General features: G+C 57.2%; 50 protein-coding genes. 14 read left to right on the plus strand and 36 right to left on the minus strand.

Annotated features, from left to right (window positions below; translation table 11 throughout):
- The 4 genes from QRN38_RS28345 to QRN38_RS18915 form a co-directional block, all read right to left on the minus strand.
- Positions 1 to 70 (minus strand): hypothetical protein (locus QRN38_RS28345; protein ID WP_479681213.1); only part of this gene is annotated, 70 nt, incomplete at its 3' end.
- A 3-nt stretch (positions 71 to 73) separates the two neighbouring features.
- Positions 74 to 538 (minus strand): DcrB-related protein, encoded by a 465-nt coding sequence (locus QRN38_RS18905; RefSeq protein ID WP_024667366.1) that lies wholly within the window; start codon positions 536 to 538, stop codon positions 74 to 76.
- Positions 539 to 569: 31 nt separating this feature from the next.
- Positions 570 to 1,151 carry a DcrB/PsbP domain-containing protein gene (locus QRN38_RS18910; RefSeq protein ID WP_007246548.1) on the minus strand — a complete coding sequence of 194 codons (582 nt, stop codon included), beginning with the start codon at positions 1,149 to 1,151 and terminating at the stop codon, positions 570 to 572.
- A gap of 1 nt (position 1,152) precedes the next feature.
- Positions 1,153 to 3,012 carry a type VI secretion system Vgr family protein gene (locus QRN38_RS18915; protein WP_122222925.1) on the minus strand — a complete coding sequence of 620 codons (1,860 nt, stop codon included), beginning with the start codon at positions 3,010 to 3,012 and terminating at the stop codon, positions 1,153 to 1,155.
- Between the two features lie 655 nt (positions 3,013 to 3,667).
- Between QRN38_RS18915 and QRN38_RS18920 the strand changes: the two genes are divergently transcribed.
- The 8 genes from QRN38_RS18920 to QRN38_RS18955 all read left to right on the plus strand — a co-directional run bounded on the left by QRN38_RS18920 (position 3,668) and on the right by QRN38_RS18955 (position 8,791).
- Positions 3,668 to 5,026, plus strand: a complete 1,359-nt coding sequence (locus tag QRN38_RS18920; RefSeq protein WP_007246550.1) for a DUF6861 domain-containing protein — start codon at positions 3,668 to 3,670, stop codon at positions 5,024 to 5,026.
- Complete coding sequence (locus QRN38_RS18925; RefSeq protein ID WP_005771854.1) at positions 5,023 to 5,301, plus strand: DUF6966 domain-containing protein; 279 nt, start codon at positions 5,023 to 5,025, stop codon at positions 5,299 to 5,301. Before QRN38_RS18920 ends, QRN38_RS18925 begins: the two co-directional genes overlap by 4 nt.
- A 169-nt stretch (positions 5,302 to 5,470) precedes the next feature.
- A complete protein-coding gene (locus tag QRN38_RS18930; protein WP_024671256.1) occupies positions 5,471 to 5,779 on the plus strand; it encodes a hypothetical protein in 309 nt (102 codons plus the stop codon).
- A gap of 72 nt (positions 5,780 to 5,851) precedes the next feature.
- A complete protein-coding gene (locus QRN38_RS18935) occupies positions 5,852 to 6,163 on the plus strand; it encodes an immunity protein Tsi6 family protein (RefSeq protein ID WP_057418698.1) in 312 nt (103 codons plus the stop codon).
- 189 nt (positions 6,164 to 6,352) lie between these two features.
- Positions 6,353 to 6,616, plus strand: a complete 264-nt coding sequence (locus tag QRN38_RS18940) for a hypothetical protein (protein WP_057418697.1) — start codon at positions 6,353 to 6,355, stop codon at positions 6,614 to 6,616.
- Between the two features lie 84 nt (positions 6,617 to 6,700).
- Positions 6,701 to 7,810, plus strand: coding sequence for an ADP-ribosylarginine hydrolase Tri1 (gene tri1, locus QRN38_RS18945; protein ID WP_057418696.1), 1,110 nt, complete (start codon positions 6,701 to 6,703; stop codon positions 7,808 to 7,810).
- 75 nt (positions 7,811 to 7,885) lie between these two features.
- The gene (locus tag QRN38_RS18950) at positions 7,886 to 8,440 is read left to right on the plus strand and encodes an HD domain-containing protein (RefSeq protein WP_057418695.1); all 555 of its coding nucleotides are present in this window, start codon (positions 7,886 to 7,888) and stop codon (positions 8,438 to 8,440) included.
- Positions 8,441 to 8,443: 3 nt separating this feature from the next.
- Positions 8,444 to 8,791 (plus strand): DUF7957 family protein, encoded by a 348-nt coding sequence (locus tag QRN38_RS18955; RefSeq protein WP_007246556.1) that lies wholly within the window; start codon positions 8,444 to 8,446, stop codon positions 8,789 to 8,791.
- A 37-nt stretch (positions 8,792 to 8,828) separates the two neighbouring features.
- On the opposite strand, the gene QRN38_RS18960 is transcribed toward QRN38_RS18955, so the two are convergent.
- From QRN38_RS18960 to QRN38_RS19070, 23 genes are all read right to left on the minus strand, one after another.
- Positions 8,829 to 9,557, minus strand: coding sequence for a hypothetical protein (locus QRN38_RS18960; protein ID WP_057418694.1), 729 nt, complete (start codon positions 9,555 to 9,557; stop codon positions 8,829 to 8,831).
- A 156-nt stretch (positions 9,558 to 9,713) separates the two neighbouring features.
- A complete protein-coding gene (locus QRN38_RS18965) occupies positions 9,714 to 12,590 on the minus strand; it encodes a type VI secretion system Vgr family protein (protein ID WP_057418693.1) in 2,877 nt (958 codons plus the stop codon).
- Positions 12,591 to 12,624: 34 nt separating this feature from the next.
- Entirely contained in the window at positions 12,625 to 13,707 is a 1,083-nt protein-coding gene (locus tag QRN38_RS18970) for a hypothetical protein (protein WP_057418692.1), read from the minus strand.
- A 61-nt stretch (positions 13,708 to 13,768) separates the two neighbouring features.
- Positions 13,769 to 14,800 carry an SEL1-like repeat protein gene (locus QRN38_RS18975; protein ID WP_057418691.1) on the minus strand — a complete coding sequence of 344 codons (1,032 nt, stop codon included), beginning with the start codon at positions 14,798 to 14,800 and terminating at the stop codon, positions 13,769 to 13,771.
- A 97-nt stretch (positions 14,801 to 14,897) separates the two neighbouring features.
- Entirely contained in the window at positions 14,898 to 15,920 is a 1,023-nt protein-coding gene (locus QRN38_RS18980) for an SEL1-like repeat protein (RefSeq protein WP_057418690.1), read from the minus strand.
- A gap of 1 nt (position 15,921) precedes the next feature.
- Complete coding sequence (locus tag QRN38_RS18985; RefSeq protein ID WP_057418689.1) at positions 15,922 to 17,877, minus strand: phospholipase D-like domain-containing protein; 1,956 nt, start codon at positions 17,875 to 17,877, stop codon at positions 15,922 to 15,924.
- A gap of 51 nt (positions 17,878 to 17,928) precedes the next feature.
- Positions 17,929 to 18,183: a PAAR domain-containing protein gene (locus QRN38_RS18990; protein WP_003343651.1), complete on the minus strand. Its 255-nt coding sequence runs from the start codon at positions 18,181 to 18,183 to the stop codon at positions 17,929 to 17,931.
- 79 nt (positions 18,184 to 18,262) lie between these two features.
- Positions 18,263 to 18,595, minus strand: coding sequence for a hypothetical protein (locus tag QRN38_RS18995; protein ID WP_005737265.1), 333 nt, complete (start codon positions 18,593 to 18,595; stop codon positions 18,263 to 18,265).
- 198 nt (positions 18,596 to 18,793) lie between these two features.
- The gene (gene tssA, locus QRN38_RS19000; RefSeq protein WP_005737264.1) at positions 18,794 to 19,894 is read right to left on the minus strand and encodes a type VI secretion system protein TssA; all 1,101 of its coding nucleotides are present in this window, start codon (positions 19,892 to 19,894) and stop codon (positions 18,794 to 18,796) included.
- A gap of 94 nt (positions 19,895 to 19,988) precedes the next feature.
- Entirely contained in the window at positions 19,989 to 20,507 is a 519-nt protein-coding gene (locus QRN38_RS19005) for an Hcp family type VI secretion system effector (protein ID WP_002551414.1), read from the minus strand.
- Positions 20,508 to 20,661: 154 nt separating this feature from the next.
- Positions 20,662 to 23,154: a type VI secretion system membrane subunit TssM gene (gene tssM, locus QRN38_RS19010; RefSeq protein WP_057418398.1), complete on the minus strand. Its 2,493-nt coding sequence runs from the start codon at positions 23,152 to 23,154 to the stop codon at positions 20,662 to 20,664.
- Entirely contained in the window at positions 23,151 to 24,074 is a 924-nt protein-coding gene (gene tagF, locus QRN38_RS19015) for a type VI secretion system-associated protein TagF (RefSeq protein WP_005737262.1), read from the minus strand. The genes tssM and tagF overlap by 4 nt, the downstream gene beginning before the upstream one ends.
- Before the next feature lie 31 nt (positions 24,075 to 24,105).
- Positions 24,106 to 28,026 (minus strand): type VI secretion protein IcmF/TssM N-terminal domain-containing protein, encoded by a 3,921-nt coding sequence (locus QRN38_RS19020; protein ID WP_057418397.1) that lies wholly within the window; start codon positions 28,024 to 28,026, stop codon positions 24,106 to 24,108.
- Positions 28,027 to 28,056: 30 nt separating this feature from the next.
- Positions 28,057 to 28,770 (minus strand): type IVB secretion system protein IcmH/DotU, encoded by a 714-nt coding sequence (icmH, locus tag QRN38_RS19025; RefSeq protein WP_005737260.1) that lies wholly within the window; start codon positions 28,768 to 28,770, stop codon positions 28,057 to 28,059.
- A complete protein-coding gene (gene tssK, locus QRN38_RS19030) occupies positions 28,767 to 30,110 on the minus strand; it encodes a type VI secretion system baseplate subunit TssK (RefSeq protein WP_005769850.1) in 1,344 nt (447 codons plus the stop codon). The genes icmH and tssK overlap by 4 nt, the downstream gene beginning before the upstream one ends.
- The gene (gene tssJ / locus QRN38_RS19035) at positions 30,107 to 30,862 is read right to left on the minus strand and encodes a type VI secretion system lipoprotein TssJ (protein WP_007246563.1); all 756 of its coding nucleotides are present in this window, start codon (positions 30,860 to 30,862) and stop codon (positions 30,107 to 30,109) included. Before tssJ ends, tssK begins: the two co-directional genes overlap by 4 nt.
- Positions 30,863 to 30,886: 24 nt before the next feature.
- Positions 30,887 to 33,490 carry a type VI secretion system ATPase TssH gene (gene tssH / locus QRN38_RS19040; protein ID WP_024667353.1) on the minus strand — a complete coding sequence of 868 codons (2,604 nt, stop codon included), beginning with the start codon at positions 33,488 to 33,490 and terminating at the stop codon, positions 30,887 to 30,889.
- Positions 33,487 to 34,557, minus strand: a complete 1,071-nt coding sequence (gene tssG / locus QRN38_RS19045; protein WP_005737255.1) for a type VI secretion system baseplate subunit TssG — start codon at positions 34,555 to 34,557, stop codon at positions 33,487 to 33,489. The genes tssH and tssG overlap by 4 nt, the downstream gene beginning before the upstream one ends.
- Entirely contained in the window at positions 34,521 to 36,353 is a 1,833-nt protein-coding gene (gene tssF / locus QRN38_RS19050; protein ID WP_005769855.1) for a type VI secretion system baseplate subunit TssF, read from the minus strand. The genes tssG and tssF overlap by 37 nt, the downstream gene beginning before the upstream one ends.
- Positions 36,353 to 36,835 carry a type VI secretion system baseplate subunit TssE gene (tssE, locus tag QRN38_RS19055; RefSeq protein ID WP_005737253.1) on the minus strand — a complete coding sequence of 161 codons (483 nt, stop codon included), beginning with the start codon at positions 36,833 to 36,835 and terminating at the stop codon, positions 36,353 to 36,355. The genes tssF and tssE overlap by 1 nt, the downstream gene beginning before the upstream one ends.
- 27 nt (positions 36,836 to 36,862) lie before the next feature.
- A complete protein-coding gene (tssC, locus tag QRN38_RS19060) occupies positions 36,863 to 38,365 on the minus strand; it encodes a type VI secretion system contractile sheath large subunit (RefSeq protein ID WP_005737251.1) in 1,503 nt (500 codons plus the stop codon).
- 14 nt (positions 38,366 to 38,379) lie between these two features.
- Positions 38,380 to 38,913 carry a type VI secretion system contractile sheath small subunit gene (gene tssB, locus QRN38_RS19065; RefSeq protein ID WP_005737250.1) on the minus strand — a complete coding sequence of 178 codons (534 nt, stop codon included), beginning with the start codon at positions 38,911 to 38,913 and terminating at the stop codon, positions 38,380 to 38,382.
- A 69-nt stretch (positions 38,914 to 38,982) separates the two neighbouring features.
- A complete protein-coding gene (locus QRN38_RS19070) occupies positions 38,983 to 39,732 on the minus strand; it encodes a hypothetical protein (protein WP_005737248.1) in 750 nt (249 codons plus the stop codon).
- Positions 39,733 to 40,439: 707 nt separating this feature from the next.
- On the opposite strand from QRN38_RS19070, the gene QRN38_RS19075 reads away from it, so the two are divergent.
- Positions 40,440 to 42,605: a M48 family metallopeptidase gene (locus QRN38_RS19075; RefSeq protein WP_057418396.1), complete on the plus strand. Its 2,166-nt coding sequence runs from the start codon at positions 40,440 to 40,442 to the stop codon at positions 42,603 to 42,605.
- A gap of 259 nt (positions 42,606 to 42,864) precedes the next feature.
- Positions 42,865 to 43,023: a hypothetical protein gene (locus QRN38_RS19080; RefSeq protein WP_155520117.1), complete on the plus strand. Its 159-nt coding sequence runs from the start codon at positions 42,865 to 42,867 to the stop codon at positions 43,021 to 43,023.
- Between the two features lie 201 nt (positions 43,024 to 43,224).
- Here the strand turns inward: QRN38_RS19080 and QRN38_RS19085 are convergent, their stop codons facing one another.
- The gene (locus QRN38_RS19085; protein WP_005769860.1) at positions 43,225 to 44,037 is read right to left on the minus strand and encodes a hypothetical protein; all 813 of its coding nucleotides are present in this window, start codon (positions 44,035 to 44,037) and stop codon (positions 43,225 to 43,227) included.
- A gap of 180 nt (positions 44,038 to 44,217) precedes the next feature.
- On the opposite strand from QRN38_RS19085, the gene QRN38_RS19090 reads away from it, so the two are divergent.
- On the plus strand, positions 44,218 to 46,146 hold the full coding sequence (locus QRN38_RS19090) for a RecQ family ATP-dependent DNA helicase (RefSeq protein WP_057418395.1): 1,929 nt from the start codon (positions 44,218 to 44,220) through the stop codon (positions 46,144 to 46,146).
- Between the two features lie 58 nt (positions 46,147 to 46,204).
- Here the strand turns inward: QRN38_RS19090 and QRN38_RS19095 are convergent, their stop codons facing one another.
- From QRN38_RS19095 to QRN38_RS19110, 4 genes are all read right to left on the minus strand, one after another.
- Positions 46,205 to 46,669: a glycine zipper domain-containing protein gene (locus QRN38_RS19095; RefSeq protein ID WP_005621742.1), complete on the minus strand. Its 465-nt coding sequence runs from the start codon at positions 46,667 to 46,669 to the stop codon at positions 46,205 to 46,207.
- Positions 46,670 to 46,878: 209 nt separating this feature from the next.
- Entirely contained in the window at positions 46,879 to 49,215 is a 2,337-nt protein-coding gene (locus QRN38_RS19100; RefSeq protein WP_011105470.1) for an FdhF/YdeP family oxidoreductase, read from the minus strand.
- Positions 49,212 to 50,048, minus strand: a complete 837-nt coding sequence (fdhD, locus tag QRN38_RS19105) for a formate dehydrogenase accessory sulfurtransferase FdhD (protein ID WP_057418394.1) — start codon at positions 50,046 to 50,048, stop codon at positions 49,212 to 49,214. Before fdhD ends, QRN38_RS19100 begins: the two co-directional genes overlap by 4 nt.
- Before the next feature lie 102 nt (positions 50,049 to 50,150).
- The gene (locus QRN38_RS19110; RefSeq protein ID WP_005769869.1) at positions 50,151 to 51,032 is read right to left on the minus strand and encodes a LysR family transcriptional regulator; all 882 of its coding nucleotides are present in this window, start codon (positions 51,030 to 51,032) and stop codon (positions 50,151 to 50,153) included.
- 151 nt (positions 51,033 to 51,183) lie between these two features.
- Between QRN38_RS19110 and lysM the strand changes: the two genes are divergently transcribed.
- The gene (gene lysM / locus QRN38_RS19115; RefSeq protein WP_057418393.1) at positions 51,184 to 51,624 is read left to right on the plus strand and encodes a peptidoglycan-binding protein LysM; all 441 of its coding nucleotides are present in this window, start codon (positions 51,184 to 51,186) and stop codon (positions 51,622 to 51,624) included.
- Positions 51,625 to 51,665: 41 nt separating this feature from the next.
- On the opposite strand, the gene yrfG is transcribed toward lysM, so the two are convergent.
- A complete protein-coding gene (yrfG, locus tag QRN38_RS19120; RefSeq protein ID WP_005769873.1) occupies positions 51,666 to 52,328 on the minus strand; it encodes a GMP/IMP nucleotidase in 663 nt (220 codons plus the stop codon).
- A gap of 98 nt (positions 52,329 to 52,426) precedes the next feature.
- On the opposite strand from yrfG, the gene nudE reads away from it, so the two are divergent.
- A complete protein-coding gene (gene nudE, locus QRN38_RS19125) occupies positions 52,427 to 52,993 on the plus strand; it encodes an ADP compounds hydrolase NudE (protein WP_005769875.1) in 567 nt (188 codons plus the stop codon).
- Positions 52,990 to 53,832 carry a 3'(2'),5'-bisphosphate nucleotidase CysQ gene (gene cysQ / locus QRN38_RS19130; RefSeq protein WP_057418392.1) on the plus strand — a complete coding sequence of 281 codons (843 nt, stop codon included), beginning with the start codon at positions 52,990 to 52,992 and terminating at the stop codon, positions 53,830 to 53,832. The genes nudE and cysQ overlap by 4 nt, the downstream gene beginning before the upstream one ends.
- A 76-nt stretch (positions 53,833 to 53,908) precedes the next feature.
- On the opposite strand, the gene QRN38_RS19135 is transcribed toward cysQ, so the two are convergent.
- The 3 genes from QRN38_RS19135 to QRN38_RS19145 are packed head-to-tail and all read right to left on the minus strand — an operon-like array spanning position 53,909 to position 57,562.
- Complete coding sequence (locus QRN38_RS19135; protein ID WP_024667348.1) at positions 53,909 to 54,385, minus strand: YiiD C-terminal domain-containing protein; 477 nt, start codon at positions 54,383 to 54,385, stop codon at positions 53,909 to 53,911.
- The gene (locus tag QRN38_RS19140) at positions 54,372 to 55,757 is read right to left on the minus strand and encodes a sigma-54-dependent transcriptional regulator (protein WP_024667347.1); all 1,386 of its coding nucleotides are present in this window, start codon (positions 55,755 to 55,757) and stop codon (positions 54,372 to 54,374) included. The genes QRN38_RS19135 and QRN38_RS19140 overlap by 14 nt, the downstream gene beginning before the upstream one ends.
- Entirely contained in the window at positions 55,754 to 57,562 is a 1,809-nt protein-coding gene (locus QRN38_RS19145) for a sensor histidine kinase (protein ID WP_007246575.1), read from the minus strand. Before QRN38_RS19145 ends, QRN38_RS19140 begins: the two co-directional genes overlap by 4 nt.
- Positions 57,563 to 57,671: the final 109 nt, after the last annotated feature.

Consider the following 57,671-nt stretch of genomic DNA (forward strand, 5'->3'; position numbering starts at 1 on the left):
CGCCCGCCAGAAGCCCACCCAATGCGCCAGTGTGCTCAATTCCATCGTGCAACCGTGCGGCTTCGAACATGGTTTATTCCTGTTCGGTGCGGGTAGGCTCAGCGTCATTCAGACGTGGCTGAAAACTGGCCAGCAATTGCAACCAGTCTTCGTCTTGCGAGGCGCTGAAGTCAGTCTGGCTGGTTGCCGAAAACACCAGAATACGTCCAGGCATGATTTCAAACGCCGCCTGGCGCTGGTAAATCGGTCTGCCCTCGTGCATGTAGTAGGCGTCGACCTGTATGCCCGACAGAGGCTGCCCTGTAGACAATACGGCAGGCTTCTTGTCTGTCAGGGTATAGCCCCGAAGCTGATTCGCGATGAGCTTTACCTGTCGGCTTATGTAAGTGCTCAGATCTTCTGTGGAAGGCATGTCATCACGTGAAATCGTGATATTCAGCGGCGCTGGAACGCTGTCGCCAAAAGCGAACATATTCACCGTCCGATCCTTGAATCCGTCCGGCAATGCGATTGATCCTTCGTGAAGCTGATAGTCCATTGCGAATATCCTGAAATGCGAAAAAGAAAAATCAGTGAGCGACAATTGCGTCAAGCACCGCATCGAAATCGATCAACCAATCTGCCAGCTCGGCCGTGTCGGGATCGATCATCGTAGAGATACAAAGCCATTGCTTGTCTCCGTTCTCGGCGGCAGTGATTGCGTTGATGGCACGGCCATGACGAAGGTCACGCCCGGCGCTCAGTACGTAGTCAAGCGCTACAGCCGCATTGCCCGCCAGCAGGCAATCTCGCTGGCGCAAAATATCGATATCAGGGTGAGTTTTACGCAGATCTGCCACATAGAGTTCTGCGTAGCGATCCAATGTTAGATCATCCCGGACAGGCCGACGCGTTATGGAGAGCGTGACAGGATGCCCGTCTTTTTCGAGCGTAATACTGGCTTCCTGAAAATTTACCCGTTGCGGCATGACCAGTTTTAGCCCGGCAATCGTTATCTCATTGCAGGTCAATTCAAGCGGCAAAACCGGCACGGGTTCAGGCTCGGGAATGATCGGCGGAGCATTTGCTACCCGCAGCGCCTCCTCTCGCGCCAAAGCCTCGTCAGCCAGGCGCTTCGCCGAAATACGGTCGTAAAGACTGGGCCTGTTCATGTCAGGACTTCTCGATGTTTATATCGACACGCTCGCCTTCGACAAAGGTTTTTGTACCGAGAATTTTTATCTCTTCACCTTTGATCTCAACACTTTTTGGCTTAAGGGTAATGCTGCTGGAGCCTACCGTCAGCGTGATTTCCGTCATGGCCGAAATATTGACCAATTGCTTGTCGACGGTAATCGTCAGCGAGCCTTGCTCAACTTTAATTAGCGTATCGCTCTGGATAATTTCCGTATTGGTACCGCCAACCGTCACCTTGCGGTTATTCCCCACATCGTGCTTTTCATCCAGCTCGATCTCGGTGTCCATGTTGCGTTCGGCATGCACGATCACTTGTTCGGCACCGGCCTTGTCTTCGAAGCGGAAGAAGTTGGCTGTACCGCCATCCCCCTTGGCCGAACGTGTCAGGAAGCCACTCTGGGTCTTGTTGGCCGGCAGTGACCACGGCGGTGTGTTCTGGCTGTTGTACAGGCTGCCCATGACGAGCGGGCGGTCAGGGTTGCCATCAAGAAACACAACCACCACTTCGTCGCCGACGCGCGGGATCTGAATACTGCCGAAGCCGCCGCTGGCGCCGGACTGAGCGACACGGACCCAGCAGGAGCTCTTGTCGTTGTGCTCGCCTTTGCGGTCCCAGTGGAACTGGATCTTTATGCGACCCAGTTCGTCGGTAAAGATCTCTTCTCCAGGCGGCCCCACAACAATAGCGGTATGCGGCCCGGAAATGACGGAGCGATTAGTGGTGAGTTGTGGGCGGAAAACTATCTTTTTACGGACACAGGAGAAGGTGTTGAAGTAGCTGGCTTGCTGACCGTTTAGGTAATTGTTGTGGCCTTCACTATCAACAAGAACGAGCAGGAACTGGCGGTCGTCTGCCGAGCCCTGATCGTGATCGTAATGCTGCAGCAGTTCAAAGGTGTAGCCAGGCTTCATGGCGCGACAGTTACTGGCTCCTCGAAAGCTCTTGCCTCTCAACTCAAGCGCTTCAACGCGCAAGCGCACCAACGCTTCACCTTCGTCGTAAGTGCCATGACTGTACTGGCCGGGAAAGTCGTACACCTCGAAGTTCTCGACATCACCCTGCTGGTTCAGGCTGTTCATGGCAACCGGCAGCCTGTTGTTAGGCTGACGGTAATCGAACGTCTGAACCGCTATTTTTCCTGATTGCAGCTTGCGATCGCCGTTCCAGTCGGTGATGGAGTCTGCGGTTTCGGTGACTGAAGCGGAATGGAAGCGTATCTGGGGCTGCTCCGGTAACGGCACCAACGTGGTGGAGTCGTCGCAGATGATCATGGTGTGGCCTTCGGCGGTGTGCTCGAAGTAGTAGAACATCCCTTCTTCTTCCAGCAGGCGCTGGACAAAGTTGAAGTCGGATTCACGGTACTGGGTGATGTAGGTGTAGCGCTTGAGTGGCTTGCTCAGACGAAACTCATGACGCGAGAACGCACTACACAGTGCGAAGACCTGAGTCACGACTTCTTCGACCGTATTGCCTTGGAAAATACGGGTGTCGAAGCGGTTCTTCAGCATTGAGAACCAAGGGTTAAGCGTTGCCGTGTATTTGGCCATCCCGCCGTCGCTTCCGCCGCTCGCAAAACGAGTGAGGTAGCCAGCCACATAGCGAGGTGAGCCATCGGCCAGTTCGATTTCGATGACCACGTGCTGGCCCATCATAGACTTCAGCTCGACGCCGGAATCCTGGCACACCAACAGCAGATCAAACTGGTACGCCCGCGACAGACCTTCAGTCCCTCTGAACGACTCCAGAAGCAATTCCTGCTCAGGGTTGGCGAGGTTCTTGAATTTGAAAAGGCGCCGGTTCTGCGGCGAAAGCATCGCGGCAAGGTCCATCAACATGTCTATCTCCTTGAAGGCAGGGAGGTCAGTACCGCCGGGTTAGCGGCTAACGGTTACAAACTGACAAATCACGACACAGGTCTGTTAAGCAAGCATCGACTATTCAGGAGGTGCCTTGGCATCAGCAAACGACACCTGCCAGTCATAAAATTCTGAAAATGTCGTAGGACCAGAGCTACAGACGCGTTCGACATGTCAAAATTACTGCGAATGTGCGACCACAAAATAATGCGAAAGTGCCACTAAACTGATAAAAACTCGCTTACATTTCTCTCAAAACCGTTACAGTTCACAAGAGGATGAAAGGAGACACCGAGGCGTTGCGCCGTGTCAACCACAACGAGGGCCTCTGACGATTGCCCCTGTTTTGGGACCTGTCTGATTTAGCCGAGTCAGCTTAATTGCTGAGCGGTTAGAGAACGTATTAGTTGGAAGATATTCAGGCGTGACAACGAGTTAAGTGCCGACTCAAATGCGTAGCGGCATGTTGCCATCATTGCGATCTGTTTCGTAGGCGAGAAAAATGAGTCCGTCTTGAAATTTAACTCAAGAATTCAGGTCTCAAGGGCCATGTAAATGGCTTGGATCACGTCAGTTTGTGGCCACGCGATACACTGGTGCTAGCCTCCTTCAACCCAGGGACAGTGATGTGTAAATGGACCTATTAGCCAATATTCCTAGCTGGGATGACATCGAGCGGAACCTCGATGACAAATTCAACACGCTGAATCAAGCCTACAGCGATGGGCTGCAGAGCACTCATGACAGCTGGAATGGCTTCACCCGACGCGTCAGTACCACCGCGACTCAAGCCTACGGGTTTATGGGAGGTAACCGGATTGACTCGGTGAAGGCGGCGATGAGGCTTTCCTATCCCATCATCGAGTCAAATCTCAAGCGCAAGTGGGCGTCCATCGAGATCGAACAGATTCTCCCGGTGCTGCTGCAACTGGTGAAAGAAGTGGCGATGATTCTCGGCGGCAGCGTTGCTGTAGGGACAATCGCTGGTGGCGTTGGCGGGGCGATTTTCTTTGGCGTGGGCGCCGTGCCGGGAGCGGCAGCGGGAGCGGGTATTGGTTTACAGGTGGGTAACCTGATCTTGTTGGCGCTGGGCCTTTCGTCAATCGCTGAATATTTCTACCAAGGCCTGCCTGCTTGCCTCTCTACCTTTCAGGAAGGTTTCGCGACTGCCTGGCATGCGGACGAAGGTCTGAAGCCTGAGGGCCTCGACCCTACCGGTGGTTCGGCCTACGTGATGCAGGAACGCATTGATCGCGCAGCTCAGCAAATTGCCAAAGGCCAGGAGCAACTCGTGCTGCTGCTCTTTACGGCCATCGTGACCTATATGACACGCGGGCAGGTCAAGGCAGGCCTCATGGGCAGCATGGATAGCATCGCAGCGCGCAGTGCCAAGCTTCAGTCGGAGATTTCAAACAAGCAGTTTGCGAATTGGCTGGCGCGTAATGAGCAGAAGTTGTTGGCTCAGCCTGAGTTGCGGGTTAATGAGCCAGCGCCTTTTAAAAACGCCCAAGATCCTCAGCCTGATGCTCAAGGCAAGAAACCTGAATCACCTCCAAAGGTTGAAAAAATTGAGCGCCACGAACTTGGAGATATAATAGGTACTTATTCCGCGCTAGATCCGGGGCCATTACCTCCGGATATTGCAGCAACATTTACAGGCGGTAGGTACACAGTAGTTAAATTGGAGCGCGACACAGTGCTCAATAGGGTGGGTACTGCTGAACAAGAGCTTGGACAGTTTTTTAGTCGATACACTCCTGACGGGGTTATACAATCCCGTATTGACCGAGCAATATTGCCGGAGTGGCCGACGGGTGGAAAATCTCCTATTGATACAGTTTTCAATGTGAAAATTCCAGCGGGTACTGAGGTATACATAGGTGAAATTGGCTCCCAGGGTGGTTTTTATGTGGGTGGCGCAGAGCAGATAGTTGTTATCAAACCGTGGACAATTAAAGGTATAGAAGTAATGAGTTCAGGTCCTTTGAAATGAAAAAGCTAAAAGAAATTAATATTCTTATTAAGAAAGTGTCGGCTTTGCTTAGGCGTTACAAAAGATCAGAGTGGGCTGATAAGCTTGATGAATGCGCTGAAGCACTTTTTGACGATGCTGATTATGCGTTATCTAAAATAATGTCGTTATATGGCGGGTCTGGTTCAATAAGTGACATAATTTTGTATGATAATGGAAAGGTTTTGTTTGAAGAGAATAATACGTTTCATGAGCTGCTTTCTGAAATATACGGCCTGTGCTCTGGTGCAAATTAGCTAATGCCATGCTGTAATCGCAACGTCTGGAGTATATTAACTTGCAGTAGTGAATACTCAGCGACCATGCTAACCAGGTTAATTTTCTTTGTGTTGGTTTTACCTTCAGTGTTTGATAAGCCCAAGTGCCAAGCTTGGCTCGTTGGGATAATTGAAAGCTGGGTGAGTAATGAACGTCGATGCTTTAAAAACAGCAGCAGAAAAGCTTCGGAAGCTAATTGAGTTTTACAGGGGTATTGATGCTGCGGCATCAATATTGCTGTCTGAACTTGGCGGTCTGCTTGATCTCGCTGAACGCGGTCAAATTACAAAGCTTGTTGAACCACGAGATATTCCAGGTTACAAGCTTTTCACTGAGACACGTTTACAGTCATATAAGGATTTGGAGGCTGCGTACACGGATTTCTATATAGAGCTCATAGAGGGGCGAGAAACTGAAGCTTACAAGATGTTGGCGGCTAAGATGGCTAAGGACTGAAAGTATTATCGGAAAGATATTTTTCGTGTGCTAGGTTTTCGATCCGTTCAGATTGATTAGTATAGGTTGTTTATGAAGTTCGAAACTTCCATAGAGTTTATAGGTCATGCTATCGCCCTAATCAAAGAGCGTACAGCCCGCCATCCTGCGTTTCCAGTCTATGCGACAGTTCTAAATCAACTTCTCTATATAAAATCCGTTTTTGAGGGTGTTGAAAAGGACAAGTCCAGACTTCATAAGCTTTCCATCGGTGCCCTTGCAGCCAAGGAATTCGAAGAGACAGATGACGAGCTGGCGCGAGCCTTGATGGATGTTTACTACATCGCGAATCAGTCAGCAAATGGGCTGAAAATTCAGCTTCCTGAAGGTCTGTGGCGTCCTTGAACAATCGGGTCAGGATGCCTGTCATAAGCACTGATAACGTTGCGCGAGTCGCTCGCAAGGCTGCTACTGATGCAGGCTACGGAGCGCTTAGGATGGGGTCGACTGGCGGAGAGACTCCATTGCTTTGCCCTCTGAAAAAGGATTGGTCCATGTCAATACGGCACCTTGAAGACGATTTCAAGAGGTGGTATGAGATTTAACGACAGTTTCGTAAGTCGCGAGCTTAAGTTCTCTTTAGGTATCGAGAAACCCTCTGGCCGTTTGTACGTATCATTCCCGGTGAGCAACAGCATGGTCGATTACGAGGAGTATTACGAAATCGACCAAGCCAGCTTTGATCTTTTCCATAGAGACCTCGACGCAGCGGAGGCATTTGTCACGGAATGCCGTAGAAGAGAGCGGGATGATCTTTTGATTGTGCAGCCAGGAACAAACCGTGGGACTGCTATTTAGTCGCTATCATGCGGTATAGAATCGCCGAAAGGCAGCGACTTTTATCACGACTCTGCACCTTGAGAAATTACTCTGGAAGGACCCATGATTGACTTGAGAAGCTCCAGCGAAACCCTCGATCAATATGTTGAGCGCTACGATCATCTGCTGCCGCCGCCATCTGCGCAGTTGCTCCAACGTATGGATTATATGCTGCAGGCTAACGCACCAAGGTTGCCCGTAGAGAAGCCCGGCTGGATAGCCTCAAGGACGTGCACCTTGACCGAAGAACAGGCGCTTGACCGCGCCAAAGGGTGCTTGCTCGGCCTGGCCATTGGCGACGCAGTGGGTACAACACTGGAGTTTTTGCCTCGTGATCGTAGTCACGTCCATGACATGGTGGGTGGCGGTCCTTTCAGGCTTAATCCCGGTGAGTGGACCGATGACACCAGCATGGCACTCTGCCTGGCAGACACTTATCTTGCGAAAGGCAACTTCGACCTTATCGATTACGCAGAGAGAATGGGCCGTTGGTACATAAATGGCGAAAACAGCCACAACGGCAGGTGTTTTGATATCGGTAATGCCACTCGGGCTGCGATCGAAGGAAGGCTGAAAAATGGCGGTCACTGGTATGGCAATGATGATCCATCCACCGCCGGCAATGGCTCGATAATTCGCTTGGCACCCACTGCAATATTTCGCCGACATTCGCTTTCAGCTACGTGGCGTGAGAGTGATGCTCAAAGTCAATGCACCCACCGCGCGCTTGAGGCGATCAGTTGTTGCAGGCTGTTGGGTGCCCAATTGCATCTGGCCCTTAATGGCGCGGACAAAGAAGAAACCCTTTCACCGATGATTCGCCCCTTACGGCCGAGAGTTTTGATCATCAACGCCGGCGAATACAAAGAAAAAACCCGAGACCAGATCCGCTCCTCAGGCTATGTCATCGACACACTCGAAGCAGCCCTGTGGGCCGTTTGGAATACCGACAACTTCAAAGATGCCATTCTTCTCGCGGCCAACCTCGGTGATGACGCCGACAGCGTAGCCGCCACCGCCGGACAGATTGCCGGCGCGCTTTACGGGGTGTCGGGCATGCCGGAGGAATGGGTCAGGAACGTCGCTTGGTCCGGGCACATTCTTGGTCTGGCTCAGCAGTTGTTCGAACGTGCGCCGCCGCACGACTATCTGGACGAGTCTGTTCGTGATTGAAAGTGATACGGGCGCGCATTCTCTATGGGCAGCCCACAACACCTGACCTATATAGCGCCTCAAGGACCCCGCCTAATGTCGATATCAGCTCCGCAACCGCTCTACAACAAAGCCTGGCTATTCGCATCCCATGCCCATATCGGCCAGAAAATGACAGGCTCCGACCTGCCTTACACGACCCACGTAGCGATGGTTGCCAACGAGTTGATCTTTGCCCATCGCGAAGAGTCCGTGGGCGCGTTTGAAATCGCGCTGCCTGCTGCGTTGTTGCACGATGTGCTCGAAGACACGCCGGTAACTCAGGATCAGTTGGCCGAAGCATTCGGTGCCGAGGTGGCTTCAACGGTGGCGTGCCTGAGCAAGAACCTGATCGTGCCGTTTTCCGAAGCGCTTTACTTCGCAGGGATAGCCAGCCACTCCAAAGAAGCAGCGTCGGTCAAGTTGTGCGATCGCATCACCAATCTCCAGTCAGCGCCGTCTACCTGGGCGAAGGCAAAACGAGCTTCGTATCTGGTTGAGTCCGCACAGATCCTGGCAGCCTTGGGGCATGCGAACGGGTATCTGCGGCAGCGGCTCAGCGACACGATGGCACGTTACGAGGCGCTGTATGTAGAGGGGTTTGAAGGCTGAGTGATGAGTTCGCATCATTGCCGGATCGTGGACGGGGAACTCTGGATAGAGAATCGGCGTGTCTGTATGCCTTATCCAGTGGATATGTTTCTGCTGTCGGGCAGCAACGTATTGGTCCGACTTGAGCCTTCGGCGGGAACGATCTTCAACCGGAATATCTTCGCTGTGTCGAAAACTGGCGAGGTGCTCTGGCAAATCGATGAAAGCTCACACGGCACACAGGCTGACAAACCGTTCATGAGTCTTTACCGGGATGAAAATGATCAGGTCGTCGTGGGTTGCTGGAATGGTGTGACCTACGCAGTGGATGTCGAGAATGGCAAGATCCGGGTTATCCAGTTCGATAGATAGCGGCGTTGCGGGGTTGTCAGGTAGCAATCATCAAAAATCACGCATCCGACGATTTTCTCCAAGACGCGATCAACTTGAACAGCCTGCTCAGCCACCAGCGATTACGAGCCGCTCGAATCTCGTCGATTTGCATGAACGTGTAGGGGGTGGGCATGGTTTTTTGTTGAATGCGGAGCGTGCGCAAACCTCTGATTATGTGACGTGCATGGAATAGTAACCCTATGGAAAAAGCCGTTAGCCCAAACATTGCAACCGCTCCAGCAGTAAGAGCCCCGGCTACTTTGATAAAAATACTGGCTGCCAACGTGGTTACGCCAGCCAGTAAAAGAGTGCTGTAGGCAGTGGATTTCTTTAGCCTTTTTTGCGGACGTGGCTGGACCTTGATTCCATCATATTCAAATGGATGAAATGATGGCTTTCCATTGACCAAAATCAGATACGTCAACGACGTGAGCACCGCTGGAACCAGCCCCGCCATGAGTGCAGCAGCACTTGCTTTGCCCCAGAATCTTGCGGCAACCAAATAGGCTGAGAGGGAAGCAATAAAACAGAAGAAGATCACTACTGCAACCAAGACTGAAATCGTATATAGAGTAAATCTTTCACATGCATAGACAAGATACAAAGTCCACGTTAGTGTGCACAGAAAAATGGTGATGTATACAGGTCCGTAATACCTAATGCTTGAAAGCCCCAAAGCCAGTATGGAAACTAAAAAAACAAATAGAAACCAGGTAAATTTTTTCAGTTTGGTGGAGTCAATCATTACGGCCTCTCAATATCGAGGAGTTCCCCGATCTTCTTGTCAATTCCGAATTCAGCCAGCGCCCACTGCACCGCTAGACCCGCGCGGGAGCTAACGCCTACGTCAACGCCTGACTTTGCTCCCTGAGGCGACCCGCTTGAACAGCCTGCCCAGCAATCACGCCTCCGACTCCGGATTACTCAATTGGTCGTAGGCATTACGGAACAGGCTGCGATTGTCGCGCGGTTTTACGTCGGGGTGCGACGCGTTTTCGTGGCGGTGAAGCCCGCGGTTGGCGAGCTCTGCATTTTTGGCGTCGCCTTTGTAATCGCCCGCCACGGGCAGGTCGTAACTGACGCCGTTACTCAGGTCAATCATGTACTGGCTGGTGGTGACGTGATGGTCGATGGCGATCTGTCCCGTGGCGTCCATCACGCCTTTTTTGACTTCGGCGCCGTCGCCGAGAATGGTGTACGGCTGACCTGTCCACGCTGCATAGCCCGCCGCACTACTAAGCCCTGCATAGGCCGTAAGCTTCTGTTTGATCGCGTCGGTTGGCCACGCCGGGTTATCCCGGTTGAGTTGCGCCGGGCCGTTGAAGGTCTTTTTCACGCCTTTTACATCGATGGTTCCGGGAGCATGAATTTCGATATTGCCGCCCTTGATGCGGATGTAAGCCGCGCCGCTGGTCAAAAGGATCTCTTCCTGTGCGGCGATCTCGATGGTGCGGGCCGTCGAGGTGATGCGCACGCTTTCCTTTGCGGTCAGTTCAATGCTGTCGTCCTGTGCCTGTATTTCAATCTTGCCCTTTGCTGCAAACAGCTTGGCGCCTGCCGCCTGGGCGAACAGGCTGATGCTTTGCGCGACACTCACTAACAGTGACTTGCCGCTGGCCAGGTTGGTGTCCTCGCCGGTCGAGAGGGTCAACTGTTTGCCGCTGTGAATGTGGGTATTTTGTGGCGTGACGGTCGCGATATCTGCGGGCGAGGAGGCGACCAGCAAGGGCTTCTTGTAGCCCGATGTCTGGCCCCGACCGCCGCTCATGATCGCCGCCTTGGTGTCACCGCCGTTATGCTGCTGCGGGCCACTGCTGACCTGGCTTTCGCCGCCACTGCCGTAATTGGCCTGCGTATCGGCGTTGAGCTGCTCAAGGCTTGTGATACCGCCCGGCATCGGCAGCGCGTTGTGCTGCTCGGCAACATCCGACATTGCCTTGACCCGCGCCTGAGCGTTGCTCAAATGCTGCTGAGCTTCCTGCGTGTCGATCTGCCCGCCCAGCGCTTTGTTGCGCGGCCATGTGCTCAAGTACAGCCCCTGCTGAGCACGCAAGGCGCCGTAGGCGTCAGTGCGCAGTTCAAACCCGGCACCGCGCAGCGCACCTCGCGAATTGCCCTGCTGATCGATCAGGTAACCAAGGTTCAGCTGGCTGTGCCCATGACTGCTGTGGATCTGGGTCCTGACCTGGCCGGTGGAATCATCCATCACCCACTGGTTATAACCGCTCCCCTGAATCTCCTGACTTTTATAGCCACTCATCAAACCACTGGAATGCCACGCAGGCTTATGCCCGCCGTAGACCTGCCCCATGATCAGCGGACGGTCGATATCGTTATCAAGAAAGGTAACGACGACTTCTTCGCCTGCGCGCGGCACGTTGACGCTGCCCCAGTCCTGGCCGCTGCTCGACTGCATCATGCGCAGCCAGCACGAGCCCAGCTCGCCGTCTTTCATCAGACGATCCCAATGAAAGCGCACGCAAACCCGGTTCAGGTTGTCAGTGAAAACTTCATGCCCTGTGGGCGTCACGACAACGGCCGTCTGCGGGCCGGGATGGGCCGGTTTCTGATGGGTGAACGCGCTGCGATAGGGGATATCCAGACGCTGTGTTTCAAAGCGATTCAGGTAGAAGCCTTCATCGCCAACCGGCAGCGATGAGTGAGCCTGCACGGCGTTCAACTGTGTTTTCAGACTGCCAGGCGGGCTTGGTCGCGTCTTGCCGATCGGCAGGTTGCTCTGCACAAAAAACTCCACGGCGACGATCAGAAACTGACGGTCCTTGAGCGTCTTGAGCTCGTAAAGCGGGTGTTGGGTCAGTTCAAACCCATGACCCGGCTGCATCTGCCGTACACCGCCCTGGCCCTGAATACGACGAGCTGCCGACTCATCCTGTTCGATCTGCACGCGGGCGAGCCATTCGCCCCGGCTGAGGTTCTGCCATGCGTACTGGCCACGGTATTGATAACGTTCAAGGTCTGGCGGCGCCGATGCGGCAGGCAATGCCATTGAGTGGGTAACCTGCGGCTGCGCATGACTGCGGTATTCGCTGCTGCTCCATTGCACCAGGCCATTGAGCAGGCGTGCACCGGGGCTCCACTGGGTGATGCTGTCGGTCAGGTCGGCGGCTTGCTGAGTGTGGAAACGCAGCTTCTCGGGAGTCAGGGTGGGCAGCGACATGATGTTGTCGGTGAACACGATGCAATGACTGTCGTCCTTGTGTTCCACGTACCAGAAAAGGCCTTCCTGCTCGCACCAGCGCTGCACGAAGTTAGCGTCGGTCTCGTTGAACTGCGTCACGTAGGACAGCAGCGGGTAATCGCGCTGCAGGTCGAAGCGGTAGTTGGCCTGGGCCTGGCTGTAGCGTTGAAACATCTGGGCAAGGATGTCCGGCAAGCTCATCTCCTGCCAGATCCGGCAATCAATGCGGTATTCCAGCAGGCTGAACCACGGCGCGAAGACCAGTTGCCAGTCCTCAAGCCCGCCATCGCTGCCGAGATAACGAACACTCTCTACCCAGCCATGCCGAGGGCTCAGGCTGCCGTCGTCGAGGCGGATGCTCAGTTGCACCGCCTGACCAATCAGTTTCTCCGGATCAAAGCTGTTGGTCTGATTGATCACATCGACCGTGTAGCGGGCCACGTGGCTCAGACGCTCCACGGCATGTGCGCGCAGCGCAAACAGTTCCTGACCTTGTGGCGTCTTCAATTCCAGCAGGCGACCGGCCTGACTGAGCGGCCCGCTGAAAGCGTTCATGGCGGCGTCGAGTATCGAGTTCATAGGTGCATCCCTTTTCTTGCAATTCCTTGGGTGGTCAGCCGATCAGCCAGCCCTGAGTCTGATCCGCGCAACCACGGTCCAGTATCCACGCGGCGCTGCCCGGTTCTGCGCTGGCAGCCAGCCACGCAAGCCCGATCTGCGTCCATTGTTCAGTAGCAGTCCCGACCCGGGCGCCCAGCGTGTTCAGGCGGATCTGGCGTTCCAGATCGAGGCCAGGCAAAGAGGCCCGAGCGTAATGATGGAGCTGCTGCAAACGCTGCCCATCGAACGCGCCATCGCCGATCAGCACCTTGATTCGGGTTGCATCCAAACCGGTTTGAGTGCCCAGCCCGGCTATCAGGCTTTCCAGCACTGTCGTGTCGGTGCGGGTCTGTGAGTAGCGGCTGGCGTGGTGTTCAGTGATGGGCACACACAGTTTAAGAGCGCCTTCACGCAGCGGTTCAGGCGGGCTGGACTCGCGTTGCAGCAGGACCGCGCTGACCGCTTCCCCTGCCATTTCGTCGGGCGCGCCGACTTTCATCTGCTCCTTGCACGCCCAGGTGTCCAGGCTCAGGCACAGTAGATAGGGCGCGCCATAGCTTTGCCCCAAGGCCTCGGGCAGCCACTGCGCCACTGATTGCGTAGTGACGTCAAACGCGTAATAAGGCAACTGGTCGCGAGGCCACAGCCTGCACACGGCGGCCAGCCAGTCCAGTTCACTGAGTGCCGTTGGTGTAAACAACATGACCTGAGTGTTCGACCAGTCAACCTGTGAGCAAAACGCCTCATCCCACTGAGCAAACATCGCCTTGAGAATCTCGGCTGCCCGTCCAGCCGCATTGACAGCGGGCGAGCGGACAGCCGGCGTATCCAGCCGGCGCAGGGGCCGTCGCAAACTGCGCGAGTCCACCAGACGCGGGTCATGATCAAAATCCGCACGGCGCAGCGCAAGCTCATCAGCCGAGAGCGGCGTATCAAATACACCGCAGGGCAACCACACCCAGGCATTCACCACCGCCACAGAGCCGGACGTGAAATTACCCTTCGGCAACTGCGCCTCGACGACGCGCTGCCGCTCAAGATCGGCCAGGCGCTTTTCAGACAGCCGATCGTAAATATTCCTGCGAGGAGGGAGCATTTCTTTTCCTTAAGAGAGAGCGAGGTTTTGAAGATCGCGCTGTCGTGCAAGCTGAGATTGTTTATTTTTTAACGGCTGCCAAAGGCATGCCTGTAGTAGGGTCCAGGCCTTTCTCCTGACTGAGTGCCCGGATCATGTCTTCCGAGGGCTTTTCAGCAGGGGGCGTGGACTCGCGTTTTTTCAGCCATTCGAATGTGCCGTCCCATTCTGGAAGTTTGGCCGGGGGCAGGGGAACGATCTGGTCGATGTCTGGGACTTTTGGTCCGAGGTGTTCATAGCGACTTAAAAAGCTCTCAATTTTTTCATATCGCATGGAGCGCTCAGTATCAGCCTCAAGTGCAAAATAATAAAGTCGGTTCTTAGGCTCTGTAGTTTTAAATCCACCGCTCAAAAAACCGGCGCTATTTGAACTACCGTTCCGGACGCCCGCCTGAAAGCCTTGCACGGCTTCAGGATAAATATCCCGTGCTTTCTGAAAAATACCATAGCTATAGGCTGCCTCGGCATGACCTTGATCCATCGCGCACCGACGCATGTCAAGCACTACCTGCTTAGCGTCTTCGATTTCCTCAAGCAAGTTAGAAACGTAATATTGAGCATCAGCGTTGCCCAGATCGGCAGCTCTTCGAAAGTAAGCATTAGCACGACTTGTGTCTTGCTTGACTCCATATCCTGTTTCTAGATAATGCCCCATGTCGTAGTAGCCCCCGGGAATATCCCGAGCGATCAAATCCTCTACAATATTGATAACTTCGTTCTCTGGATCATTGCTTTCGATAAGACCCTCTGAGATCAACGCGTGCAGATTTGTAGCCGCTATGTAGCTTCCTGCCGCATATGCCAAGCGATAATATCTGGCGATATAGTCGAAATTCTTACCACCTTCTCTCGATTGTAAAAATAAGGCATAGCGATACAGCGCCTGAGCGTCATCGTTTACGGTAGGCAAATGGTCTGCTTCCGGAGTACAGGCAAATGAAAGCTTCTCCATGGCGTGAGCTATGTCTTCACTAGTAACGCTGTCATGACCTTCCTTCTCACAAGCGCAGAGGCTCGTGGTGAGAATTGCCAGAAAAACCAGCCGTATGGACATTTCCATTCCTTTGTGTAGAAGTCAGATTCCCCGATTCCGGAGTCCGTTCCTTTGGGGCTTGATGGGTATGGTTCAACGCATACCCATTGTTATCACGTCATTTCTTTAGCGGCAGACCTGTTTGCGGGTCGAGGCCTTTCTCCTGGCTGAGCGTCCGGATCATCTCTTCTGAGGGCCTTTCTGCAGGAAGCGTGGATTCACGTTTTTTCAGCCATTCGAACGTGCCATCCCATTCCGGAAGCTTGGCTGGGGGGAGGGGTACGATTTGGTCGATGTCTGGGACCTTGGCGCCGAGGTGCTCATAACGTCCTAGAAAATCACTTATTTTTGCATATCGCTTGGACCGTTCAGGATCCGGAGCCAGCGCAAAGTACAGGAGCTGCCGTTTAGGGTCTGTAGTTTCGAAGCCGCCACTTAAAAAAAGAGCACTTTCTGGGCTGCCATTACGAGTACCTTCATGAAATCCTTTTACCGCTTCGGTATAGTTATCTCTTGCTTTAAAAAGTACACCATAATAAAAGCTTCCTTGTGTATGACCTTGCTCCATCGCGCATCGACGCATGTCAATAACAACTTGGTCTGCAGAGTCGATTTTTTCGAGCAGTCTCGATACATAAAACTGTGCTTCCGGGTTTCCTAAGTCTGCAGACCGGCGGAAATACGCGTTGGCTCTGCTTGTATCTTGTTTTACACCGAAACCCGTTTCCAAATAATGCCCCATGTCATAATATCCGCCTGGGATGCCTTGGTCGATGAGGTGTTCAACTATATCGATAGCCTCGTTGCCAGGGTCGACGCTATCAATCAATCCCTGAGATATTAGAGTATGTAGATTAGTAGCCGCTTTGTAACTGCCTGCTGCCGCTGCGAGCCGATAGTATCTTGCTATCTCGGCATAGTTTTTAGCACCCTCAGTCGATTTCAGCGATAAAGCGTATTGATATAGCTGTTGAGCTTCTTCGCTAATGGTCGGTAGTTTGTCTGTCTCCTTAGTGCAGGTAAATGAAAGCCTATCCAAGGCATGATTTATTTGCTCTGTACTAATATGCAAATCGTTCTCCTTGTTGCATGAGCATAAACTGGTTACTAAAAAAAATAAGAAAAAAGCTTTGGTAGTCATGTTAATCCAAGTTTGTGCGCGAAGCACTTTCTCTTCTGAATTCGGTCAGGGATGCTATTGGCTTAGCCGCATTTTTTGAATCGACTCTGCGAGCGGCATTTGATACTGCAGTCATAGTCCAATACCTGAAGGCGAGGCCAATATCATCACCTGCCCCCTCGGCACCTGTATGTATGCTCCACAGGTGCTTGCGCAACGGCTTGGCCACTGCCGGATCTTCAACGCAGATATTCAGCTCGCTGTCGACTTCCATACTGCGCGTGTTTATATTGCTTGAACCTAACGTTGTAAAAACATCATCTATAATCATCAGTTTGCTGTGTATATAAACATCCATCCATTCTTCCGGGGGCGAGTCAGGTGCGACCAATGTGCAAACCAGTACTTTAAGACCTTCAATATCTACCTTGTCCACATCTTTTGCACTAGCAGTAGGCAGTTTGGCTTTTAATTCTCGGTACTCAGCCTCTGCTGCTGCTGCCGCCTTTCGCTGTGGTTCCCATAGTTTACTCATTGCCGGATTGAATGAGTTTCCGTAGGTACCTTCAATAATAGTGATCTTGCCTTTGGCGGTATCGTAACGCTCCTTAGCTTGCGCTACCTGAGCTTCTAGCTCCTCATTACGTTCCAGTCTCGCAACATTAGGCATGAGTTCGGGGCGACCTAATTGCCTAAGCATTCGATAGGTGTTGATTGTTCCATCGCCCATTCCCTCCTTCGTTGAGTTGGTTACGACAAAAAGATAAAGTGGGCCATGCTCTGTCAGACTCCGCCCGTCTGCAAACTGACGACGTACATTTTCTTTGATTTTTTCAGCTAAAGGCGGCCAGCGAAAATATTGGTTTTCCAAATATATGAAGCTATTTGCATTGCCTGCTACCTTGAGATACATCTCCCGGATATCACGCTTATTTTCCTGAGGTTGAGTCCTCAGGATCTGAGCCATCATTTTGGGACCAAACCCCTCTCTGGTCTTGAGTTGGTCTGCAATGTATTTTCTAGGCGTCAACAGGTCAATGCCCGTTTCGCGCAGCCACGCTTGGGCGAAGTTGTGGTTCAGATATTCGAGTATAGGGCCGGTGACTCGGCTGGAAATATCCTGGCGCGGTGTTGCGCTATTACGGCCCTCGTGAGCCAGCATTCTTTTCGCGCTGTGTTCGTCATTGTCCCAATAAGCGTCCAGCGAGTTGTGACCCATTACAAAACCTACCGCTTTATCCGGAGTTTCATAATCAATAAGCACCATTTTTTGATGGTGAGTTGGAATGGACGTCATTGCGGCGGTAGTCATAAATTTGTTCCAATTGGAACGGTCGCTGTCTAGGCTTCTCATTGATACTTGCCAAGCGATTTCAGCTCGATCCTTCAGGTTCATGTCGCGAGCAACAAATTCGATGTTTTTAAAAGCGACCGCGCCAGTGCTAAAGACTTTATCAATTGCATTACTGCCTCGGTTCGATAAAAGTCCAATCGGCGTATTCCGTTCAAGCCATGAGCGGTTTTCGAACGCTGACTTTGTTGCCCTCTGGTACCATTCCACATCGATGTCGCGTTGAATTTCGTTCCGAAAGTCTTCTCTTATAGATGCTATATTGCGCCCCGGTGTCATGTTTTCAGAAAAAGAAGCTATGCGTAATGTGTCAGACCAGCACAGAATACGCACCTTCACTCCTTTTTCAGCCTTCATTTCCAGAAGCTTCCCAATACACAGCGAGGGCGCGCCGCCACGCTTGAAATACATCGAAGGCTGAAACCCCCAGCAGACAATTTCAACACTCTGCGTAGCCGCCACTATCGCATCGTACACCGCGCCGAATGCGCGCGCGCCGTTGACCAAAGGCTCAAAAGTGGCTTCTGTAGGGTAGTACTCGGTGTTGTGCAGAAACCAGGGGAGGTTGATGTTGCACGACATGTTCTTGCTGGTAGCGACCGGAGTGGTGATTGAAGGTGTGGTCATGGTCAAGCTCCCTGTGCGTTGATGCTGAGTGTTGTGTTCATCTCTGTTCCTTTAGAGGTCCACGGTGTCCTGCTGCGTTGCCATCAGCCGCGCACCACAGGAGATAAAATCACCTTCCCGGGCAACCGGGCGGCCATCCACCAGCAGGGTTTCATCTCCGCTGACGATGGTCCCGATACCATGCGGGCAGGAAACTCGGTCACCGACCCGTGCCACGGCCAAGCCGTTTATAAACGTGCTAGGCGATCCTTCAAGGACCTGACCTGCATCGGAGGTAGGATCATTGATAACGATGATTGGACGCATACTGGCTTCCCTGTAACTGATGGCTTCATGCCGGGTTAAGTTAGTGTGATACAGCTACTTCAAAAGTGGATTTGAGCAGTCATATGTATTTGTCCATTTTAGACGTGGCTCTTGTTAGGCGGATCAAAATTGCCATTGCCAAGGCTTGGAGAAACAGATAGCCCGCTATCCAAGGGAATGCGTCCACATACCTGGATCCACCGGAATTTAGAACTAACGCAAACAATAATGCATAGACACCCGCGCTAAACGATAAGCAGGCAGACGCTACATAAGAAACACGAGCGACGTTATCGAGAGGGTTTTTACCTGTTGCCAATAAAATTAGTGTTTTTACGGGCGCATAGGCGGTAAAAAAGGCTAGTGAAGCCAATGCAAGAATCTCGAGTATGAATGCAGGGTTGTAAGACATATTTTTCCTTGAGCCGCGCTTTTAGTGACTTGTGCATATGTATCTTTCTACTTCCGAACGGGCTTAAACTTGAACATCTGTTCCGCCAATGATCCACATCAATCAACCCCGTGTCAGTCGCACACACCGACCCACTCCGTAGCACCCTTCCTGAAGGTCTGTCAGTGCATTCCGACAGACCGATCCATCATGTCGCCCTTACTGCTTCGGCTCTTTCGTACCCAGCACATCGCGAATGCTGTCCACGACGTTGCTGTCTTTAATAACGTCGCTCAGCCAGCCTTCCAGTGGCATGTTGCCCCACTTGATGGCGCGTTCGATCAGGTACGGGACGGGGCTTTGCGGTTCGGTGTTTTTGAAGAACTGCGCGATGCCTGCGAGCATGGTGAAGGCTTCGTCGCGGGTGGTCGGGGTGGTGCGCAGTGGTGCGGAGGCGCTTTCCTGGGTGGGCTGGGTCATCGCGGCACCTGCGGGTTGGACGACGGCGATTTCGGGGGCGGCCTGAGCTGCGGCGGCGGCCGGGGCCGGGCTTAGTTCTATGCCGCGGTCCTTGAGCAACTTTTCAGTTAGTTGCCCGGCGCGTTGCAGGATGTCGCTGAGGGTGACAAAGCTGGGTGCGTCGCGGCCGAACAGAGTGTCGGCGGTGGCCTGGAGCTGTTGGCAGGCGTAAAGGCTGGCGGCGATTTCGCTGGCTTTGAGGCGCAGGTGGTCGGAGTCGGTGAGGACGACCGAGCGCTGGAAGATTTCGGCGTTGATTTTGCCTTCCTCAACAGCGGCGTGCATGGCCTTGGGGTTTTGCAGTGCGAGGTTTTCGACGTGGCGCGACTCGTCGTAGCGCAACAAGCCGAAGTTTTGCCCCTGGGTGATCGGCAGCCCGCCAATAACGTCGGTCAGCGAGGTTTTCAGCCAGGCCAGACGGGCGGCGCGTTCCTCTACGCCGTCTTCCAGAGACGGGTACAGATCGTCCCAGAAATTTTGCAGAATGCGTTCGGCCAGGGTCAGGCCGAAAGTGATGCCGACAAAGTGGTATTTGTGCGCCAGGGCTTCGCTGAGCCAGGCGACGAGCATCAGATCCTTGCTGTGTTCGGCAAGGCCCTGTGCGGCCAACGTGATGGTCTGATCCCAGTCCGAGGACTTCAGATCGGTTTGCCAGTCACCTTGGGTAAGGTAATCGGGGTCTGCTCGACGAGCTTCCTTGACCTGATCGAACAGGGTGGAAAAGCTCATGTCTTCGCCGCTGCCCCCGTTGATGGGCGCCGTCAGATCGGCAAGCGAAAGGTCGTTGAGAAATTCAGACATGGTCAACTCTGATCAGGGGGGATAAAAGAACACCGTGCCCGGGCAGGCACGGTGCTGAAGACGGGCCGCATGCGCGACCCGAGGTGTCACAGACTTATGCGAATACTTTGTTCGCAGTGCGGTCCCAGCCGCCGGTGACGTTACCGCCACCCTGGCCATCGGAACGGCTCTGTTGGGTGTAGGTGGTCTTGATGCGAGCGAAGTTGAAGCTGATTTCTTCAATCGGCAAATCGCTGACTGCGTTGTCTTCGCCTTTCTGGTTCCCGCCTGCAACAGCCTTCACGGAGGAAACAACCACTTCTTCCAGGTTGATGGTCAGGTAGGTCAGCTTGTCGCCGCCTGCACGGTTGACGTTCAGCTGGATCTTGGCGATGTGAGTGCCTTTGCAGCACGCTTCGAACAGCTTGGCAGAAGCCTTGTCCACCGATTTGCGGATGCTGAAGTCGCTCAGTGCAACGCGCTCGGACGAAGCACCGCCCGACGAGCTGGCGGTAGCGGAGGTGGCCTGGGTAGCGCCGAACTCGTAACCGAGCACTTCGATCCAGTCTTTGTGCTTGTCGTCCAGAACTTCGCCCGGGATGCCGTCGATTTGGATGTATGCGTCAAATGCCATTTTCTGCTTCTCCTTTCTTCATTTAAGGGTGTGGTGCCTGCGGACAGACCACGACCCTTTTGATTAACCTTCCTGAAACAATCAAGAAAGGTTCTCTTACCACGGCCCAGGCTTCAAAAAGACACCCCGGGCTTCGGTTCTTGCCGGCACGCACTCAGTTGAGTGCGCGCACTTCGATCTCTACGCGTCGGTTGGGCTCAAGGCACTGAATCAGCTGGGCTCTTGGCTGCTGCATGTCGCACCTGACCAGCGGCTTCTCGCTGCCTTCACCTACCGCGTCCACCAGCTCGCTCGGCACGCCCTTGCCAACCAGATAAGTCTTGATGGTCTGCGCACGCTGCTTGGACACCTGCATGTTGCTCTGCGGGTCACCCAACTGGTCGGCGTGACCTGCAATCACGATCTTGCCGATGTTGGGTGTGCTCAGCAGCTTGCCGGCGATGGCGCTCAGCTGGTTTTGACCTTCGACCTTCAGGCTCTGGAAATCGGCACGGCCGAAGGCGAACAGCGTGTCCGACTCCAGCGTGATGGTCTCGATGGCCTTCAACGACTGCGTCAGCAGGCTATTGATGTAATTACGCGAACTGGATGTCAGAAATGCGTTGTCGAGAATTCTCGGCACGTCCAGTTCATGAATCTGATCGCTGTAGAAGTTGATCTGCCGGCTGGCGTACTCGTAATCCTGATTGGAGCCTGCCTCGGCATTTGCCGTGATGGTCTTGCCGGTCTGACGTGCAATGGCCGGGTACCAGTAATCAGGCATCTTCGCTTTCAGGAAGGCAGGGTCGGCCTTCTCGCGCTGGGCTCGCGACAGCATCACGTACGTGTCCAGCGTGGCCTTGCCGAAAGCGGCAATCGACTGCGCGCGGTTGTCGGGCGGCAGCGCCTTGGGCTCAACGCTGTCTACACCGGTGACCGCTGCCAGGTCCCTGGCGTTGCGTTGATAGACCTTGATGGTGGTCAGCAGGTAAAGCGAGCGCGTCAGGTTGTCTGCAGTCGGCTTGAGCATGACCGTTTCAAGGCGGTTGAAGTAGCGCGTGCGTAGCAGCGGCTCTACGTCATAGCCTTTGTAGAGACCTAGGCGCATACGCAGCGGCACACCTTCGTCGTGGTGACGTTCGTAGTAGAGCGACGTCCAGAAGCGCATGCGATCCAGCGTCTGCCACTCGGTGTACTGCCCCGTTGCCTTGCTGTCATCCGCCGCGGCCTGGGCGAGCTCGGTGGAAATGGACTGAATGTTGTCCTTGTTGTTCCAGTACGACCAACCCCACAGGCTGCAGATCAAGAGGGCGATAAGGCTGGCACCGCCGACCCACGCAGCCTTGCGGCGACGTTCGCGATGGTTGGTGGTGTACAGCGCCACCAGGTGTTGGTCGGGAATGATCACTTTACGGAACAGGCTGTTGATGAACAGCGGGTGCGGCTGCGCATTGCCGTCGACAACATCCTGCTCGCTTTCCAGCTGGAATCGCTCGGTGACCTGGCGCGTGTGTCCGCCCATCTCCGGCTGATCGGCGTCCAGTGCGCTGGTGAAGTAGAAGCCGCGCAGCATCTCGGCGCTTTGATACGGGTTGGCGCGCAGCAGGGCGTCGACGAACAAACGCAGGCGAGGTTTCAGCGCTTCCAGTTCCAGCGGGAAGCGGTACACCGCAGTGTCCTGACGCGTGATCTGAATGTCCTGAAGCACCAGTTGCTGGTTCGCCACTTCTTTCCAGTAGCCGACCAGTTCGTCCATCGCCACCGCGAAGCGCTGGCCCCAGTCGGCTTGTTCGTAGCCCTTGTGCGGGAAGGTCTTGCCCATCACTTCGCCACGTGCCACGTCGTCCAGTTGACGATAGAACGGCACGAAGCCTGGCACAAGGTCGCACTTGGTGAACACCAGATACACCGGCAGGCGCACTTCCAGCAGCGCGTGGGTTTCCTGGATGCGTTCGCGCAGGCGCTTGGCAATGCGCTCCTGATCCTCGACCGACGATTGCAGGATGTCATGGATGCTGACTGTGACGATCAGGCCATTGAGTGGCCTGCGCTGGCGGTGCTGACGCAGCAATTGCAGGAACGCCCGCCATTTGCCGGCTTCTTCCTGATCGTTCATGTAGCGGCCGGCGGTATCGAGCAGCACCGCTTCGGAGCTGAAGAACCAGTCGCAATTGCGCGTGCCACCCAGCCCGGCGACGCGTGCGCCCTCGCGCTCGGCGTAAGGGAAGTTGAGGCCCGACTGATACAGCATGGTGCTCTTGCCCGCGGCGGGCTGGCCGACTACCAGATACCAGGGCAGGGCATAGAGCGCGTCCTTGGCGTTGGTGCCGTTCGGCTTGTTGCTGTGCAGGCGCTCGATGCTTTGCAGCAGGCGTTCACGCAGCAGGCTGATTTCTTCGCGGTCTGCCGGGCTTGCGTTGAGCACGGCCTGATCGGCGTCATCGCGCAGCAGGCCTTCAAGGTTCTGATGCTGAGACACACCGCGATACAGCAGCAGGACATAGGCGGCTGACAGCAGCAGAAACAGACCGATACCTGTCAGCAGGCTGTTCATCGAACTGAAGCCCAGCGCACGGCCGATGCTCCAGACGATAAAGATCGCCAGGAAGAAGCAGACCCCGAGAATGTAGGGCTGGTAGCGCAGGTAGTAATACTTGATCTTGTTCATACGGACTTCAAATCCAGGACATCGACAAAGCGGTCGATAACGTCATAAAGAGGGCGGTCAATGTCTGGAAACCCATGGCCTCGGTGGTGTTCGTCGAACACGTCAAAGGGTGCCAGCACGTCGTAGTTCTCCGAATGTTCACTCACGCCCGTCATCACGCGGTACACACCTGCGGTAGTGCGGGACGGAAAACAGAACAGCCTGGGGCGCATGAAGTCGTCCGCCAGAATGCTGATCTGCGGTACAGCCTTGCTTGCATTGAGGCGCGACAACCAGTTGACCCACAGGTCTGCGGTGGGGTTCTTCAAGCCTCGCTCTGCAGGCAGCGGCAGGGATATCCCGATCGGTGCCTTGTGCGACGGACGACTCAGCGCTTGCAGCCTGGTGAACACGGCATTGCTGATGAACTCCGGGTAGGAGCTTTCCAGCGAGGTTGCAATGTCACGCAGGGTGAAGTTCACCAGAAACTTTTCATGCACGCGCCGGAACAGCTCGAAGTCCTGACCTTGCAACGGGCGCAAGGCCCTGAGGCGCTCAAACAGCACTGTCGTGCCTTCGCCCTGCGCGGCCATGTGCAGCAGCGGCTTGATCTGCGCGCAGAACAGTTCGCTCAGGGTGAACGGGTTGACGAACGTACCGGCTTCGCTGGCCTTCACCGTTTGAAAGATGAAGAACGGGTAACGCCGTGCGCTGGAGTCCCGAGAGCTGATCAAACCGCCCACCACCCAGTTGCCGCTGCGCGCCCGATAGCTGAAATAGCACACGGGCAGGCGGTCGAACAGCGTGCGCCAGTCCTCACGCTGCTGCATGTCGGCGAGTGCGCCTTGCAGCCATGCGTCGAACTCGCAGACGTCGTCGCTGGCACCGTGCAGGCTGACGAAGTCCGGGCTTGCGGGCACTTTCCCGAAGCAGCCAATCATCGGCTGCCCTCCAGATTCGGCATGCTCATCCTCACTTGGTCCGCCCGTCGGTTGCATTCAGGGCGCTCAGCGCTTTGACGTTCGCCAGGTCGGTGAGTTTCACACCGCCATAATTGCGAACCACGAGGCTGACAGGCCCTTTGGCGGTGTTCCAGCTGAAACGCTGCTGGATGCCGTCGAGGTCGGCGACGCGTGCGCTGTCGTTCATGCGCAGCAGGCCCCAGCGCCCGGTGTAGTCGAATACGGTGATGCGCTCGCCGGTCAGCGTGACCACATCCAGACGTGCGCCCGGTGCAGTGGTGGTGCCTGGCCACGAGAAGCGGCTCCAGCTGGTCTTGCCGTTGCGATAGTGCTGCTCCTGGCCATCGAGCGTGAAGATGATGTCGGTAAAGTAGGCCGACGGCTCCAGCATGATCTCAAAGCCATTTTCGCGATCCGACAGGCTGGCGATGACCTCGCCCAGCGAGCTGGCCTTGTCGATGTTGCTGACCAGTTTCGGGTTGACCAGTGGCGCTTTGCTGCCGCTGCTCATACCCAGGCCTTCGCCGTCGGACAAGTTACCGATTTCGTTGCGTTTGAAGTTCGGCAGCAGGCCCGACGCCGGATCGACGAAGCGTTGCAAGTCCTTCACAGAGGCTTCGTTGCGGCTGTCGGGGGCGATCGGGTAACGGTGCGCCATGACCTGCTCCCAAGGCTTGGCAACCTGTTTGGCCCAGGCTTTGGCGATTTGTTCGCCCGCCGGGTCACGCAGGGTCTCCCAGGCGAACTGGATCGGCAGGCTGAACAGGCTTTGCAGCGACGTAGACAGCCCGCCCTGGCTGGTATCGACCGTGGTTTCAACGTAGTTGCGCACGTTGGTCACTTCGCTCGGCTGGCCTTCCAGGGTTTCGCTGATCAACTGCTTGCTGCTTTTGCCGATATCCTGCGAGCGCTGGATATTATTCATCCGCACCTTGAGCTTGCGTAGCGCGGCCAGGTAACGGTCCATGATCGTGCTGTCGGCACCTTCGGCGTTCTGTGCGGCGAAGACCCGTGAAACGGGCTCGAAACGCTTGGCAAGGCTGCCGTCGTCAACCGCTGGCAGTGGCGAAACCAGAACGCTGGCGGCGGCTTCCTTGTTGTCGAAGATGCCGCCTCCGACCTTGCCCCAGAAACCGTCGTCACGCTTGACCCCGACCTGCTGCGGCTCACGCGGTGCGGGTACGTCCCACTGGGTGTTGTCATTGACCGCAGACAGCAGCAGTTTGACCGGCGAATTGCGCACATCGCTGAGCAACGACAGCTGTTGCGTCGCGTTGGCCATGTCGCTGAAACGGCGCACGCCGATGCTATCGATCATGGTGTACCAGACCTGCGTGTAGTCACGCTTGTAGCGGGTCATGAACTCACGAACGAAGTTGGCTTTCTGCACCACGCTGTCGCCGCCGTCGCCATCCAGTACCCAATCCGATTCGTTATGCAGGTTGCCAGACACCAGTTTGATCAGCTCGGGTTTCACAAACGTTTCCCAGCCCTGACGGGTGAAAATCGCAGGGACAGCTTCCGAGCCGTATAACAGTTGGCGACCCGGCATCGGCACCAGATCGTTCAGGCCGATGGCCGGGAACTGACGGCTGGATTCCAGTTGCAGGCGCAGGTATTCACGGTCCACCAGCGAGCTGGAGATCATGAAAAACTTCAGGCTCTTGCGGGTCTCATCGATCAACTGTTCATTACGCGGCATGGCAGGTGCCGCGCCATTTTTGAGCAACTGCACGTAGACCGGCGAGTTGTCTTCGATAACGTCGTCGCTGATCGGATTGGCCTCGCTGGAAATACCTGTCCAGGCCACCGGCAACGCGACGCCGACGAACTCGGTTTCCGGATGCGTGGTGGGCTGAGTCAGGATCAGATACAGCTTGAGTGCGTTGTATGACTCGATGATGGAGGCCACTTGCCGTTCATCGAGCCTTCCGAGCATTTCTTCCGACAACGACAAACCGCCGGTGGTGGCCGACAGCTCGGCTGCATCATTGGCAGTCGCCGGGTTGCGCAGGGCGGCAATCGCCTCGCTGCGCGTCTGGCTGGCCGTGCCTCTGGCTGCACCGGTGAGGCGATTGGTTACGTCGCCGGTGCTGCGCGGAATGCCGCTCAGGCTGGTCGGACGGCCTGCTGCCAGGTTACGAGCGCCGCGATCCAGCAGTTTCTGACCCTGAGCACGTGCCTTGCCCGTTCTGCCTTGCGAACCAGCAGGTGCTGCCCCGAAGCCATATTGCGGGTCCATGGTTTTGGCAAATTCGTTGAATTCACGCATCTGCAATTGCAGTTTCAGGGTGATCGGTTCCAGCGCCTGGGTGCGCAGCTGCTGCAAGTAGGCGGTCTGGGTGGCGAGGTAGATGTCATCGCCACGATACAGGCCACCACTGAGTTGCAGCGGAACGCCCTTGGTGCGGTACTTCTCGATGGCTGCCAGCTGATTGCGGAGCAGTTCCAGCCCTTGGCCGGCAGCCAGGCGCTGTGCGCGGTCCGGGGACTGTTCCAGCTCGGTCAACTGTTGGTTGATGCTGGCCAGCCATTGCCGGTTGTTCTGGAACGACAGGGTCTGCCAGCCGATGAAGGCCAGCCCGGCGAGCAGCGCCACTGCAATGGCAATCGGGCCAACCGACCGGTCGCGGCCGTGGCGTGACTGGTACAGGGTCAGGTCGCGGTCAGGGAAAATGACGCGGCGGAAGGTGTCAGTGATGAAATAGCTGCGATCACCGGTTTTGCGGTTTTGCTCCTGTTCCAGTGCGGCCGCTTCGGAGGCCGGCAGCAGGGCGAACGATTCGGCAAGATCGTCTTCATAGACCGGTGTCAGCTGCTTTTCGGTCTGCAGGGCGCTGGTGAAGTACAGACCACGCAACAACAACGGGTTACCGTTGACGTTGCTGCGCGCAAAGTGCTGCAGAAACTCGTCAAGTACCGTCGACAGTTCAGCAAAGTAGCTGGGGAAGTTCAGCAGCGCGCTGTTGGCATTGGCGCCCAGTACGGTCATCTGCGAATCGACATGACGACTCACATGCGCCTGCAGATTTGCCAGCTTGGTTTTGAGTACCGTACGCAGGCTTTCGGAGGTGATCTCTGTCAGGCCGAAGGTCATACCTAGCGGTTGCTGGCGCTCGTGCAGGTCCAGACCGTCGAATGCCTGGTTGAAGCCCGGCAACTGGTCGGTCTTGGTCAACATCAGGTAGATAGGCGGGTTGGCATCCAGGCAGTCGGTGTATTCCTCGATGCGCGATACCAGGCGCGCGCCCATTTCGTTGCGCTCGGCAGCAGAGGCTGCCAGCAGCTCCGGCAGGCTGACCACCAGCACCAGGCCGTTGACGGCGGCCTTGCTGCGCTGCTTTTTGAGCATGCGCAGGAAGGCGGCGAATTCGCTGGCGGACTGATCGTCGCGAAGGTAACGGCCCGCGGTATCGATCATCACCGCTTCAGGGCTGAAGTACCAATCGCAGTGCTGAGTGCCGCTTTCGGTGTCGTTGGCGCTGCTGGCAATGCTGGCCGACAGGCCCGAGCGCGTCAGCAACGAGGTTTTGCCCGCCGCCGACATGCCGATGACCAGGTACCACGGCAGATCGTAGAGCGCCGATGAGCCGCCGCCGCCTGCCGAACGATCGGTACGCAGCATGGCAATGGCGTGCTTGAGGCGGTCGCGAAGCACTTGCTGATCACGGAACTCGCCCGTGGATTTCAGCGAGCGGTCAACTTCGATCTGTACCAGGTTCTCGAGGTTGTGTTCGGTGCGGATCCGCCGGTACTGGCGCAGCACGATCAGCAGCAGATAGAAGGCGCTGATGATCGCCATCGCTTCGAGCGTATAGCCTTGCAGCCAGCTGATTTTAGGCGCGAAAAACCAGCAGGCGGCCAGGCTCGTCAGCCATAGCAGCGGCACCAGGAACCAGAAACTTTTTAACAGGCGCAATAATGTCTTCATGTCTTCCTGACTCGGTTACCTGATCGTGGCTCAAGCATTGAACAGTTGGCTGATGTGTTCGGCCAACGCGGCCACGTCTTTGCCCAGCAACCAGTCCAGTGTCAGATAGACACCCAGGCACACGAGCGCAATGAGCACCAGATAAAGCCAGACCGGCACTTCATGGCGAAGCATCTGGGAAACCTGATCAGGCAACGCCCAGTCCGGTGACAGTGCCTTGGGCGTCTTGCGATGCCGGGCAATGTCCTGGCCCAGGGTATTGGCCAGATAGCGCAACTGATCCTTTTGACCGAGGCCGAATTTGCCTTCAAAACCTAGCGCCAGGCACAGGTGATACACCTCAAGCACATCAAGGTTTTTCTTCACGTCGGCGCGCAGCAACTCGATCTTCTCGTAGAAGCCTTCGCCCGCCAGGTGAACGCCGAAATAGCGGAACTGCAATGGCTCCATTTCAAAGTGGCGACGCATGTCGTTATCGCCGGAACGCAGCACGCTTTCATCCAGAAACGCACACAGCGCGTATTGCGTGTCCTTGACCTGATCGACGCTGTAGTTGGCGTTGCGGGCCTGCCGCTCCAGGTTGGCGAAAAAGGTGTCGACGCTGGCTTCGAAAGCCGTGACCGAGGTCGACTGGCGACCGCGACGCACAATCAGCGCCATGGTGATGAAGTCGCGCACCAGGTCTTTGAGCGTAGGTTTTTCGGTTGCGGCCGCAGCGGCACCTTGCATCACGGCTTCAGTCATTTCAGCACCGCCAACAGTTCAAGCTTGAGATTGGTAAACGCGCTGGGCGCGTAGAAGGAAATGGCCTGTGCTTCCATCATTCGCTCGTACACCCGGCCGTGTGGCTCGATGGAGAAATAATGGTTGTCCAGGCGCACCGGAATTGCGTTTGGCAGACGTGTCGAGTGGTTCAGCGTAACGCCCGGCATGGCGCTGTTGACGACCACCTCGATGTCTTCCGGCGAGCCCACTTTGAAGGCGCGCGGCACCAGTTCAAGCAGACTGGAACCAGGCATGTCAGCGTGCACCGAAAGATAGAAATCGGCCTCGGTGAGGCGCGGGTCGAGCAATCGGCCTTGCCAGTACGAAGGTCTTTCCTGGCTCAGGTTGATGACGATGCATTGGTTCGGGATGACGTTTTCAAGCATCAGGCGAACCAGATCGTCGAGCTTTACCAACGAAGCTGCCGGGTCCTGATGATCGTAATCCGGGATGTCAGTGAGCTCAGTGTCCATCGAGAACGTCAGCAGACCACCGGCCAGTTCCGCCAAAAACAGATACAGACGCTCCGGGTGCAGCCGTGGATGCGCCAGCAGATGGGCCAGTTGCGGGTACGCGCGATTGATCGTGTTCAACAGCCAGAACAATGTAACGTCGCTGGAACCGAACTCTGCAATCTGGTCTGCACGCTCGCGGCGGCGGCCCGAAAGCGCCTTGCTCTTGGCTTGCAACACGCTGATCAGACGCCTGCCTATACCGATCAGCGTCTCGTGGGTGCCCACGTGCAGGGTCGGATGGACAAAGTGCGCATCGAGGTTGAAGCCACCGATGTTATTGCGCGCCAGCCGCGCAATCGGGCAGTAGCTGTAACCGTCCAGGTTGTCGCCATCGACCAGCATCACCACGTTCAGGCGCAGACTGGTGATCTCGTTTTCAAGATCGCCTTCGTTGAGGTCCGGCAGCGTGTCGAACTGTTTGCGGAAGCGACGGGCACTCTTCTGTTCCTGGCCGTCTTCGATGTAGTTCAGGCCAAACGGTTCAGGCAGTTTCAGCGCGGCGTAGACTTTGATCTCTGCGCCTTTGATCAGGTTTTTCAGGTCGCGCGCGGCCGGTAGCGGGTCGTGCTGCGGTGCGTCATAAAGGCTGCCATCCGGGAACACCAGCTTCAGACGCTTCAGTTGCAGGGAACCGGTCGCCAGCGCCTCCACGTCGACTTCCAGCGTTTGCACGCCCCAATGAAAAGGTGTGCTGCGCAGGGTCGATTCAGCAAGCTGGTGCTGATGAAACTCATCCTGATATTGGAAATGTTGTGGCAAAAGGAACATGCCTTCCGACCACATCACGCGGCTTTGTTTACTCATTTGGCGCCTTCCAACAGAGAATTGAATTGAGAGTCCGCTGCCTTTTTCGCAGCACTGCCGGCCGAGTCCTGCACCTGCTGGACGGCTGCATCCTGCACGCGGTCGGTCAGGCTTTTATCTGCGGGTTTTTCCGGCATCGAATTGGATTTTGTGAACTGCTCTTCAGTCTTGAGCCGATTCAATACATCCACACCGCGCACGGCGAGGATGTAGTTGTTGTCCACCAGCACACGCACGCCGTCGGACGAGAACCAGATGCCGTCCTTGCGCAGCGTGTTGGCATCGAACGCTACCTTCCAGCGACTGTTCTCGTCGGTGCGGAAAAACGCCGCGATGCCCACGTAGGAGGCATTTGGGTTCAATGGCCATTGATCGGTCTGACCGATGCCTGGCAACAGAATCAGCTCTTTGCTCTCGACCAGCGTGTTGCCAAGGGCCTTTTGCGGGTCATCCCAGAGGCTGTCGGCATTGATCGACTCGAAGCGCTCAAGAGACGCCAGTTGATAAACGCGCACCACCACCGACAGCGGCTTGCCGTACTCATCGGGGTTGAGCTGGTTGCCGCCGTCAGTCGTCAGGATGACTTTTTCGTTGTCACCAAACATCATGTCGCCAGCCCAGGTGTCATCCATGCGCTTGGCGACACGGTCTGTCACGCCACAGGCGGACAGCGCCATCATCATTGCCAGAACAGCCAGGCACCTTGCCAAGGCTGGCTTCGAGGAACAATGGCCTTGAAGTCTTTTAGTCATCACGTCTTACCTTTGGGTTATCGATCAGGTCAGGGTGTAGGCGAAGTCGCCGTCACTGCCCAGGTCGATGGTCAGGCTCTGAATCGGTTTGTCCTGCGCCATCCGCTCCAGCACGCGCTGGGCGAGTTCCGGCATTAGGGTCTTGGACAGAATGTTGTCGATGTTGCGTGCGCCGCTGTCGACTTCCGTGCAGCGCGAAGCAATAGCCTTGATCAGCGCTTCGTCGTAACGCAGCACCGCCTGGTGATTGCGCTCGAAACGCTTGCGAATACGCTCCATTTTCAGGCCGACGATGCGCTCCAGGATGGCATCCTGCACCGGGTAGTACGGCACGATGGTCAGACGGCCAAGGAACGCTGGTTTGAACACCTGATTCAGCTCGTCGCGCAGGCCTTCCACGATGTCATCGGGTGTCGGCTTGGGCTCGGTGTTCAGGCACCACTGCATGATGCGGTCGGTGCCGGTGTTGGAGGTGAGGATGATCACGGTGTTGCGGAAGTTGATCTCGCGACCTTCGCCGTCGTCCAGAACACCCTTGTCGAACACCTGGAAAAACAGTTCGAGCACGTCCGGGTGGGCTTTTTCCACTTCGTCGAGCAACACCACGCTGTAAGGCTTGCGGCGCACGGCTTCGGTCAGCACGCCACCTTCGCCATAACCGACGTAACCCGGTGGCGAGCCTTTCAGGCTGGAGACCGTGTGGGCTTCCTGGTATTCGGACATATTGATGGTGATGACGTTACGCTCGCCGCCATACAGGGTATCGGCCAGCGCCAGCGCGGTTTCGGTCTTGCCGACGCCGCTTGGGCCGAGTAACAGGAACACACCAATCGGCTTGTTCGGGTCTTCCATGCGCGCGCGGGAAATCTTGATGCGCTTGCCGATCTCTTCAAGTGCGTGGTCCTGGCCCAGCACGCGTTCGCCCAGCAGCGCAGGCAGGCTTTGCACGGTGTCGATCTCGTCACGCAGCATCTTGCCCAGCGGGATACCGGTCCAGCCGGAAATCACTTCGCCAATCGTGCCACCGTCCACCAGTGCGTGAACCAATGGCTGCTCGCCCTGAACGCTGGCCAGTTCGGCGCGCACGGCGGCGATCTGTTCGGCGTCAGGTGCGCCGCTTTCCGGAATGCTCAGCGCACCGAGCTTCTCGACCAGTTCCAGCTCGCGCTTCCACTGTTGTTCCAGCGACTCGCGAGTGGCCTGTTCGGCTTTCAGCTCTTCATGCAGGGCGGTCAGACGGCGGGCGTGATCGCTGCCTTTGGCGGTTTCCTGCTCCAGTACGGCGATTTCTGCATTCAGGTTATCGATGTGACGCTTGCAGTCTTCCAGCGCGCCTGGCTGCGCCGATTGGCCCAGAGCAACACGTGCACAGGCTGTATCGAGCACGCTGACGGCTTTGTCCGGCAACTGGCGGCCGGTGATGTAGCGGTTGGACAGGCGTACGGCCTGCACCAGCGCTTCGTCCATCACCGTGACCTTGTGGTGTTCCTGCATCTTCGCCAGCAACCCGCGAAGCATGTGGATGGCTTTGTCTTCGTCAGGCTCTTCAACTTTCACGACCTGGAAGCGACGCGCCAATGCGGCGTCTTTCTCGAAATACTTTTTGTACTCAGCCCAGGTGGTGGCAGCGATGGTGCGCAGTTCGCCACGCGCCAGGGCAGGCTTGAGCAAGTTGGCGGCGTCGTTCTGCCCAGCCTGCCCACCCGAACCGATCAGGGTGTGGGCTTCGTCGATGAACAGAATGATCGGATGCAGGCTGCGCTTGGTTTCTTCGATGACCGACTTGAGGCGGTTTTCGAACTCGCCCTTGACCCCGGCACCGGCTTGCAGCAAACCCAGATCCAGCGTGTGAATGGCAACGCCCTTGAGGACCGACGGCACGTCGCCCTGCACGATACGCAGGGCCAGACCTTCGACCACCGCTGTTTTACCAACGCCCGCTTCACCGGTCAGGATCGGGTTGTTCTGGCGGCGGCGGGTCAGGATGTCGACCATTTGCCGCACTTCGAATTCACGTCCCAGCACCGGATCAATGCGCCCGTCACGAGCGCTTTGGGTCAGGTTGACTGTGTACTGGTCCAGGGCTGGCGTCTTGCCGTTGCCTTTGGTGACCGCGCCGGTGCTGGCGTCGGCGTTTGCCAGCGGCTTGCTCAGCTTCGTTTCGGGGCTGCCTTCGACCAGCGCGCTCATATTCAGGCGCAGATCGTCTGCGTTGATTTTCTCCAGCTCCGGGGCCGAACCGATGACCACGCGACGCAGGGCATCGTCATCCAGCAAAGCCTGAATCAGGTGGCCGGTGCGGATCTGTGCCTGGCCGAACTCGATCGACGCCAGCACCCAGGCCTGTTCAATCATACGGGTGATGTGCGGCGAGAGCGCGGGCGTCCGTGTATTGCCCTTTTTGAACGTCCCCAGCGAGGTGACCAACTGCGCTTGCAGGCGATCAGGTACCACATCGTAGTGACGCAGGATCACCGGCAGGTCGTTGTCATTGTTGTCGAGCAATTGCAGCAGCAAATGCTCGACCTCAACGTCGTAATGGTTTTCCGACAGGCACAGCGCGGCAGCGCTTTCGGTGGCCGTGCGGCTCGTTTCGTTCAGCTTGGCAAACAGGGACTTCAGGTTCACAGGGAGACCCCATCAAAAGGAATATGAAAAACGGCGCAACGGGAAGGCTCCACGTCGACACCGGGGCGTTTGAGCCAGCCAAGCCAGCCCAGCGATACATTGCCTTGGCGACCCAGACGGGCCACGGGTACAGCTTCGCGTTTGAGCTTCGGGGCAATCTGGAAGTCCAGTTCTGCGCCGATGTAAAAACGCACCAGTTCAACAAGCTTCTGGTAGTCCTTGGTGCCTGGCTGAAAACGCTGGTAGTCGGCCAGTTCCAGAGGACCCATTTCAATACGCACGCACGACTGGTAATCCCAGACGCGATTGCCGGCCACGGCGCTTTGCCCCAGCACGGCGTTCTTGCGGCCCAACTGTGTGCACTGACCGCTGTCGAGCTTCAACCAGCGCCCGGCAAACTGTTGGATCTTGAAAGGCAGCGAGAAGTAAAAACTCAGCATGACCTCAAGGTTCAAAGCATTGCGCGGCTTCTGGGCAAACATCCCCGAGAAGTAGCTGAACAGTTCGCGCCGCAACGGCGACTCGCCCTGATCGAACTTGCGTTTCAGTGCTTCGGGACCGAAACCCACCAGGTTGAGCAGATAGCGATCAAAGTTCGAGGTGCCGCTACGCTCGTACTCGATGTAAAACTTGTACTTCTGCCACGCTTCGTAAAACAGCGAGGTCATGCGGTGCGAAAAAATATCCAGAAACGCATGCGCAGCGTCATCCCGATACTGGATATGCCGATCAATCAGCAGTTCGGTGTACGGACGTGGCAACACGCCGGACGGCCCGACCAGCCCCATGAACGTGACCTGCACCTCGGACAGCGGCAAACCGGCCGCCGAGACTTTGCCTTCGCGCTCGAACTGCAAATCGCTGACTTCACTGGCCGGGAAGTTGAGCGACAACTGCGAACGAAAGCGCAAAGGGTCCTCATGCGGCCTGGTTTCCAGGTCCATGCGGCCGTTCCTGCTGTAGTGCAGGCGAAGCAAACGCACCAACTGGAAAAATTCGAATCGGTACGGCTCAGCCCTTGCCTGGTCAATCAGACCAGGGGTTGATCGCCTGTTCGCGGGGGCCATTGGACCACTCTCTTTTCGCGCTGCAAGGTGCGAAGGGTTAATTGGGTAAAGCTGTTCATCGAGCAGTACTGGCCAAAAAAGTGGTCGAGCACCATGCCGAACATGAACACGCCGCTGCCGGTGTACTGGCTTTCATCGAATTTCAGCGTGATGCCGACGCCGCGCACAAAGTTCGGACGTGGGTGGCCGATACGCGCCACCACCGGTTCGCTGGTGACCGAGACAATCCCGTTGATCTGTTTGCGGATCGCCGACACGTTGCGGTAGTTGTAAAGCGAGAGCAGCTCCAGCAGCACTTCGCGCCCCTTTGAAACCAGCGACATATGGTTGAGCGAGAGGTGGGAAATCAGACGCCAGATCACCCCGTTGCCCAGTGGCACGCGCACCGTGGCAGTCGGTTTGCGCAGGCAGCGGATGTCCTTGATCACCGAGTTGGACGGAATGTTGAAATCCCCGCGCTCACCGCCAAAAGGCAGCATCAGCGGCAAATCCCGATTGCTGCAGGTCAGCCGAATGCTCAGTGTGTCGTTGTTGGAGCCCATCAGTTCCAGATCACGGTCCACGACACGAATGAACATGTTCGAGCCATCGCTTTGCCGGCTTTGCGTGGGGCGTCGACGGGCGATCCAGAAACTCTGCCCAGGGCCTTGATCACCGCGAGGCTCAAAGAACGGATGGCAGGTGCCGACCTGATCATTGCCGTTGATTTTTTTCACCCGGCGCACGCGATCGATCGACACCACTTCGGCGGAGCTTTGCAGGCGCACGTCCGGCGTTACTGCGTATTCGTGCTGCACGTGGGTCAGCTTGATCGGCTCGGCCTGCTGGCGGAACAGGTTGATGATCGGCGTGCAGTTAAGCTTGAAATTGTTACGGCCGATGTTCTGGGTCAGACGTGCGAGACGATCCGTCAGGTCGTAGTCGGAAAAGTAGAAGTTGATTTCCACTTTGGCGATCTCTTTGTTCGCCAGAATGCGCGCAAAGCCCGACAGATCGAAGAACATGAACTTGTCCGGGAAGGTGAAGTATTCGTGCAGCAACCGATAGCCCAGAAACGAGCGTTCCGAGTAATCCACCAAGCCCTCATCCAGGCCGTAGCCAACAGACTTCAGGGCTCCGGCAGGCAGCACTACTTCACGCATGCGCCCTTCGTCTTCAAAAGACAAAGTGGCCTTGGCCAGATTGTTGAACAGCAGCTCGTACAGCTGATGCATCAACGTGCTTTCGCCATCAAGGAAAAAGCGCAGGCTGTCCATCTCCATCTTGCCGAACAGCACATCGGAGGTGGCGCCCAGACCAATGCGCAGACGCGCAATCAGGTCCGCGCTGTGGCCGTTGAACGCCGAGCGCTCCATTTCGATGAACGAAGCGCTTTGTACTGCAATCGGCCACATCTCGACCGGGTAGCACGTACGAAATTTGCACACGATGCCGTCTACCGCAGTGGCATGCAGCTCGGTGTGTCGGGCCACACGATAGGACTCGGTGACCTTTTCCTGCTTGCCCATGTTGAACTCGACAATCGACATCGAGGGGGTAGGGCGCAGGTAGTGCGGGTACAGCACCTCCAGAAACGACTCGACGATTTCAGGAAACTCATCATCGAGTTTCTTGTGCACACGCGCAGACAGGAACGAGAACGCCTCGATCAGGCGCTCGGTGTGCGGGTCCTCGCAGTTATCACCTTCAATCAGAAGCCGCGAAGCGATCTTCGGGTATTGAGCGGCGAATTCCTGGCCCAGAAAGCGCAGGTGCGAGAGTTCTTTCTCGTAGTAGGGCAGCAGATCGTCGAGCATCAGTTGAGGTTCTGCACTTTGTATTCCTGAGTGTTGACCTGCAGCACGGCGTCAAAAGAAACCTGACGCGAAATGTCCTGCAGGCGCAGTACTGCGTCCACACGAAAAGTCAGCATGCGTTGGCCGGTCTGTTGTGCAAGTAACTGGACTTTCACGCTTTGAAAGCGTTGGTCTCCCACCGAAATCGCCTTTTCCAGCTGACGCTGGATCAGCAGACGGTCCTGTGGGTCGAGCACGCTTCTACTGGTGAAGTCGGGCATGCCGTAGTCGAGGATGGTGCCGCTCAGATTGGCGAAACCTTCCAGCTCGCCCGCGACCAGAGACTGGCGAGTGTTCACCAGAATCTCGAGGTCACGGACGATGCTGGCCTTGTAATCGGCCAGCGAGCAAAGGCGCTGTGATGACGATTCCGTGGACTGATGCGGACGGTCGTCGAGCAATCGATCCAGCAATGAAGGCAACAGCTTGTGTTGGCTACTCATGTTGCCTCCCTGGCTAAGCGATGGATGTTAGCCGCGAGTTGATTGCGGCAATTCGGCGACCAGACGCAGCGAAGCGGTCAGTTCATCCAGTTGGTAGTGCGGACGCAGGTAAGTCACAGCCTTGTAGACGCCGGGCTTGCCAGGTACTTCGAAGACTTCGGCACGCGCTTCACGCAGCGGGAACTTGGCCTTGGCTTCCTGACTGGCGGTGTCATCGAGCAACACGTAGCTGGACAGCCACTTGTTGAGGAACAGCTCGACGTCCTTACGGGACGCAAAACTACCGATCTTGTCGCGCATGATCGCTTTCATGTAGTGAGCGATACGCGAGGTCGCGAAGATGTACTGCAGTTGCGCCGAAAGACGAGCGTTGGCGTTGGCAATGTCGGTGTTGTAATGCTTCTGCTTCTGGGTTGACTGCGTGCCGAAGAACGCGGCGTAGTCAGTGCCTTTGCAGTGCACCAGAGGAATGAATCCCAGGTCCGACAGCTCTTTTTCACGACGGTCGGTGATAGCAATTTCAGTCGGGCATTTGAGCGCGATTTCGCCGTCATCGGTCTTGAAGGTGTGAGTCGGCAGGCCTTCGACCAGACCACCGCCTTCGACACCGCGAATCGCCACGCACCAGCCGTAGCGGGAGAATGCGTCGGTCACGCGAGTGCCCAGTGCGTAGGCAGCGTTCATCCACAGGTATTTGTTGTGGTCACGGCCATCGACGCTTTCAACGAAGTTGAATTCTTCGACCGGCGTGGTATCCGGGCCGTAAGGCAGGCGACCCAGCACGTGAGGCAGGGTCAGGCCGACGTAACGGGAGTCTTCGGAGGCGCGGAACGACTTCCATTTGGCGTATTCGACGGTGTCGAAGATCTTCGCCAGGTCGCGCGGGCCGGCCATGTCGGTGAACGAGTCCCAGCCGAACAGTTCAGCCGATGCTGCCGAAATGAACGGCGCGTGAGCTGCTGCTGCAACGTGGGAGATCTCTTCGAGCAGGTACATGTCTTCCGGGCTGCGGTTGAACTCGTAGTCACCCAGCAACATACCGAACGGCGCACCACCGAAGGTCCCGTACTCTTCTTCGTAGATCTTCTTGAACAGCGCGCTCTGGTCGAATTCGGACGAGGCCTTTAGGTCTCGGACCAGGTCTTTTTTCGATGCGTTGAGCAAATGAATCTTCAGCGTGGTGCTGGTCTCGGTCTGGTCAACCTGATATTTCAGGCCGCGCCAGGAGGCTTCCAGCTGCTGGAACTCACGAGCGTGCATGATCTCGTTCATCTGTTCGGAGAGCATCGCATCGATTTCGGCGATACGTGCGTCGAGCACGGCGATCAGGTCCTTGCTCGGCGTCATTTCGCCTTCCAGCACCTGGGCCACGAGTTCGCCGATCAGGTCGCGGGTACGGGTACGCTCGGTTTCGGAGCGCGCAACGCGGCTTTCGGAAATGATGCTGTCGAGCAGGGAGGATTGCGGGGCGAAGTTTTCAACTTCAACCAGAGCGGCGTCCTGCTGAGTCACGGTTTGCTTATCGGTCATCGTCAGGCTCCTCCTTACTCTTTACTGTCGGTGGCAGGAACGGCGGCTTCACGGCCGAATTCCTTGCCCAGGGTTTTGAGCTTTTCAGTGTTCTGCAGCACGTCCATCAGCAGCTCTTCAAGCTTGTCGTTGCCGCCCATCTTGTTGCGCAGGTCAGCCAGCTTGTTGCGCACTTCCAGCAGCTTGCGCAGCGGCTCGACCTGACGCACCACGTTCTGTGGCTCGAAGTCTTCCAGCGCATTGAAGTTCAGCTCGACACCGAGCTGGGTGCCGTTCTTGGCCAGCGTATTGTCGACGCGATAGGACAGGCGCGGCTTGATGCCTTTGAGAACGCCATTGAAGTTGTCGCGATCGATGAAGATGAACTTGCGGTCCTTGAGCTTGGGCAGCGGCTCCAGCGGGTTGCCGGAGAAATCACCCAAAACGCCTACAACGAATGGCAGCTCTTTCTTTTCCTGAGCATCACCGATATCCACGTCATAGGTGATATGGACCCGAGGCGCGCGAACGCGGTCAAGTTTGTGCTGGGTACTTTCCTTCTTCGCCATCGTCATCTCCTGTGCGAGCAACTCGCTGCAAGTCGTTTGCGTACCGGGCCTGATGCAGGCCAGGCGCGATTAGAGTCCTTCAATCGTCAGCAAAAGGCGCTGACGGATTTCATCGTTCATTTCCAGAATATTTTCGTGTCCGACCAACTCTTCGAAGCTTGTATTGCCTGCGATTTGCGTGCTGTTGCGAATGACCGACTCATCCGGCAGCTCGGAGCGCACCGGTGAGCTGATCACGCAAAACGGCAGATCGCCGAAGTCTTTCAAACGCTCGAAACTGACCGGAAAACGCAGCCCTTCAAACAGGCGGCTCATACCGGGTGATTTGCTGAGGCAGTAGAACAGCACCAGATAATGCACAACGTAGCGATACAGCTCGGCGCTGCTGCGGTTCGGGTCTTTGATCACCCGGCGAAACTGCGCCAGATCGAACGAGTTGAAGCCCACGACCCAGCGCACCGGGCTGGTGATGCGAATGGTCTGCCCGCTTTGTGACAGAACCATGTCGTATTCGAGCGGGAACAGCTCGGGCGTGGTGCTGATCAGGTTCAGCGGCACTTCCAGTTCATTGACCAGCTTGAACGGCTCTGCCGATGCAATGCGGTCATAGAGCTCCTTGAGCTCCTTGAAGTGGTGCTGAGTCTCGCGACCGCTGCTGCGTTGCGCGCCCTGCAGGTATTCACCGAAGAATGTCTGCGGGCGTATCAGCAACGCCAGGGTCGACAGGTAGTCGGACGCCTGCACCTTGAGCGCGTCTGAAATAGCGCGCGTCTGCTTACGCAGCTTGATCAATGCTTCTATATCGAACGTCTGAGTCATCGGTACATCGTCCTTGAACCCTTCACGACCGCTTCCCGGATCAGACCGGGGACGGGGAAGGGTTACGAGTTTCTCGACTACACACCTGCTCACAATGTGGTTTTGACGAGCGAATCAGTGCAAAACGCGCCGCCACAATGAGGGAGGATTGAATGCTGGCATATAGGTATCGTATAGCCAGCAATGTGGTCTATGGCAGTACTTTTGGTAGGAAAGTTCCTACAGACGGTGGTTATTTTCTCGGTTTTGTTACACTAAGCAATGATGCCTATGAGCCATCACTGGTTTGAATTGTGCCTCTCATATAGCGCTAGCCATTGATTTCAAAGGGCTTGATCGTTTTATTTGGATCCGGTCAGCGCTGTAATTAAGCTTAAAAAGATGAATTGATTTGCCCGTCTTACAGCGCTGCGTCGCCTTTAAATCACGACTCATTAGTGTGAGCAGATTTTTCCGGGCCCTGAAATAATGATGGCATTGCGCGTTTTTTGATCGCACAGATCGCGCGGTCGAGTGATTTTCAGTCGGTCAGATGAACGATCCTGTTACATCCTCATGAATATCGCGGTATAACGCCGCCAGCGCAGCACCGTTTTGCACCCATGCAACAGGCATGCGCCTGCACGCAATCGCCTCCGGCGTTTTGTCTCATGGACCCTGTGCGCGCTAAGGACAGCCAGCGGCGACGCACTTCTTGAGCCTGCCTCATGAAAATCTACAAGCTCATTGCTGTACTCATTCTGCTGCCTCTGGGACTGAACCTTGTGGGTGTCTGGCAGTTGCAGCGCAGTGTCGACAACACGCAGCGCCTGAATGAGATTCAGGCCGACCTTGTGCATGCCCGTCCCTATCTGGAAAAACTCGCCAGATCGCCCAGCGCTCTTACGCGGACGATCGAGGTAGACGGAGAAAATCTCAGTATCTCGATGGCCTTGTCTCGTCTCGCAAAAGCAGAAGAGGGATTCGGCACTGTGCTGGTGCTGGGCAACGTGACCACCTGGCTGGCCCGGGCTGTCATTGCGCTGAGTCTGCTGGCTGCACTGGTCGGCGGTGTCGGGCTTGCAGGCCTCAAGTGGGCTGGCTCGCGCGCGCTCCATTCCCGCGAGCGATTGCTGCACACCTTCAGCCGGGTCAGTCGCATTCTGCCCTTCGTTTTAGTGGGGCATATTGTTGCGGTGGGCGCAGCAGTGTCCGTAATCCTCAGTTTTGAAGCCTTGGGGATGTGGCATCTGGGGCGGATGTCGGCGGGCGAACTCAAATTTATCATCGTGGTGCTGATGCTGGTCGCGGCGTGCCTGTATTCGATCTGGCAGATGGGTAAGCAGTTGCGCGTAATGCTGCGCATGTTCGAACCCACCGCGATGCAGGTTATGGGGCGCGAAGTGACGCCCGACGAGGCTCCGGTGCTCTGGGCTTATGTTCGTGACCTGGCCGAGCGGCTCGGCGCGCTGTCGCCGGATCACATCGTGCTGGGCATGACCGAAGGCTTTTATGTCACCTCGAGCGACGTCTCTCTTCTGCCGTCCGAAGCCGCCCTCAAGGGACGTACGCTGCATGTGCCCATCATGTATCTGGGGTTGATCGATGCTGCCGAAACCAGTGCGGTGATCGGGCACGAACTGGCGCACTTTGCCGGCGAGGACACCGAATACAGCCTGCGCTTTCTGCCGATCTACGATGGCATCGGGCGCAGCTTGGGCGTGATCGCGGAAAACATGATTTTCAGCGGTTTGCTGCAGCGCACCATCATGCGCCCGGCATTCATACTGGGCATTTACTTTATGAAAAGCTTCGATCATGCGGTGAATCACTGGGGCCGCGTACGTGAACTGGCGGCCGATGCAGCCGGTGCGAGCCTGGCCGGCAATGCGGCGGCAGCCTCGGCGCTGGTGCGTATCTCGGCCATTGATCCACTGCTGCAAGAGCGTGTTTACAAGCATATTACGTATGCCGCCAATCCAGAGCCCGGGCAGGTGCTCACCAAGGACCTGCCGACCAGTGTGCTGCATGACCTGGCCGATCAGACGCTGACGCTGCCTGAACAAGAAATGGCCATTCAGTTACCGCACCCTTCGGACACGCATCCTTCCAACGGTGAGCGTGTGGCCGCGTTGCAGGTTGCTGCCGACGAGGCGATCCGCACAGGCACACGACCTGTTGTTGCAGCTCAGGCCTGCGCCGCGATGGATCACTACTTCATCAACCCTCAAGTGTTGCGCACTCGTCTCACCGAGGACTTCATGAGTCATCAGGTCGCGCATGATGCCGAACTGGTGAGTGAACTGCGCACGCGTGCCAACGCCGTCACCGGTGATGTTGTCTTGCATGAAGGCGCTCGTTTGCGGGGGGTTTTGTTAACCCTGTTTATTGGCGCCTTACTGGCGCTGGGTATTTTTCTGCTGGCCCAGTGGCTGTCATTTCCGCCGACGATGACAGAAAAGCGAAACCACCTGCTGATTGCCGGCAGCGTCCTGACCTTGCTCATGCTCATCCTGCTGCCGGCCGTCCTGCGTCTGTGTCTGCGGGCCGACAAGGCCGCGTTGGTACTCACCCCGGATCACTTCGTGTTCGCGAACCTGAAGTCTCCCGTTCCTATCAAGGACATCGCAGATTTCGAGCTGCACATAGCCTACGGGACGTTTTTGACCCTGCACCTGGAAGACGATGCACCCTTGCCTGAGCGGGCGTCACGTTCGTTGTCTGTACCAAACGCGAGAGTTTTCAAGAAAAAACGTCGTGTCGTTCTGATGCTGGCGCAGTTTTGCCGCCATGGCAAAAAGCTCACACCCGACGAACTGGGCCCACTGATCGCAGATTATGTGAACGCAGGCGTCGCGCGGCACTTGCTGCAGCAGCGTTTCGAGAAGGCGTAGACGATAAGGGCGATGTAACCGCCCGACTTTCCTGCAGACAACAAAAAACCCGCCGAAGCGGGTTTTTCCAAGAACCATCCCGACATCCTGTCGGCCGCCTCCGAGGCGATGGTCGATCATCCTTGATCCTGGTGAACTCCCTGTTCACCACTTGATGGATCCAATCTTATGCGTAGCGCACAGGGTCGGAAATAGCCAAGTTCCTCGATCGCGTGTAAGCCTTTCGCTATACCTCGCTAATTCGATCCGGCGCGTATGGGTGGCGGGCAAGTATTTTGGCGTCAGGAAGATTTTGCATCTTGCAGGTTTGTCGACAGCAAAAAACGCAGGCAATAAAAAACCCGCCGAAGCGGGTTTGTACCAAGACCATTCCAACTCCCTGTCGGCTGCCTTCCCGGCGATGGTCGATCGTCCCTGATCCTGGTGAACTCCTTGTTCACCAGTTGTTGGATCCAATATTACGGCTCTTGTGAGGGGTGGCAAATAGCCAATGTGCTATTCGGCGTGTAAGCCTTTCGCTATACGTGTGTGGCATTCAGCCATGTATTTGCGTGCCGAAACCCGGTCTTGAGTCGCTGAAAGCGCCAGCCTGTAGGGGTTTGGGTGTTTCTCAGGACGATCAGGGCGAGAAGGTCGCCGCCACTTCACAATAACGCTGCTCGGCGTTTTTGCTCTCTTCGTCGCGGTTGCGCGCCGCACGTTTGGTCCACTCCCGGCATTCCTCTTTGAAATTGACCTGAGCGGCCTTGCGGCACTCGCGTCGTTCCAGCGAGCGAACGGCGAAGTTCTCGCAAACGCTGTCGCCATCGATGGTGTTGCCGTAGACGCGCCATTGCGCGCGGTAGCGATTGCGACCGTCCCATTCGCGAATGGAGACCGTCGCGACGCTGTACGGCCTGGACGAACGCGCCGTGCTGCGCGCAGCGTTGGCCTTGAAGTCGGCCATGTAGTCTGCCGACACCATGCCTTTCGCCGGTTCCGTCTGAGCCGGGCGAGGGACCTGGCCAAACCGGCAGTTCAATACGCTCTCATCGATGACGTTGCCGTTCTTCATGCAATTATCCAGCGGCTGCACAGTAGCTGGCTGCTCCTGGGTTGCAGCGACGGGCATGAGGTCCGATGTTCGGTTCAACGTGCTTGGCGCGGCAGCTGAGGGCGCTGCCGGTTCGCTGTCGATCGCAGGTGTCTGGGCTTCGACCGCTGGCTGTTCGACCAGCGGCAGCGGCGCGGCCTTCGGGCCTCGCACCTGAGAGGCCACCAGCCCTGCCAGGCATCCGGCAACAATCAGCCCGGCCAGCCACAGGCCATAAGGACGCGGTCGCACCTTGCGTTGGCGGCTTGGATGCGAACCCAGAACGACGTCAACCTGGCCGGGTACGAGCCGCTGGATACGGATAATCCCGTCGTCCTCGGGTTGCTGTGTGGATTCCATTCCTGCTCCAGATCAAGCGTCATGTGAAGGTAAGTGCTGCGTCTGCTGACGAACGCAGCGGGCGTCAAATTTCAATTCTATCGGCTGTGCATCGTGTTTCTGTAACGCTTTGGCGCTGTATGCATTGAACCTGTCGCGCTAAGGTTGGGGCCGTTTTGATTGGCTATGAAAGGACCGCACATGCATCAGCGTCTTGAGCAGGTTTTTGGTTACACGCAGTTCCGGCCGGGCCAAGAGGCTGCAATCAGTGCCGTGCTGGCCGGGCGCTCGGCTGCGGCGATCTTTCCGACCGGCTCAGGCAAGTCGCTATGTTACCAATTGCCTGCGTTGATGTTGCCGCATTTAACGCTGGTGGTTTCACCGTTGCTGGCGCTGATTCAGGATCAGCTTGCCTTTCTGCATCGGCATGGCATTTCGGCGGCGAGCATCGATTCGGCGCAGAGCCGGGATGATGTCGCGGACGTCATGGCCAGGGCGCGCTCCGGGGAACTGAAAATCCTGATGATCTCGGTCGAGCGGCTCAAGAATGAGCGCTTCCGTAACTTCATCGCTCAGGTGCCGATTTCCCTTTTGGTTGTCGATGAAGCGCACTGTATCTCGGAATGGGGGCATAACTTTCGGCCCGATTACCTGAAACTGCCGGATTACCAGCGCGAATTCAACATCCCTCAAGCCCTGCTGCTGACGGCGACTGCGACGCCGCAAGTCATTATCGACATGCAGGATAAATTCGCCATCGCCCCTGAAGATGTAATCACCACCGGTTTCTACCGCGCCAATCTGCACCTGTGGGTCGAGCCGGTCAGCGGGCGTGACAAGAGGCAGCGCCTGGTCGAGTGGCTCCATGAGCGGCAGGGGCAGCCCACCATTGTCTACGTGACCCTGCAAAAAACCGCCGAATACATCGCCGCGCACCTTGAACAGAACGGTCTGCCTGCCAGCGCCTACCACGCCGGGCTGCCTACGGATCAGCGCGAATCCATCCAGAAGCGCTTCATGGGCGGCAGCCTCAATTGCATCGTGGCGACCATCGCGTTCGGGATGGGCATCGACAAGAGCGACATTCGCAACGTGGTGCATTTCGACCTGCCTAAATCCATCGAGAACTACAGCCAGGAAATCGGACGGGCAGGGCGCGACGGTGCCGCTTCCGATTGCCTGGTGCTGGCCAATCGCGACAGCCTCAACGTATTGGAAAACTTTGTGTACGGCGATACGCCGGAGCGCGAGGGAATTGCGCGTGTGCTGGAAGACCTGCTCGGCGCGCGCCACGACGGGCAATGGGAGTTTCTGCTCGGGCCGTTGGGCGATCTTGGCAACATTCGCCAACTGCCGCTGAAAACATTGCTGGTGCAACTGGAGCTGCGCGGGCTCATTGCGTCACGTTACTCCTACTTCGCCGAGTACCGTTTCAAGTTCATGCTCCAGCCGCACGACCTGATGGCGCGCTTTGAAGGCGAGCGGCGTGAATTTGTTCAGGCGCTGATCGACACCTCCAGCCGGGCGCGGACCTGGGCGACGGTCAACTTCGACGCGATGTACCAGCAATACGGTGCCGAGCGCGGGCGAGTGGTCAAGGCGCTGGATTACTTTCAAGAGAAGGGCTGGATCGAGCTTGAAAGCAAGCAGACGACCGAGGTGTACAGCCTGCTGCGCAGCGATTTTGACCTGCAGGCCCTGAGTACCGAGCTGTACGAGTATTTCGCCCACCACGAAGCCACGGAAGTGGCGCGCATTCATGCAATGCTTAAAGTGTTCTCCAGCGACCAGTGCCTGACTCATCGGCTGGCGCGCTACTTCGGCGATCATAATGCCCCTGAGCTTTGCGGGCATTGTTCGGTCTGCCACGGCCAGGTCGCCCACCTGCCTGAACCGCCCGAGCTTGAACCGCTACCGAGCCGGGACTGTCAGCAACTGTGTGGCGAGTTTATCCACAAGCACCAGGACTACACCGGCCAGCCACCCAGCGCAGAGTGTCTGACCCGTTTTTTGTGCGGCATTAGCGTACCGTTGTTTACCAAGCTCAAGGCCCGCGCCACCAGAGGTTTTGCCGTGCTCGAGGATTATCCGTATGCGCAGGTCAGGGCGTGGGTGCAGGGGATGCTCTGAACGAAAACCGGCCGCTCGAAAGCGGCCGGTTTTGATACATCAGTCGATAGCTATCAGGTCAATCGCGACCGTGACGGCGATGTCCGTAGTGCTTGTTGCGTTTGCCATGACCACGGTACTCACGGCGATCATCACGGTCGCCGCGATAGCGACGATCATCACTACGGCTTTCGTTGCCCATGTAATTACCCAGTGCGGCACCGCCGCCGCCACCGACTGCTGAACCGACCAGGCTGCCGGTGTTGCCGCCAACGCTGCGGCCCAGCACGTTACCGCCTGCTGCGCCCAGGCCACCGCCAATAGCGGCTTCTGTGCGGTTGCGACGATCTGCACCGACCGCACCGCCGGCTGCGCCACCTACGCCTGCGCCAATCGCAGAACCGGTGCTGCCGCCGATCTGTTGACCGACGACCGAGCCGAGTACCCCACCCAATGCTCCGCCTACGCCTGACTCAAGGTTGCCTGCCGAGGCGGCGCCGCTGATCAAGGTAAGAGACAACAACAGTATCGAGGAATACTTCATGTATGGAATCTCATAAGGATGACGGCGCGATCTTGGTGTCAAGTGAAGAACGTAGCAATGTAAATCCGACGAGTAACACGATTGCAACACAACTTGCTAAGTTATTGTTTTGGCTAAGGAACTTAAGTCGGGAAAGACAGTCTCAGGTTACTTGTGAAAGGCCCGTTTCGAGAGAGACGGGCTTTTTTTCATGGGCGTTTTTTACCGGCTTAGATAATCCGCGCCGACTCTGCCGAACGCTCAAGGCGAATGGCCACGAACTTCGACGTTGGCGTGCTGCTGCCGGCGCCGACGCTTTCCAGTGGCACAAGCGGGTTGACCTCCGGGTAGTAAGCCGCAGCCTGGCCCGCCGGAATATCGAACGGCAACAGCGTGAAGCCTTTGACGCGACGCTCGCGGTTGTCGCTCCAGATCGAGATCAAGTCAGCTTTCTGACCTGGCTGGAAGCCAAGACGAATGATGTCTGCTTCGTTGACGAACAGCACGTCACGTTGACCTTTCACACCGCGATAACGGTCGTCCAGGCCATAAATGGTGGTGTTGTACTGATCGTGGGAGCGCATCGACTGCATGATCAGATCTGGTATCTGCCCGGTCGAACTGATGTCTTCATGGATCAGGTTCAACGGCAGCGCATTGGACTTGAAGTTGGCGCGAGTCGAGGCCGTGTTCCAGCGACGGGAACCGGCTGCGTTACCCAGGTAGAAGCCGCCCGGGTTCTTGACGCGCTCGTTGAAGTCCTTGAAGCCTGGAATAGTGTCGGCGATCAGGTCGCGAATACGGTCGTAGTCTTCAACCAGCCACAGCCAGTCCACAGGCGTTTTGCCCAGTGTGGCATTGGCAATGCCGGCAATGATCGCTGGCTCCGAACGCATCTGCTTCGAAGACGGCTGCAACTGGCCGTTGGACGCATGCACCATGCTGAACGAGTCTTCCACGGTGACTGCTTGCGGCCCATTGGCCTGGATGTCGATGTCGGTGCGACCGAAACACGGCAGAATCAACGCGTCTTTGCCGTGGAACAGGTGGCTACGGTTGAGTTTGGTACTGATTTGTACCGTCAGATCGCAACTGCTCAGTGCCTCGGCGGTGCGATGGCTGTCCGGCGTCGCCTGGGCGAAGTTGCCACCCAGCGCGATAAATACCTTGGCGCGGCCCTCGGCCATGGCATGAATGGCTTCGACCACGTTGTGGCCATTGTCGCGCGGCACTTTGAACTGGAAGCGTTTTTCCAGTGCATCCAGGAAGAACACCGGTGGGCGCTCGTTGATGCCCATGGTGCGGTCGCCCTGCACGTTACTGTGGCCACGGACCGGGCAAAGGCCAGCACCCGGACGGCCAATATTGCCGCGCAGCAGCATCAGGTTAGCGATTTCCTGAATGGTCGCGACCGAGTGGCGGTGCTGGGTGATGCCCATCGCCCAGCACATGATGACGTTCTTGCCCTTGGCATACATGCGCGCCGATTGCTCGATGTCAGCCAGGGTCAGACCGGACTGCTCGACAATCCCGTCCCAGGACGTGTCATCAATGGCCGCCAGGTATTCGAGAACGCCTTCGGTGTGTTCATTAAGGAATGCGTGATCAAAAACCGACGGTTCATTGGCCAGCTGTGCATCACGCTCCCATTGCAGCAGGAACTTGGCCATGCCGCGCAACAGCGCCATGTCGCCGCCCAGCGCAGGACGGAAGTAGGCCGTGTTGGTCGGACGGTCACCATTGGTGAGCATCTCGACCGGGTGTTGCGGATGCTGGAAACGCTCAAGCCCACGCTCTTTCAGCGGGTTGACGCACACCACCTGCGCGCCACGCTGTACCGCTTCACGCAGCGGCTCAAGCATGCGCGGGTGGTTGGTGCCGGGGTTCTGGCCGAGGACGAAAATAGCGTCAGCGTGTTCGAAATCCTCGAAGGTCACGGTGCCTTTGCCCACGCCGACACTTTGCGACAAGGCAACGCCGCTGGCCTCGTGGCACATGTTCGAGCAGTCCGGGAAGTTGTTGGTCCCGTAGGCACGCACGAACAGTTGATACAGGTACGCCGCTTCGTTGCTCGCACGACCCGAGGTGTAGAACTCGGCCATGTTCGGGCTGGGCAGGTTCTTCAGGTGCTTGGCGATCAGCGCAAACGCGCTGTCCCAGCTGATGGGTTTGTAACGGTCGGTTTCTGCGTCGTAAGCCATCGGCTCGGTCAGGCGACCCTGATACTCAAGCCAGTAATCGCTCTGTTCCAGCAGCGCGCTGACGCTGTAGCGTGCGAAGAAGCCTGCATCGACGCGGCGTTTGGTGGCTTCCCAGTTGACCGCCTTGGCACCGTTCTCGCAGAACTTGACCATGCCGCTTTCCGGCGAGTCGCCCCACGCGCAGCCCGGGCAGTCGAACCCGCCGTTCTGATTGGTCTTGAGCATCATGCGCAGGTTCTTCAGCGCGTTGTCACTGCCCAGCCAGGCCTGCGTCACGCTGATCAGTGCGCCCCAGCCGCCCGCCGCACCTTTGTAGGGCTTATAACGGGGTGTAGGTGTCTTGTCGGCTTGATGATGAATGCTCACGCTTGAATCTCCATCGCAGGACTATAGACCCGCGGCGCACTGTGCTGCGGCAGGTGGATTAAATTGAGGTTGTGACGGCGAGCCCATTGCAGGGCAAGTCCGGTGGGCGAGGACAGACTGACCAGGGTCTGAATGCCGGCGCGCAATACTTTCTGAATCAGTTCCAGGCTGCAGCGACTGGTCACAATCGCCACGCCGCCGGTCATGGGAATGTCCTGGCGGATAAGCGCGCCGATCAGCTTGTCCAGCGCGTTATGGCGGCCGATGTCTTCGCGGCCCAGCAGCAACTGACCGGTGTTGTCCATGAAGACCGCGGCATGCACCGCGCCACAGTGGCGGCCAAGCGGCTGGAATTCGCCGATGCGCTGGCGCAGGCCTTCCAGCCATTCAATCGGCGGCAAAGGCGCACCGGGTAATATATTCAGCTCCGGCAGCGCCTGCTCGACCGCCTCGACACCGCACAATCCGCAGCCGCTGGTGCCGGCCAGTTGTCGCCGTTGCTGTTTGAGGTCCCAGAAGGCCCGGCTGGCGATTTCGACCTCGGCCTGCATCGCCGAACCACAGCCGCTGAGCGTGAAGTCGTAGATTTCATCGCGTGAGGCAATGATGCCGCTGCCCAGGCTGAAACCGACGATAAAGTCTTCAAGATCGGTGGGGCTGACCAGCATGACCGCCTGGCTGATGCCGTTGTAGGCAATGGCCAGTGCCACTTCTTCAGCAAGCGCGTTGCGTGCGCAATCCTGCCCCTCGAGATTCGAGTAGCTGTAATTCTGGCTTGCTTCGGGGGCTGGCGCGGAAACGGGCACCGAGCTGACCTTGCGCGTGACGTGCATGGGCTGAGATACCGGCAGATTGACATCTACAGGTTAGGCGTCTTCCCGGGTATCGTCTAATCGCTAGTGCTGATGCGTCGATAGATGACGTCGATCAACGTTTCATCGCGGGATCTCTGCCACCAGTGCAAAGCAGGCTTCAGCCAGTGCCGAACGCGGTGCACTGCGGCGCATGATCAAGCCCAGCCGGGCCAACGTGCAGGCGTCGGCAATCGGGTGCAGGTGCAAATGTTCGGTGAGCGTTTCCAGGCCGCCGTCCAGCGGCATGATCGCGCAACAAAAACCGCCATGAACAGCCTGCAGTAACTGATGAACGGCATCGGTCTGGATCAGCGGATTGGGTTGCAGGCCGCGACTGTGGAAGTTGTGATCGATCGATTGGCGAAAATGCATGCCGCTGGTCAGTGTGCCCAGCGGCAATTCGACCAGATCCGCCCAGCTCAACGGCGTATCACCAAACGTGAAGTGCCGACGGTCATACAGCAGCCCCATGCGCGTTTCGTCCAGGGTCAATGAGTCAAAGCGCTCGCTGTCCAGGCGTTCCAGGTACGAGACGCCCAGATCGATGCGATTGCTCGCCAGTTGCTCCAGAACCTGCTCGGAACTGAGTGACGACAGCTCAAAGCGCAGGTTGGGGTGCAACTGATGCAGGCGATGCAGCAATGGCAACGGATCGAAGCTCGACATGGGCACCACGCCCAGACGCAGCGTACCGACCAGATGCCCGCGGCAGGCAGCGGCTTCAGCCTGCAAACCGTCATAGGCTGCCAGTACCGTACGCGCCCAGGCCAGTACGCGTTCGCCCGGCGCGGTAAACCCTTCAAAACGCTGGCCACGGTTGACCAGCGGCAAGCCAAGCTCTTCTTCCAGGTTGCGCAGGCGCATCGACAAGGTCGGCTGAGTGATGTTGCAGCGCGCAGCCGCTTGACCGAAATGCCTTGTTTCATCAAGGGCGATCAGAAATTTAAGTTGCTTGATGTCCATGTGCACTCCGGTAAGCCGTCCAGACAGCCGATTCTACGCTTTCAGGCTGAACGATGGTCGAGCAACGTTGGTCGGAAGCCTGCAGCCCTTGACTTATAAGGGCTACAGTTATAGCGACATTCCTTGAACCACACTATGGGAGATCTAGAGAATGGGCCTTATCAGTTTTATCAAAGAAGCCGGCGAGAAAATTCTGGACGCGCTGACGCCAGACCATGCTAACGCAGACGACGTATTGAAAAAGCATATCTCCGAAGTGGGCCTGGGCAATCCCAATGTTCAGACTGAGGTCAGCGGTGGTACTGTCACCGTGAAAGGCCAGGTCGCCAATCAGGAGGAAAGGGAAAAGATTGTCGTCACGCTGGGCAATATTCATGGCGTGGATAAAGTCGACGACCAAATGACTGTTGCGGGCGGCGAGACTGCTGAATCCGAATACGTCGAAGTGAAACCGGGCGACACCCTCAGCGATATTTCCAAGCGCGTGTACGGCGATGCCAATCAGTACCAGAAAATCTTTGAAGCCAACAAGCCGATGCTCAAGGACGTAAACAAGATTTATCCGGGCCAGAAGCTTCGTATTCCCAAGTGATCTGAAGCAGGTGCCCACTTTCGAGCGGGCACCTGTCGGCGTCACAACCCCTTGATCAACTCACGGTAGTCGCCCACGGCGGCAAATTCTTCGGTGTCTTTCGGGCCTTTCTGGCTGTTCGGCTGGCTGACGGCCAACAAGTGAGCGACGCCGAAGTGGCGCGCGCTGCGCAGGATCGGCAGGGTGTCGTCGATGAACAGGCTGCGCGCCGGATCAAACGCGGTTTCAGCTTTCAAAGCGTCCCAGAAATGCTGGCTCTCCTTGGGGAAGCCATAATCGTGGGAACTGATCAGGCGCTCGAAATAAGGTGCCAGCTCGATGCGCTCCATCTTCAGCGACAACGAGTCGCGGTGCGCATTGGTGATCATGATCACCCGCTTGCCGGCTTGCTTGATGGCCGCCAGAAAGGTTTCGGCGTCCGGACGTAGCGCAATCATGTGCGCAATTTCCCGTTTCAGGTCGCGAACCGACAGTTTAAGCTCAGTGCTCCAGAAATCCAGGCAGTACCAGTTCAGCGTGCCTGCATTGTTTTCAAACAGCGGCTTCAATTCCAGCCAGGCCATCGCGAAACTGATGCCGTGAAGTTCGGCATAGCGCTGCGGCAGGTGTTGCATCCAGAAGTGTTCGTCGTAATGCAGGTCGAGCAACGTGCCGTCCATATCCAGCAGGACGGTATCGATTTCGCTCCAGGGCATGGAAAGCATTCTGGCCTCGTCAGGGGGTTGGTGTCGGGTCAAGCATATCCGACACAGACATCGGGAAAAGCTCGGTATAGTACCTCGTTCATGTAAAGGAGCCTGTCATGCGTCAGAAACCTACCGTACTTGCCCGCGCAATTGTCGCCAGCAGTCGTCTGTTCCGCGTTGAAGAGCTGCAATTGCGCTTTGCCAACGGCGTCGAGCGGACCTATGAGCGTCTGGCCAGCCGAGGCACGGGCCCCGGTGCCGTGATGATTGTGGCCATGCTCGATGCCGATCACGCGGTATTGATCGAAGAGTATTGCGGCGGCACCGATGCCTACGAGCTGTCCTTGCCCAAGGGCCTGATCGAGCCGGGCGAAGACGTGCTTGAGGCCGCCAACCGCGAGCTCAAGGAAGAAGCCGGTTTCGGGGCGCACAATCTGGAATTGCTGACCGAACTGTCACTCTCTCCCGGTTACATGAGCCAGAAGATTCAGGTGGTATTGGCCACCGACCTCTACGAGGAACGGCTGGAGGGCGACGAGCCCGAGCCGATTCGGGTTGACCGGATCAACCTGCGCGAGCTGTCGAGCCTGGCGCAGAATGCCCAGTTCAGCGAAGGCCGTGCACTGGCCGCGCTGTACCTCACCCGTGACCTGCTGACCCAGCGTGGACTGTTCCAGCCATGACCGATGCCTTGCAAAACCTGACACACCCATTGCTCGCCCCGGTAATAGAGCTGGCACGACTGGCGGGGGAAGTGATCCTGCCGTTCTGGCGCGCCAACGTCACGGTGACCACCAAGACGGATGACTCGCCAGTGACCGCCGCCGATCTGGCTGCGCACCAGGTGCTGGTCGAAGGCTTGCAGGCGCTTGATCCAGGTATTCATGTGCTCTCCGAAGAAGACGCCGACATCCCGCTCAGCGAGCGTGCGAGCTGGGAACGCTGGTGGCTGGTCGACCCGCTTGACGGCACCAAGGAGTTCATTTCAGGGAGTGAAGAGTTCACCGTCAACGTCGCGCTGATCGAGCATGGTCGGGTGGTGTTCGGTGTGGTGTCGATGCCGACCAATAACCGCTGCTACTTCGGCGGTGCAGGCCTGGGCGCGTGGCGCAGCGATGATATCGATCACGTCGAGCCGATTGCCGTGCGTAATCAGCCGGGTGACGGGCAGACCTTTACCGTGGTCGCCAGCCGCCGCCACACCAGCCCGCAGCAGGAACACCTGCTGGCCGGTCTGGCGAACGGGCTAGGGCCTTTGCAACTGACCAATATCGGCAGTTCGCTGAAATTCTGCCTGCTGGCCGAAGGCGCTGCCGATTGCTACCCAAGGCTTGCCCCGACTTCGCAATGGGACACCGCTGCGGCGCAAGGCGTGCTTGAGGGCGCGGGTGGCGCAGTCCTGCAACTGGACGGCCAACCATTCAGCTACCCGGCACGCGAATCGCTGCTCAACCCCTTCTTCCTCGCGCTGCCCGCCAACGCCGCCTGGCGCGAAAAACTGCTGGTGCTGGCGCAGTCCTGAAACGCAGTGGACGCGGAGCGTCCAGAGCGACGTTAACGCAGCGTGGAAACAAGCGTGAATCGGCTCCGCACAAGCTTCACCGATGCAACACAAACTGCCCGACAAACCGCACGGCCTGTTCGTCACTATCCTGCGCGGTAATGCAGGTGTGCAAGGTCAGGCGGGCGCGGCCTCGGCGTTGGTAGGTGGTGAGGAATTTTTCCCACTGCGCCACCTCTGGCGCATCGCAGCGAGCAATCGCGTCGCTGCGCACGGGCAGCGGATAACTGATCTGCCCGTCCTGAATCACGATATGCCCATCGGTAATGCCCACTTCGTGCAGCCTCAGGTGTAACCAGCCCCAGCCGGCCAGCACTGCACCGCAGTACAGGCTGCCGCCGAACAGCGTGCTCTTGTGATTGACGTTGGGGGCCAGTGGCAAATGCAGGCGCAATGTGTGGTGGTGCCAGTCGATCACGCGCATGCCCATGTCGCGGGTCAGCGGGATGTCGTGGTGCAGCACCCGCTCCAGTTCGCGGGCTGCCAGGTCATCCTTGGGCTCAATCGTTGTCATCGGACGCTCCACCGCTGTCGCCAAACGTCAGGCCGTGTTTGCGCAATTTGTCGTGCAGGGTTTTGCGCGGTACACCCAACGCTTCCGCCAGGCTGCGTACAGAGCTGTGTGGGCGAGCCAGCTCGGCGGCGATCAAGGCCCGCTCGAAACTTTCCACCTGATCACTCAACCCGCCGCCCGGCGGTGGCGCCTGCTCGGCATCGCCGCCTTCCAGCTCCAGTTCCAGGCCCAGCGCAAAACGTTCGGCGGCGTTTTGCAGCTCGCGCACATTACCCGGCCAGTTGTGGCGCAACAACAGCGCCCGCTGACCCGGCTTGAGTTCGTGTTGGGGAATACCGTGGCGCATGCTGGCCGCGTCGGCGTAATGCTCAAACAGCATCAGCGCATCTTCGCCACGCTCGCGCAATGGCGGGATACGCAGCGAGGCCACGTTCAGCCGGTAATACAAGTCAGCCCTGAAACGGCCCTGATCAGCCGCCTGACGCAGGTCTTCCTTGGTGGCGGCGATGATGCGGATATCCAGCGGGATTTGTTGATTGCTGCCCATCCGCTCGACAACACGCTCTTGCAACAGGCGCAGCAGCTTGACCTGCACATCCATACTCATGCTTTCGATTTCATCGAGGAACAGCGTGCCGCCATTGGCAAACTCGAACTTGCCGATGCGCCGCTTCTGCGCGCCGGTAAACGCACCGGGCTCATGACCGAACAGCTCGCTTTCGACCACTGACTCGGCCAGCGCCCCGGCGTTGATCGCCACAAACGGTCCGTTGCGGCGGTTGGACAGATCATGCAGGGCGCGGGCGACGACTTCTTTGCCTGCACCGGTTTCGCCCAGAATCAACACATCGGCGCGCGTTCCGGCCAAGGCGCCGATCTGTTCGCGCAGACGCAATATCGACGGTGACTGACCGATCAGCCGGGTGCTCAACTGCTGGCGATCGCTCAATGCCAGACGCAGGCTGCGGTTATCCAGCACCAGGCGGCGTAGCGCCAGAGCCCGGCGCACGCTGTCGAGCATGGCGTCGCTGGCAAAGGGTTTTTCCAGAAAGTCATAAGCCCCGGCGCGCATGGCTTTGACCGCCAATGGCACGTCACCATGACCGGTGATCAGCAGCACCGGCAGGTCGGGGTCTTGCTCGTGCAGTTGGTCGAGCAGTTCCAGGCCATCCATGCCCTGCATACGAATATCGCTGACCACCACGCCCGGCCAGTCGCGGCCGATACGTTCGGCAAGGCCTGAAGCCTGGGGCAGCGACAGAACGTTCAGACCGGCCAGGTCCAGCGTCTGACGCAAGGCCTGGCGCAGGTGCGAATCGTCGTCGATCAGCACCACTTGAATCTGGCTGTCGATGGCTGTTTCCGAACTCATGCGGAAAGGTCCTCTGGCGGTTGAAGATTGGCCCCTGAAGCACCGGCACGCAGGCGCAGGGTAAGCACTGCGCCGCCGCTCGGGTGGTTGGCGAACAGTAACTCGCCGCCCAGCGCGCGCATCAGCGTGTCGCAGATCGCCAGCCCAAGCCCAAGGCCCTGGGTGCGGGTCTTGGTAGTGAAGAATGGCTCGCGGGCCCGCGCCAGTGCTTCCTGAGAAAACCCGGGGCCGTTGTCACGAATGTACAGGTTGACGCCGTCGGCGGTTTGCTCGGCACTTATCCACAGCCGGCGCGGCGGGCCTTTTTCGGTGAGGGCGTCCAGCGCGTTGGCCAGCAGATTGCCGAGCACCTGACGCAGACGCGTTTCACCGGCCTGCACCCACAGCGTCGCGTCGGGCAGGTCACGAATCAGTTCGACTTCCATCGCGCGACGGCGTTTGGTCAGCAATGCCAGCGCGTCATCCAGCGCCGGCTGCAGTGCCACACTTTCAGGCGCATGACGGTCACGTCGGGCGAAGGCGCGCAAATGAGCGATGATCGAGGCCATGCGCCCGGTCAGTTCGCTGATCAGTTTGAGGTTGCCGCGCGCCTCTTCGGTACGCTGATGATCAAGCAGCACTTCGGCGTTCTCCGCATAACTGCGGATCGCGGCCAACGGCTGATTCAATTCGTGGCTGATGCTCGCCGACATGGTGCCCAGCGCGGTCAGTTTGCTGGTCTGGACCAGTTCGTCCTGGGCCTGCACCAGTTCCTGCTGCGCCTGTTCACGCTCCAGCACTTCCTGGCGCAGTCGGCTGTTGAGGCCTTCCAGATCGCTGGTGCGCTCGATCACGCGCATTTCCAGCTCGCGTCGCGCCTTGGCCTCGAAGGCGATGCGGTCCAGGTAGTGACGACGACGCTGCATCATCAAGCCCAGCAGCAGCATCAACACCAGCAGCGCCGCGCCGCCAATTGCCACCACCGTGCGTACCTGGCGATCAACCAGCGAGCGGGGCGCCAGAATATTCACGTTCCAGCCCGTCTCCTCGATAGCCTGGGTCTGGGCCAGCCAGGCGTGCTCGTCAATCCTCAACGGGCGAGGATCGCGGGTCGGGTAGGACTGGATCGCGACAATGGCCTTTTTCTCGTCATCGGTCAGATCGCGGGTCGCTCGAAACCGCCATTCCGGGTTGGAGGTGAGGATCACCACGCCACTCTGATCGGTCAGTAACAGCTGCTCGGGGGTCTTGCCCCACAGGGTTTCGGTGTGGTCCAGATCGACCTTGACCACCAGCACGCCGATCACCCGCTCGCCATCGCGTACCGGCCCGGCAAAGAAGTAGCCCCGCTTGGCCGAGGTGGTGCCCAGACCGAAGAAACGGCCGGTTCTGCCCGCCAGCGCATCGATGAAGTACGGACGAAACGAGAAGTTGCGGCCAATGAAGCTGTCTTTATGCTCTGAATTGGAAGCGGCAAGGGTCAGGCCGTTGGCGTCCATCAGGTACATGACATCGGCGCCGGTCTGGCGCGTTATGTCACTGAGCAGGCGATTGGCGTTTTTCAGCGTCTCGCTGTCATGCGGTGCAACCAGTGCGCCGCGCAAGGCTGGCAGGTCGCCGAGAATCTGCGGCAGGGTTTCATAACGGTGCAGGGTGCCGAGCAGGTTGGCGACGTACAGGTCCAGGGTCTGGCGATTCTGATTGGCCAATACGCTGCGGTAATAACGCTCGGCCAGATGCTCCAGCGGCCACAATAACGGCGCCAGGCACAGCGCCAGCAGGGCAAGGCTGCGCCAGCGTGGGCGGGGCGGCAGAGCGGGAGTCATGGTCATCGATTGGCCGTCGCCGAGTGATTGACGATGCCTGTCGGCGAGAAGGCCGGTGCAGGCAACAGAAACACCCGGTCGATCCTGACGTGGGCATCAGGCGCGTATT

Source organism: Pseudomonas sp. CFBP2511 (genome assembly GCF_030209255.1).
GTDB lineage: Bacteria > Pseudomonadota > Gammaproteobacteria > Pseudomonadales > Pseudomonadaceae > Aquipseudomonas > Aquipseudomonas avellanae.

Coding starts and splice junctions, on each gene's coding strand:
- QRN38_RS18940 (WP_057418697.1), top strand. CDS start 6,353: ATGAGATTTAACGACAGTTTCGTAAGTCGCGAGCTTAAGTTCTCTTTA.
- QRN38_RS19075 (WP_057418396.1), top strand. CDS start 40,440: ATGAAAATCTACAAGCTCATTGCTGTACTCATTCTGCTGCCTCTGGGA.
- QRN38_RS18935 (WP_057418698.1), top strand. CDS start 5,852: ATGAAGTTCGAAACTTCCATAGAGTTTATAGGTCATGCTATCGCCCTA.
- icmH (WP_005737260.1), bottom strand. CDS start 28,770: ATGACTGAAGCCGTGATGCAAGGTGCCGCTGCGGCCGCAACCGAAAAA.
- tri1 (WP_057418696.1), top strand. CDS start 6,701: ATGATTGACTTGAGAAGCTCCAGCGAAACCCTCGATCAATATGTTGAG.
- QRN38_RS18925 (WP_005771854.1), top strand. CDS start 5,023: ATGAAAAAGCTAAAAGAAATTAATATTCTTATTAAGAAAGTGTCGGCT.
- QRN38_RS19005 (WP_002551414.1), bottom strand. CDS start 20,507: ATGGCATTTGACGCATACATCCAAATCGACGGCATCCCGGGCGAAGTT.
- QRN38_RS19090 (WP_057418395.1), top strand. CDS start 44,218: ATGCATCAGCGTCTTGAGCAGGTTTTTGGTTACACGCAGTTCCGGCCG.
- tssG (WP_005737255.1), bottom strand. CDS start 34,557: ATGGCCCCCGCGAACAGGCGATCAACCCCTGGTCTGATTGACCAGGCA.
- tssJ (WP_007246563.1), bottom strand. CDS start 30,862: ATGACTAAAAGACTTCAAGGCCATTGTTCCTCGAAGCCAGCCTTGGCA.
- QRN38_RS18960 (WP_057418694.1), bottom strand. CDS start 9,557: ATGATTGACTCCACCAAACTGAAAAAATTTACCTGGTTTCTATTTGTT.
- nudE (WP_005769875.1), top strand. CDS start 52,427: ATGCGTCAGAAACCTACCGTACTTGCCCGCGCAATTGTCGCCAGCAGT.
- tagF (WP_005737262.1), bottom strand. CDS start 24,074: ATGATTGGCTGCTTCGGGAAAGTGCCCGCAAGCCCGGACTTCGTCAGC.
- QRN38_RS19085 (WP_005769860.1), bottom strand. CDS start 44,037: ATGGAATCCACACAGCAACCCGAGGACGACGGGATTATCCGTATCCAG.
- QRN38_RS18905 (WP_024667366.1), bottom strand. CDS start 538: ATGGACTATCAGCTTCACGAAGGATCAATCGCATTGCCGGACGGATTC.
- QRN38_RS18955 (WP_007246556.1), top strand. CDS start 8,444: ATGAGTTCGCATCATTGCCGGATCGTGGACGGGGAACTCTGGATAGAG.
- tssF (WP_005769855.1), bottom strand. CDS start 36,353: ATGCTCGACGATCTGCTGCCCTACTACGAGAAAGAACTCTCGCACCTG.
- QRN38_RS19140 (WP_024667347.1), bottom strand. CDS start 55,757: ATGAGTTCGGAAACAGCCATCGACAGCCAGATTCAAGTGGTGCTGATC.
- tssC (WP_005737251.1), bottom strand. CDS start 38,365: ATGACCGATAAGCAAACCGTGACTCAGCAGGACGCCGCTCTGGTTGAA.
- QRN38_RS18985 (WP_057418689.1), bottom strand. CDS start 17,877: ATGACCACACCTTCAATCACCACTCCGGTCGCTACCAGCAAGAACATG.
- tssA (WP_005737264.1), bottom strand. CDS start 19,894: ATGTCTGAATTTCTCAACGACCTTTCGCTTGCCGATCTGACGGCGCCC.
- QRN38_RS19095 (WP_005621742.1), bottom strand. CDS start 46,669: ATGAAGTATTCCTCGATACTGTTGTTGTCTCTTACCTTGATCAGCGGC.
- QRN38_RS18915 (WP_122222925.1), bottom strand. CDS start 3,012: ATGTTGATGGACCTTGCCGCGATGCTTTCGCCGCAGAACCGGCGCCTT.
- QRN38_RS19020 (WP_057418397.1), bottom strand. CDS start 28,026: ATGAAGACATTATTGCGCCTGTTAAAAAGTTTCTGGTTCCTGGTGCCG.
- QRN38_RS18980 (WP_057418690.1), bottom strand. CDS start 15,920: ATGACTACCAAAGCTTTTTTCTTATTTTTTTTAGTAACCAGTTTATGC.
- QRN38_RS18950 (WP_057418695.1), top strand. CDS start 7,886: ATGTCGATATCAGCTCCGCAACCGCTCTACAACAAAGCCTGGCTATTC.
- QRN38_RS18910 (WP_007246548.1), bottom strand. CDS start 1,151: ATGAACAGGCCCAGTCTTTACGACCGTATTTCGGCGAAGCGCCTGGCT.
- QRN38_RS18920 (WP_007246550.1), top strand. CDS start 3,668: ATGGACCTATTAGCCAATATTCCTAGCTGGGATGACATCGAGCGGAAC.
- QRN38_RS19145 (WP_007246575.1), bottom strand. CDS start 57,562: ATGACTCCCGCTCTGCCGCCCCGCCCACGCTGGCGCAGCCTTGCCCTG.
- QRN38_RS18995 (WP_005737265.1), bottom strand. CDS start 18,595: ATGTCTTACAACCCTGCATTCATACTCGAGATTCTTGCATTGGCTTCA.
- QRN38_RS18990 (WP_003343651.1), bottom strand. CDS start 18,183: ATGCGTCCAATCATCGTTATCAATGATCCTACCTCCGATGCAGGTCAG.
- QRN38_RS18930 (WP_024671256.1), top strand. CDS start 5,471: ATGAACGTCGATGCTTTAAAAACAGCAGCAGAAAAGCTTCGGAAGCTA.
- yrfG (WP_005769873.1), bottom strand. CDS start 52,328: ATGCTTTCCATGCCCTGGAGCGAAATCGATACCGTCCTGCTGGATATG.
- tssE (WP_005737253.1), bottom strand. CDS start 36,835: ATGAGTAGCCAACACAAGCTGTTGCCTTCATTGCTGGATCGATTGCTC.
- QRN38_RS19110 (WP_005769869.1), bottom strand. CDS start 51,032: ATGGACATCAAGCAACTTAAATTTCTGATCGCCCTTGATGAAACAAGG.
- tssM (WP_057418398.1), bottom strand. CDS start 23,154: ATGAACAAGATCAAGTATTACTACCTGCGCTACCAGCCCTACATTCTC.
- QRN38_RS18975 (WP_057418691.1), bottom strand. CDS start 14,800: ATGTCCATACGGCTGGTTTTTCTGGCAATTCTCACCACGAGCCTCTGC.
- QRN38_RS18970 (WP_057418692.1), bottom strand. CDS start 13,707: ATGCTCCCTCCTCGCAGGAATATTTACGATCGGCTGTCTGAAAAGCGC.
- QRN38_RS19070 (WP_005737248.1), bottom strand. CDS start 39,732: ATGACTCAGACGTTCGATATAGAAGCATTGATCAAGCTGCGTAAGCAG.
- lysM (WP_057418393.1), top strand. CDS start 51,184: ATGGGCCTTATCAGTTTTATCAAAGAAGCCGGCGAGAAAATTCTGGAC.
- QRN38_RS18965 (WP_057418693.1), bottom strand. CDS start 12,590: ATGAACTCGATACTCGACGCCGCCATGAACGCTTTCAGCGGGCCGCTC.
- tssK (WP_005769850.1), bottom strand. CDS start 30,110: ATGAGTAAACAAAGCCGCGTGATGTGGTCGGAAGGCATGTTCCTTTTG.
- cysQ (WP_057418392.1), top strand. CDS start 52,990: ATGACCGATGCCTTGCAAAACCTGACACACCCATTGCTCGCCCCGGTA.
- QRN38_RS19135 (WP_024667348.1), bottom strand. CDS start 54,385: ATGACAACGATTGAGCCCAAGGATGACCTGGCAGCCCGCGAACTGGAG.
- fdhD (WP_057418394.1), bottom strand. CDS start 50,048: ATGCACGTCACGCGCAAGGTCAGCTCGGTGCCCGTTTCCGCGCCAGCC.
- tssB (WP_005737250.1), bottom strand. CDS start 38,913: ATGGCGAAGAAGGAAAGTACCCAGCACAAACTTGACCGCGTTCGCGCG.